Source organism: Caballeronia eucalypticola, from assembly GCF_047608185.1.
Classification (GTDB): Bacteria; Pseudomonadota; Gammaproteobacteria; order Burkholderiales; family Burkholderiaceae; genus Caballeronia.
In genome coordinates this window covers 366-54,641 of sequence record NZ_JBLKRU010000049.1, presented here as the reverse complement: position 1 = coordinate 54,641, position 54,276 = coordinate 366, and the positions used below count along the sequence as shown (strand labels likewise).

The 54,276-nt window shown below is 58.9% G+C and carries 47 protein-coding genes and 3 pseudogenes; 33 read left to right on the top strand and 17 right to left on the bottom strand.

Annotated elements, in window-relative coordinates:
- On the bottom strand, positions 1–868 hold an 868-nt coding region (locus ACMX25_RS34150), incomplete at its 3' end, for a LysR family transcriptional regulator (RefSeq protein ID WP_414954302.1).
- Positions 869–1,014: 146 nt separating this feature from the next.
- Here ACMX25_RS34150 and ACMX25_RS34145 point away from each other — a divergent pair.
- The 5 genes from ACMX25_RS34145 to ACMX25_RS34125 all read left to right on the top strand — a co-directional run bounded on the left by ACMX25_RS34145 (position 1,015) and on the right by ACMX25_RS34125 (position 4,374).
- Positions 1,015–2,226, top strand: coding sequence for an NADH:flavin oxidoreductase (locus tag ACMX25_RS34145; RefSeq protein ID WP_414954301.1), 1,212 nt, complete (start codon positions 1,015–1,017; stop codon positions 2,224–2,226).
- Between the two features lie 101 nt (positions 2,227–2,327).
- Positions 2,328–3,056 carry an alpha/beta hydrolase gene (locus tag ACMX25_RS34140; RefSeq protein WP_414954300.1) on the top strand — a complete coding sequence of 243 codons (729 nt, stop codon included), beginning with the start codon at positions 2,328–2,330 and terminating at the stop codon, positions 3,054–3,056.
- A 204-nt stretch (positions 3,057–3,260) separates the two neighbouring features.
- Positions 3,261–3,557, top strand: coding sequence for a putative quinol monooxygenase (locus tag ACMX25_RS34135; protein WP_414954299.1), 297 nt, complete (start codon positions 3,261–3,263; stop codon positions 3,555–3,557).
- 36 nt (positions 3,558–3,593) lie between these two features.
- Positions 3,594–3,788 (top strand): SDR family oxidoreductase, encoded by a 195-nt coding sequence (locus ACMX25_RS34130; protein ID WP_414954298.1) that lies wholly within the window; start codon positions 3,594–3,596, stop codon positions 3,786–3,788.
- 49 nt (positions 3,789–3,837) lie between these two features.
- A complete protein-coding gene (locus ACMX25_RS34125) occupies positions 3,838–4,374 on the top strand; it encodes a carboxymuconolactone decarboxylase family protein (RefSeq protein WP_414954297.1) in 537 nt (178 codons plus the stop codon).
- Between the two features lie 798 nt (positions 4,375–5,172).
- Here the strand turns inward: ACMX25_RS34125 and ACMX25_RS34120 are convergent.
- From ACMX25_RS34120 to ACMX25_RS34110, 3 genes and pseudogenes are all read right to left on the bottom strand, one after another.
- Positions 5,173–5,595 carry an MFS transporter gene (locus tag ACMX25_RS34120; RefSeq protein ID WP_414954296.1) on the bottom strand — a complete coding sequence of 141 codons (423 nt, stop codon included), beginning with the start codon at positions 5,593–5,595 and terminating at the stop codon, positions 5,173–5,175.
- A gap of 44 nt (positions 5,596–5,639) precedes the next feature.
- Positions 5,640–6,347: an MFS transporter gene (locus ACMX25_RS34115; protein ID WP_414954295.1), complete on the bottom strand. Its 708-nt coding sequence runs from the start codon at positions 6,345–6,347 to the stop codon at positions 5,640–5,642.
- A 42-nt stretch (positions 6,348–6,389) separates the two neighbouring features.
- Positions 6,390–7,942: pseudogene (locus ACMX25_RS34110) on the bottom strand (IS3 family transposase).
- Positions 7,943–8,023: 81 nt separating this feature from the next.
- Here ACMX25_RS34110 and ACMX25_RS34105 point away from each other — a divergent pair.
- Together ACMX25_RS34105 and ACMX25_RS34100 are read left to right on the top strand one after the other, a co-directional pair.
- Positions 8,024–8,392 (top strand): annotated as a pseudogene (locus ACMX25_RS34105) (Tn3 family transposase); the annotation flags it as partial.
- 1,211 nt (positions 8,393–9,603) lie between these two features.
- Entirely contained in the window at positions 9,604–10,743 is a 1,140-nt protein-coding gene (locus tag ACMX25_RS34100) for a porin (RefSeq protein WP_414954294.1), read from the top strand.
- A 38-nt stretch (positions 10,744–10,781) separates the two neighbouring features.
- Here the strand turns inward: ACMX25_RS34100 and ACMX25_RS34095 are convergent, their stop codons facing one another.
- Positions 10,782–11,798 (bottom strand): ABC transporter substrate-binding protein, encoded by a 1,017-nt coding sequence (locus ACMX25_RS34095; RefSeq protein WP_414954293.1) that lies wholly within the window; start codon positions 11,796–11,798, stop codon positions 10,782–10,784.
- 238 nt (positions 11,799–12,036) lie between these two features.
- Here ACMX25_RS34095 and ACMX25_RS34090 point away from each other — a divergent pair, with 238 nt between their 5' ends.
- The 15 genes from ACMX25_RS34090 to ACMX25_RS34020 all read left to right on the top strand — a co-directional run bounded on the left by ACMX25_RS34090 (position 12,037) and on the right by ACMX25_RS34020 (position 28,883).
- Positions 12,037–13,005, top strand: a complete 969-nt coding sequence (locus ACMX25_RS34090; protein ID WP_414954292.1) for a LysR substrate-binding domain-containing protein — start codon at positions 12,037–12,039, stop codon at positions 13,003–13,005.
- Positions 13,006–13,306: 301 nt separating this feature from the next.
- The gene (locus tag ACMX25_RS34085) at positions 13,307–14,260 is read left to right on the top strand and encodes a Bug family tripartite tricarboxylate transporter substrate binding protein (RefSeq protein WP_414954291.1); all 954 of its coding nucleotides are present in this window, start codon (positions 13,307–13,309) and stop codon (positions 14,258–14,260) included.
- Positions 14,261–14,328: 68 nt separating this feature from the next.
- Entirely contained in the window at positions 14,329–15,183 is an 855-nt protein-coding gene (locus ACMX25_RS34080) for an amidohydrolase family protein (protein ID WP_414954290.1), read from the top strand.
- Between the two features lie 111 nt (positions 15,184–15,294).
- Positions 15,295–17,328, top strand: a complete 2,034-nt coding sequence (locus ACMX25_RS34075; protein ID WP_414954289.1) for a tripartite tricarboxylate transporter permease — start codon at positions 15,295–15,297, stop codon at positions 17,326–17,328.
- A 23-nt stretch (positions 17,329–17,351) separates the two neighbouring features.
- Positions 17,352–17,882: a carboxymuconolactone decarboxylase family protein gene (locus ACMX25_RS34070; RefSeq protein ID WP_414954288.1), complete on the top strand. Its 531-nt coding sequence runs from the start codon at positions 17,352–17,354 to the stop codon at positions 17,880–17,882.
- A gap of 48 nt (positions 17,883–17,930) precedes the next feature.
- Positions 17,931–18,872 (top strand): LysR substrate-binding domain-containing protein, encoded by a 942-nt coding sequence (locus ACMX25_RS34065; RefSeq protein ID WP_414954287.1) that lies wholly within the window; start codon positions 17,931–17,933, stop codon positions 18,870–18,872.
- Positions 18,873–19,143: 271 nt separating this feature from the next.
- Positions 19,144–20,115, top strand: coding sequence for an ABC transporter substrate-binding protein (locus ACMX25_RS34060; protein ID WP_414954286.1), 972 nt, complete (start codon positions 19,144–19,146; stop codon positions 20,113–20,115).
- Positions 20,116–20,137: 22 nt separating this feature from the next.
- On the top strand, positions 20,138–21,163 hold the full coding sequence (locus ACMX25_RS34055; RefSeq protein ID WP_414954285.1) for an amidohydrolase family protein: 1,026 nt from the start codon (positions 20,138–20,140) through the stop codon (positions 21,161–21,163).
- A gap of 18 nt (positions 21,164–21,181) precedes the next feature.
- Positions 21,182–22,030, top strand: a complete 849-nt coding sequence (locus ACMX25_RS34050; protein ID WP_414954308.1) for an amidohydrolase family protein — start codon at positions 21,182–21,184, stop codon at positions 22,028–22,030.
- Positions 22,031–22,097: 67 nt separating this feature from the next.
- Positions 22,098–22,955, top strand: a complete 858-nt coding sequence (locus ACMX25_RS34045; RefSeq protein WP_414954284.1) for an HpcH/HpaI aldolase family protein — start codon at positions 22,098–22,100, stop codon at positions 22,953–22,955.
- Positions 22,955–24,505, top strand: coding sequence for an acetolactate synthase large subunit (locus ACMX25_RS34040; RefSeq protein WP_414954283.1), 1,551 nt, complete (start codon positions 22,955–22,957; stop codon positions 24,503–24,505). Before ACMX25_RS34045 ends, ACMX25_RS34040 begins: the two co-directional genes overlap by 1 nt.
- A 33-nt stretch (positions 24,506–24,538) precedes the next feature.
- The gene (locus ACMX25_RS34035; RefSeq protein WP_414954282.1) at positions 24,539–25,432 is read left to right on the top strand and encodes a phosphate ABC transporter substrate-binding protein; all 894 of its coding nucleotides are present in this window, start codon (positions 24,539–24,541) and stop codon (positions 25,430–25,432) included.
- Positions 25,433–25,516: 84 nt separating this feature from the next.
- Positions 25,517–26,812 carry an MFS transporter gene (locus tag ACMX25_RS34030; protein WP_414954307.1) on the top strand — a complete coding sequence of 432 codons (1,296 nt, stop codon included), beginning with the start codon at positions 25,517–25,519 and terminating at the stop codon, positions 26,810–26,812.
- Positions 26,813–26,851: 39 nt separating this feature from the next.
- The gene (locus ACMX25_RS34025; protein WP_414954306.1) at positions 26,852–28,072 is read left to right on the top strand and encodes an MFS transporter; all 1,221 of its coding nucleotides are present in this window, start codon (positions 26,852–26,854) and stop codon (positions 28,070–28,072) included.
- Between the two features lie 532 nt (positions 28,073–28,604).
- On the top strand, positions 28,605–28,883 hold the full coding sequence (locus ACMX25_RS34020; RefSeq protein ID WP_414954281.1) for a DUF4148 domain-containing protein: 279 nt from the start codon (positions 28,605–28,607) through the stop codon (positions 28,881–28,883).
- A 268-nt stretch (positions 28,884–29,151) separates the two neighbouring features.
- Here the strand turns inward: ACMX25_RS34020 and ACMX25_RS34015 are convergent, their stop codons facing one another.
- Complete coding sequence (locus ACMX25_RS34015) at positions 29,152–29,418, bottom strand: DUF4148 domain-containing protein (RefSeq protein WP_414954305.1); 267 nt, start codon at positions 29,416–29,418, stop codon at positions 29,152–29,154.
- 379 nt (positions 29,419–29,797) lie between these two features.
- On the opposite strand from ACMX25_RS34015, the pseudogene ACMX25_RS34010 reads away from it, so the two are divergent.
- Positions 29,798–30,366: pseudogene (locus ACMX25_RS34010) on the top strand (amidohydrolase family protein).
- A gap of 165 nt (positions 30,367–30,531) precedes the next feature.
- On the opposite strand, the gene ACMX25_RS34005 reads toward ACMX25_RS34010, so the two are convergent.
- From ACMX25_RS34005 to ACMX25_RS33975, 7 genes are all read right to left on the bottom strand, one after another.
- Positions 30,532–31,740, bottom strand: a complete 1,209-nt coding sequence (locus tag ACMX25_RS34005; protein WP_414954280.1) for an NAD(P)-dependent oxidoreductase — start codon at positions 31,738–31,740, stop codon at positions 30,532–30,534.
- 104 nt (positions 31,741–31,844) lie between these two features.
- Entirely contained in the window at positions 31,845–32,567 is a 723-nt protein-coding gene (locus ACMX25_RS34000; RefSeq protein WP_414954279.1) for a substrate-binding domain-containing protein, read from the bottom strand.
- A 12-nt stretch (positions 32,568–32,579) separates the two neighbouring features.
- A complete protein-coding gene (ligK, locus tag ACMX25_RS33995; RefSeq protein WP_414954278.1) occupies positions 32,580–33,263 on the bottom strand; it encodes a 4-carboxy-4-hydroxy-2-oxoadipate aldolase/oxaloacetate decarboxylase in 684 nt (227 codons plus the stop codon).
- Positions 33,264–33,265: 2 nt separating this feature from the next.
- On the bottom strand, positions 33,266–34,291 hold the full coding sequence (locus ACMX25_RS33990) for an amidohydrolase family protein (protein WP_414954277.1): 1,026 nt from the start codon (positions 34,289–34,291) through the stop codon (positions 33,266–33,268).
- Positions 34,292–34,388: 97 nt separating this feature from the next.
- Positions 34,389–35,483, bottom strand: a complete 1,095-nt coding sequence (locus ACMX25_RS33985; RefSeq protein WP_414954304.1) for a porin — start codon at positions 35,481–35,483, stop codon at positions 34,389–34,391.
- Positions 35,484–35,597: 114 nt separating this feature from the next.
- On the bottom strand, positions 35,598–36,899 hold the full coding sequence (locus ACMX25_RS33980) for a dicarboxylate/amino acid:cation symporter (protein ID WP_414954276.1): 1,302 nt from the start codon (positions 36,897–36,899) through the stop codon (positions 35,598–35,600).
- Between the two features lie 171 nt (positions 36,900–37,070).
- Positions 37,071–37,934 carry an amidohydrolase family protein gene (locus tag ACMX25_RS33975; RefSeq protein ID WP_414954275.1) on the bottom strand — a complete coding sequence of 288 codons (864 nt, stop codon included), beginning with the start codon at positions 37,932–37,934 and terminating at the stop codon, positions 37,071–37,073.
- A 131-nt stretch (positions 37,935–38,065) separates the two neighbouring features.
- Here ACMX25_RS33975 and ACMX25_RS33970 point away from each other — a divergent pair, with 131 nt between their 5' ends.
- The 8 genes from ACMX25_RS33970 (at position 38,066) to ACMX25_RS33935 (ending at position 47,429) form a co-directional block, all read left to right on the top strand.
- Positions 38,066–38,998: a LysR family transcriptional regulator gene (locus ACMX25_RS33970; RefSeq protein ID WP_414954274.1), complete on the top strand. Its 933-nt coding sequence runs from the start codon at positions 38,066–38,068 to the stop codon at positions 38,996–38,998.
- A gap of 856 nt (positions 38,999–39,854) precedes the next feature.
- Positions 39,855–40,382 (top strand): type II RES/Xre toxin-antitoxin system antitoxin, encoded by a 528-nt coding sequence (parS, locus tag ACMX25_RS33965; protein WP_414954273.1) that lies wholly within the window; start codon positions 39,855–39,857, stop codon positions 40,380–40,382.
- Positions 40,379–40,849: an RES family NAD+ phosphorylase gene (locus tag ACMX25_RS33960; RefSeq protein ID WP_414954272.1), complete on the top strand. Its 471-nt coding sequence runs from the start codon at positions 40,379–40,381 to the stop codon at positions 40,847–40,849. Before parS ends, ACMX25_RS33960 begins: the two co-directional genes overlap by 4 nt.
- A 1,493-nt stretch (positions 40,850–42,342) precedes the next feature.
- On the top strand, positions 42,343–43,458 hold the full coding sequence (locus ACMX25_RS33955; RefSeq protein WP_414954271.1) for an alkene reductase: 1,116 nt from the start codon (positions 42,343–42,345) through the stop codon (positions 43,456–43,458).
- A gap of 52 nt (positions 43,459–43,510) precedes the next feature.
- Positions 43,511–44,500 (top strand): zinc-dependent alcohol dehydrogenase family protein, encoded by a 990-nt coding sequence (locus ACMX25_RS33950; RefSeq protein WP_414954303.1) that lies wholly within the window; start codon positions 43,511–43,513, stop codon positions 44,498–44,500.
- 90 nt (positions 44,501–44,590) lie between these two features.
- Positions 44,591–45,466 carry an SDR family oxidoreductase gene (locus tag ACMX25_RS33945; protein WP_414954270.1) on the top strand — a complete coding sequence of 292 codons (876 nt, stop codon included), beginning with the start codon at positions 44,591–44,593 and terminating at the stop codon, positions 45,464–45,466.
- A 58-nt stretch (positions 45,467–45,524) separates the two neighbouring features.
- Positions 45,525–46,529, top strand: coding sequence for an alpha/beta fold hydrolase (locus ACMX25_RS33940; RefSeq protein WP_414954269.1), 1,005 nt, complete (start codon positions 45,525–45,527; stop codon positions 46,527–46,529).
- A gap of 18 nt (positions 46,530–46,547) precedes the next feature.
- On the top strand, positions 46,548–47,429 hold the full coding sequence (locus ACMX25_RS33935; protein WP_414954268.1) for an SDR family oxidoreductase: 882 nt from the start codon (positions 46,548–46,550) through the stop codon (positions 47,427–47,429).
- A 51-nt stretch (positions 47,430–47,480) separates the two neighbouring features.
- Here ACMX25_RS33935 and ACMX25_RS33930 read toward each other — a convergent pair whose 3' ends face one another.
- Positions 47,481–48,365 (bottom strand): LysR family transcriptional regulator, encoded by an 885-nt coding sequence (locus tag ACMX25_RS33930; protein WP_414954267.1) that lies wholly within the window; start codon positions 48,363–48,365, stop codon positions 47,481–47,483.
- 108 nt (positions 48,366–48,473) lie between these two features.
- Between ACMX25_RS33930 and ACMX25_RS33925 the strand changes: the two genes are divergently transcribed.
- Positions 48,474–49,118 (top strand): peroxiredoxin-like family protein, encoded by a 645-nt coding sequence (locus ACMX25_RS33925; RefSeq protein WP_414954266.1) that lies wholly within the window; start codon positions 48,474–48,476, stop codon positions 49,116–49,118.
- A 433-nt stretch (positions 49,119–49,551) separates the two neighbouring features.
- Here the strand turns inward: ACMX25_RS33925 and ACMX25_RS33920 are convergent, their stop codons facing one another.
- Entirely contained in the window at positions 49,552–51,315 is a 1,764-nt protein-coding gene (locus ACMX25_RS33920) for an ATP-binding response regulator (protein ID WP_414954265.1), read from the bottom strand.
- 284 nt (positions 51,316–51,599) lie between these two features.
- The gene (locus ACMX25_RS33915; protein ID WP_414954264.1) at positions 51,600–51,920 is read right to left on the bottom strand and encodes a hypothetical protein; all 321 of its coding nucleotides are present in this window, start codon (positions 51,918–51,920) and stop codon (positions 51,600–51,602) included.
- Positions 51,921–52,248: 328 nt separating this feature from the next.
- Here ACMX25_RS33915 and ACMX25_RS33910 point away from each other — a divergent pair, with 328 nt between their 5' ends.
- The gene (locus ACMX25_RS33910; protein ID WP_414954263.1) at positions 52,249–53,223 is read left to right on the top strand and encodes a glycosyltransferase family 2 protein; all 975 of its coding nucleotides are present in this window, start codon (positions 52,249–52,251) and stop codon (positions 53,221–53,223) included.
- 283 nt (positions 53,224–53,506) lie between these two features.
- Here the strand turns inward: ACMX25_RS33910 and ACMX25_RS33905 are convergent, their stop codons facing one another.
- Complete coding sequence (locus ACMX25_RS33905) at positions 53,507–54,043, bottom strand: hypothetical protein (RefSeq protein WP_414954262.1); 537 nt, start codon at positions 54,041–54,043, stop codon at positions 53,507–53,509.
- Positions 54,044–54,276 lie beyond the last annotated feature (233 nt).

The following is a 54,276-nucleotide window of genomic DNA, read 5'->3' as shown; positions in this document are numbered from 1 at the left end:
GCAGCCGAACTCGCAAAGTGTCGATAAATGCCCGCACCCGGGCAGGCATGTGCGCGCGAGTCGGGAAAACGGCCCATATCCCAACTTCCAGTGGTTTGGCGTCAGCGAGGGCGATACGCTTCAATTCTCCGCGCTCAATCTGCTCATGCACGTCCCAGTAGGTCAGCATCGCGATACCGACACCCGCGATGCAGGCTGCTCGAACCGCGTCGACAGTACTGACTGACAAAGGACCACTAATTCGAACTCGGTGCGTTTCGCCGCTTCGCGTGAATGGCCAATTGTCCATTGCATGAAGCTTAATGCAAGGGTGCCCCACCAGATCTTCTATCGTGGAGGGTTCTCCGAAGCGTGCGATGTAGCCCGGCGATGCGATTAGCGTAAATGGATTGTCAGCTACTTTCGTCGCGATCATGTCCGAAGGCTTCATCACTGCCACGCGAACGGCCACATCCAGTCCTGCCGTCACAATGTCGATGACGCCGTCGCTCAGAGTCAAATCGACGCGGAGCGCGGGGTTGTCGGCGATCAACTCAGCCACGACAGGGACAACGACGGAATGGCCGATGACGTTCGGCGCTGTAATCTTCAACACGCCTGAGAGGCCGGAGCGACCGGACGAGACCGAGTCGATCGCCGAATCGCGAGCTTCTATGAGGGCGACTGCGTGAGGCAGAAAGGCCTCCCCCTCCGGCGTCAGCGACAGGGAACGCGTCGTGCGGTGGAATAGGCGCACGCCTAGCTCGGCCTCAAGGCCCGCCAACCTGCGGCTGACCAACATCGGCGTTGTGCCCAACTGACGAGCCGCAGCCGACAGGCTGCCGCCGGACGCAATCGTGCGAAACAGAGCCACATCTGCGAGATTCATATTTTAACGATAAACGATATATTGCTTATCGTCAATCCCATCTTCTGCACCCCATCCCAATAAGCTACATTTAAGTCCAGCAAGCAAGTAAGCCCCTGTTTTTGAGATTAAAAACGCTCGATGCAACGCTTTTGGAGGTCTGGATAATGGACATTGACACAAGCGCACTTTTCGCGCCAATCGTTATAAACGGCCGCACCGTGACGAACCGCCTCTCTGTCGCGCCGATGACGCGCATCACAGCGACCCGTGATGGCCGGGCGACCGAGACGATGACCCGGTACTACGAACGTTTCGCACGGGGTGGCTTCGGGACGGTCATCACCGAAGGCATTTACACCGATCAGGCGTTCTCGCAGGGCTACCTCGATCAGCCTGGCATAACTAACGAAGCGCAGGCCAATGCCTGGAAGCCGGTCGTTAGCGGCATCAAGGCGCATGGCGCGCTCGCCATCGCCCAGTTGATGCATGCCGGCGCAATAAGCCAGGGCAATCGCTTTCGCGACGGCACGGTGGGCCCGTCTGCCATTCAGCCCAAGGGCACGCAGATGACGTTCTATCACGGCAAGGACCACTACGCTCTTCCGGCCGCGATCACAGAGGCGCAGATCGCTGACGCCATCAATGGCTTTGCTAAGTCGGCGGGACGCGCAATCGAGAATGCGGGGTTTGACGCAATCGAGATCCATGGCGCCAATGGATATCTTCTCGACCAGTTTTTGACGGACTACGCCAACAAAAGAGCGGATCAATGGGGCGGCTCCACGGAGAACCGCGTGCAATTGATCGTCGAAACCTTCAAGGCGGTGCGTGCGAAGGTCGGAGCCATGGTGCCGGTCGGCGTGCGCATCTCCCAAGGGAAGGTGAACGACTACGAACACAAGTGGGCCGCCGCGGAACGCGATGCAGAAATCATCTTCGGCAGCCTCGCCGACGCCGGCGTGGACTTCATCCATGTGACCGACCATGAGGCGTGGAAGCCGGCCTTTACTCCGGGAAATGCATCGTTGATGCACCTAGCCAAGCGCTACGCACCCAAAGCAGCAATCCTTGCGAATGGCAGTCTGCACAATGTCGAGCGGGCGGTGGCTGCGCTGGATGACGGCGCCGACATCCTCACCTTCGGCCGCGGAGCGCTGGCGAATCCCGACTTTCCGCGGCGTTTGTCCGAGCGCGACGTCCTCAACGACTTCGATCCGACGATCCTTGGGCCCATCGCCAAACGTCAAGGAAGCGGAGCTGGCGATGTGAAGCCGACTTGGTTGCTGCGGTTCTCAGGTGGTTACCTAGCCTGTTCTCCGAAGCTCACAAGGTGCACCGGCTTCGCATTTTCGCTCAGAGATAAAGCGCCGCACTGAGGCTCTTCAATTACGAACCAGATGACGATCTTTGGCAGTGTGGCTTGATGCGCACGTCAACCGCTCATCCCATAGCGCAACAATTATTGAGAGGAATCACCATGGATATCAAATCACTCAAGCCAACCATCGTGCTTGTGCACGGGGCCGTCGAAGACTCGTCGCTCTGGACTCATGGAGTGATCCAGCGGCTCCAGCGCGAGGGCCACCCGTTCAAGGTCTTCTCCAATCCCTTGCGTGGCGTGGCGCACGACGCTGCCTACCTGCGTAGTCTGCTGGACACGATCGAGGGGCCCGTGATCCTCGTTTCCCACGCTTACGGCGGGGCCGTCATCAGCCAGGCTGGAGACGACCCCAAGGTCAAGGGACTAATCTACGCGGGCTCACCTATGCCCGGGGTAGGGGAATCTACAAACGATTGTCTCGAACGTTTTCCCGGCGGAGACTTCGCCTCGTCCGTCGATCTGATCCCATACACCTTGCCTGACGGAACCAGCGGCACGAATCTCCACGTCAAAGCCGATAAGTACAGCTACCTCCTCGCCGCCGACGTGCCTGAGAGCGTGCTCGCCCTGATGATCGCCACCCAACGGCCCATCGCCTTGGCAGCCCTCCAAGAGCCACTGACATCGGCTGCATGGATGAGCAAGCCAAGCTGGCAAATCAGGCCCCTGCTGGATCCCGTCATCCCCCAGGAAGAATTTAAGTTCGAAGCCGAGCGCGCCCACGCTCACGTCATTGAGCTGAAATCTTCGCACGCCATCCCCATCACTTTCCCGGATGTCGTGGTCGATGTGATCGAACAGGCCGTCCGCGCGGTCGCTCCCTGATTGCAGTCTGGCGTGCCTGCGCCGCGCCGCTGCGGAGAAGGCGCCGATCCACACGGTGGTTTCAGGATTGCTGCTGAATCATCGACGGTTTCTAGCTGGACCGAAAACGCCTTTATTACTAGGAGGCCTATTTGGGTAGTGCAAATGCAACTGTGTACGACCGAATGTAACTAACACCCACTGTTCAAGAGAGGATATTTCCAAATGGCTAATTTCGCGTTGTTTGTTGAATTGAAGGCAAAACAAGGAAAGGAATCGGAAGTTGAGGCGTTTCTAAGCGGGGAGGCCAAGCTGGTAAGAGGAGAAGCTGGAACGCTGACGTGGCACGCGGCGAAAGACGAAGGTGAGCCTGGAGTATATGTGGTCTTCGACACCTTCAACGACGAAGTTGCCCGCGAAGCTCATTTGAACGGCGAAGCCGGACAGGAACTTGCGGCGAATGCGGAGAGGCTGTTTTCCGAAGTTAAGATTCATCGGCTTCAGGTGGTCGCCGAGAAGTAAGGCCTCGAGGCGACGCTTCGTTGTAAAAAAAATGACATGAACCGGGCCACAGGCCATCGTTTTGTCGGCCGCGACGAAACGGCTAAGGCGCGCTTGGTCGGAAGCATTCCAGCCAAGCGTGCCGCAACGATGGGCGAGATCTCCGAGACGATCGTTTTCATCGCGTCTGCCAAGGCCCCGTACCTCACAGGCCGATCCATCGCAGTTGATGGCGACTACACCGCTCGATAAGAGCAATTCAATTTGCACCCTCGTTTTCAACCACCATCAGGAGGTCACCATGACCACCATCACCGTTCCTACCCGCGAAGAAGTCAGCGTACGCAACCAAGCCCTTTTCGATGATCTCAAAAAGGGCCTTGGGATGGTTCCCAACCTCTACGCCACGTTTGCCCTTTCGGAGACGGCACTTGCCACTTACTTGGCATTGCAAAACGCCAAGAGCAGCATCTCTGGCAAGGCTCGCGAGGTCGTCAACCTCGTCGTCAGTCAAGTCAACGAATGCGAGTATTGCTTGGCCGCCCACACCATGCTCGGGAAATTGAACGGTTTCACTGATGAGCAAATCATCGAAATCCGGCATGGCCAAGCGAGCTTCGACACCAAGCTCGACGCACTAGCCCGCTTGACCAAAGGCATCACGCAAAGCCGTGGCCACGTTGACCAAGCCTTGGTAGAAGCATTCTTTGCCACAGGCTGGACAAAGGAAAACCTAGTGGATGTCATCGTCATCGTTGGCGACAAAACGGTAAGCAACTACCTGCACTCGACCACGAAAATTCCAGTGGACTTTGCTGTTGCCCCGAAGCTGGATTGATTTGACAAAGCAAGGGGAACGTCATGCAAAGCGCGATTCCAGTCCAGCGTCAGTAAGAGAGCAAAGCAGATGCTTATGATCTTGCGCCGGGTATTTCCGTAGGGCTGCTGGCGGCCAGCGTTGATGATCTCATAGCGTCTACGCACGCTAGGGGATTGGTCGCGCAATAGCCGTGGCACCCGCCGCTGCAGACTGCGGCGTCATGGATCCGAGAGACATGTCGTCATGTCGAACGAATCCACGGACGTGACCTTGCGGGCCAAGACGGCTGAGCGAATGGGACGCTTGGGTGTTGCTATCAACAACTTAGTCTGATCGGACTCAACGGCATGGAATTAACCCTTGGCGCCGGGAACAGCGGCGGCAATTGGTACGACAATCCACGAATATTTCCAGCGTATTTTTCGCCAACTCAACGCTTCGCGAGGCATGCTCACCCAACGACGCGATCCGCCGAAGCAAGGCAAGCGCACGGGCATCCCCGCCTTGGGTTACGTAAAGGGTTTTAGCAGGATCGTGGCCACGTCGGATGGGTGCGAATCTGAAATGGCGCCAGCCAATCGCGGCAAATAATTGTGACCTCGGTGACCTCCGTGACGTGATCGACGTCAGCGGTTTACCACACGCGCTGGAATGAACGCCCAGATCAAACAGGCGGACAGGGTTAGCGTACCGGCAACCAGGTACAGCCCGGACGACAGCGTGCCGGTCTGGCCTTTCAGCCAGCCATAACGGTCGGACTGACGAAGCCGGCCAGATTCGCGGTCGAATTGATCAGCGCGATACCCGCGGCGGCACCTACACCGCCCAAGAACGACGTGGGCAAAGCCCAAAACATAAGTAGGCGCTGATAATGCCTACCGCTACCATCCTCAGCCCCACCATCGACAGCACCGAACTGCCGGCCACGTTGGCACACAACACGAAGCCGCAGGCTGCGAACAGGGTCGGCACGATCACATGCCAACGTCGTTCGCGCCGCTTGTCCGCGCTGCGGCCAATCAGCAGCATGCCAATCAGCGCAGCCGTGTAGGCGATCATCGTCATGAAGCCGATCAGCGCCGGACTCTTGATGCAGGTGCCCTTGATGATGGTCGGTTGCCAGAAGTTCAGTGCATACGAGCCCATGATGATGCCGAACAGGATCAGCGCGAGCAGACAGACGCGGCCGGAGCGGAACACCTGACTCACCGAACCATGCGTCCTGGTTTCGCCTTCCATGTCGAGGTCGAACTGGACCCGTGTTAGCGCTTTGGGCGCGAAGTTTAGCCGCGCCGTGCCGACGCAACGGCGTCAATGCTGGGCCGAACTTCGGCAAACGCGTCGCGTCCGGTCGAGGCGAGATCAATACCAGCGGTCTCCGGCGCAAGCATCAGGGCGATCAGCGATACAGCTGATACGAAAATCAGCCACACCGCGATTGGCCACGGCGAGCCGCCCGAGAGCGCGAGGCCTGCTGTCGCGATTAGCGGCGACGGGCCGCCCGCGACAATCGCGACCAGCTGCGCGCCGATCGACATTCCGGAATAGCGAACCTGAGGCTCGAATAGTTCGGCAAAGTACGCCGCCTGCGGCGCATACATTGCCGCCCAGCCGACTGCGAGCGCTAGGACAAGTGCGAGTAGGATCAGCATCGGCTGGGTCGTTTGCAGCAGCCAGAAGAACGGATAAGCAAACAGCAGCGTGAATACGACGCCTCCGATAAACACTGGCTTGCGGCCGATGTAGTCGGTCAACAGCCCAAAGAGCGGAATTGTGAACACGGTCGCGAGCGCAGCTACTATCAAAGCTCCTAAGATTACGTAACGCGGTACGTGTAGATGCTGCGTCGCATAGGACAGACTGAACACGCTGAAGATGAAGAACGAACCGTTCTCCGCGAAGCGTGCGCCAATAACAAGTAACACGCGTTTTTTGTTTCGCTTCATCACTTCAAGAACGGGATAGCGCGCGACCGTCTTCTTAGTCGTCATTTCCGTGAAAACGGGTGTCTCCTCGACCGCAAGCGGAGCGTGTCAATGAGTTTGCGACACCTGGGTGTTTACTTTCAGTGAGCAAGCGTCAAATTTTGTGCGGGTTTGGGATTCCTTCTTTTTGGGTGGGTTGATCCATGCGGCGACGGGCAATTCGGGTGGTCGCGGTGCGACACGCTTGAAACGCTCGGGGTGGGCCAGGAAGGCGGCATCCAGGGTGGCGCAGCGCGTTCTGGTGAGCGCTTGAGCGCCGCCGTAATGAACGGTGTGCGGGGTCATGAGCGCGATCCCTGAATGACGATGCTCGGTGTTGTACCAGGCAAAGAATGTCTGGCAGTGCGCCCGGGCGTCCTCAATGCAACCGAAACGATCCGGGAAGTCAGGACGATATTTAAGCGTCTTGAAGTGCGATTCGGAGAAGGGGTTGTCATTGGAAACATAAGGCCGACTATGAGTCTTGACGACTTCCAGATCGACCAGCAAGGCAGCGACAGTCTTCGAGCGCATGCTGGTGCCGCGATCGGCGTGCAGTGTGAGGCAACCCGGTTCGATGTTTTGTCCGGCGACGGTATCGGCAATCAGCATTTCGGCCAGTTCAGCAGTCTCCCGGGGAGCGATCATCCAGCCCACTACGTAGCGGCTGAAGATATCAAGGATCACGTACAGATGGAAGTACGTCCACTTTCCTGGGCCGCGTAACTTGGTGATATCCCAGGACCACACTTCATTGGGTTGCACCGCTAACAGCTCCGGCCGGGTGTAGGACGGATGAGTCAATTGCCGGCGCCGTTCACGTACCTGGTCGGCGCCGGCGAGCAGCCGGTACATGGTGCGTACCGAGCCGAGATAGACCCCCTCGTCAAGCAGGGTGGCGTAGGTTTGCCGCGGTGAGCAATTAGCGAAACGCTCGCTGTTGAGCGCGTCGAGCACGCACCAGCGCTCGAGTTCGCTCAATGCCAGAGGAGGCCGGGGACGAGCTCTGGGCGGCGCTGGTTGCGCGACCAGATGACGTGCCGCGGCGCGCTGTCGGTACACGAGTGAGCGATCGATGTTCATGACCCGGCAGGCACGTGCCACGCCGACATCCGGCACCAGGAGGTTCACTCCGTCCAAGCGGAGTTGCCATCCGTGTCCTCTTCGTTCTGCAGAGCCATTAAGGAGGAAACTTTTTTTTGAACATCGATGATCAACCGCGCCTGCATAAGCTGTCGCCGCAGACGATCGATCTCGCGTGTCAGCGCGGCCGTTCGACGGGTCTCGGCGATCACCGGATCGGCCTTGTTTCCCCGCTTGCGCGGATCGAGACCGGTCTTGCCCTCAGCGGCACGACGCTTGCGCCACGCTGCCAGATTGGACGAATAGATGCCTTCGCGGCGCAGCAGTGCACCGATCTGCCCCGGCTCGCTACACCGGTCAGCCTCGGCCAGGATGCGTCGTTTCTCGCTGGCGGAGAATTGCCGACGTCGGGCGATCGCGACCACCTCGGGCTGCGCTGGAGCCGCGCTGGAAGCCGCGTCTGCGCTCGCCCTGCGGGCTCCCTCCAACGCGGCTTCCAGCCCAGCGGGCTGTGGAACGGGCTTCACTACAGATTTCATCGAATTGGCCATGAATTGCATCCTGTCTTTGTACTCTAATTGGTCCAAGGCAGGTGTCGCATCTCATATTGGCACGCAGGGAGCGAGCTTCAGCATGTCCTCAATCGTGGTGAAGCCGTACACACCGTGCAGCGGGCGATACACATAGGCAAAATTCCGGCGGAACTAACGAAGCATCACGAATCACTCGCAGCCGTGTCGTCGTCGCTGGCGTTGCTCACCAACGCCGTAATGGCTTGGAACACGATGCATATGCAACGCGCCGTTGGTCAGATCGAGGCGATGAGTGGGGACGTCCTTCGGGCTGTGGACCTGCGGCGAATTGCACCCACCTATCTGGAAGGCATTAACTTGCGCGGCACGTTCGATTTTCCGATCGCCCGCTATGCAGACCGTGTCTTGCCCAGCCTAGTGGATGGTCTGAGTGTAAATGAGCTTCGCTCTGCGTGACGCTGGCCGTAGGCCGAATTAAAACTATCACCGGTGCAAAAATAAAACCGGCAATTCGCTAATGGGTGGCTTCTCGAAGGCCCATATCCGATGACTGGCTGCGTCTGACCGGCGACGCGTGACAGCAGCAGTTGCTTTAACTGTGGAAGACACACATTGTGCAACTCGTAGTCGTCAACGATACGCCGGCGAGCGCGATCCCTGATCGCACTGAAATTCGAAAGGCTCTTGCACGCGGTGTCGATCTGACAACGGTACGCGACAATCTCCGACACGCTTCGATCTCGACGACGTCGGTCTACTTGCATAGCGACGAAGTGAAACGTGCCAAACAGATCCGCGAAGCGTTCGCTGCCAGGCGAACTGCGCTGAAAAAAGCTTGACCGGATTTTGTGTTCCGTTGCTCGCGTACCCTGAGCTTCGAGTCGTCGCCATAAAGGCGTTCCCGCTGCCTGAAAGAGACCAGACAGGAAGCACTTGATTTAATGAGATTTTTTAATAGGGCCGTTTTGCAAAGCCGCATGGCGCCTACGCGCTGCTATCCCCGCAAAATGCAACGAAATCAAGGGGACCCCCACTAGCCGCTAACGGTCGCCTTAAAGCCTACGCCGCCTTCGAGAAAAAAAGATATCTAGTGCAGGGTGGGGCCAAGTGAAAGTCGCTATTGGTGTCACCTTGTTTGCTCGCCACGCACGCATACTCCCATTGACACTCGCTGGGTCGGTCTTTCGTGATACCAGTTTGCTTGCTCAGTTTCTGCGCTGCAGCCTGCGCGTCTGTTCAGGCCACCTGGCGCGAAAGGTCACGTGCGGCCAGGAAGGGTCGCCCGCTAGTATTGGAATCCGGCCATATCGATGTCGTCTCCGCCCATGAATCTGTTATTCGGTTCCTAAAAGAGAGAATCGCTAGATCCTTCGCGTGGTCCGCACGGCCCCACGAAAGGGGAAAAACGAGCGACGTCACGACGATCGGCCGTATCCGCAGCGCGCTCGCATCACCCTTCTTGCGATATGTCCGGTCGATCGAGCCAGGACGCTTCTGCAGTGACATTAACCATTTGCTCAATCGGAACGCCGTTTTTTTCAACTTGCAGAGGACGTTGCGCTGGCAGAATTTAAACATGGCAGTAACAAATCGAAAAGCTCACGGGCGCGCAGTGGTCTCGACACTGCTTTCTCAGCCAAGTGAGCAACATGACGGAGATGAAGTAAATGAAATATCGGACCGCGATGTGCGTCTGCGCTGCGCTTCTTTGCGCTTCTTCGTCCGCACGGGCGCAAGATGAAGAAGACGCGCCGCCCCCGCAGCCTGTGGGCGCAAGTACAGTGACGCTGTACGGTTTGATCGATCAAGGTGTCGAGTTCGTCAACAACGTCGCCAACGGCAAAAACAAGACGGCGAACGGATGGCGCACGGGGGACGGAACCGCTACCTCGTACTTCGGTATCCGAGGCAGCGAGGACCTGGGAAGCGGAGTAAAAGCAATCTTCGATTTGCAGGGCGGATTCAGCCCGACGACCGGTGCATCGAGGCAGGGCGGACGTCTGTTCGGACGGCAGTCGTATGTTGGCCTTGATGGAAAATATGGCCGCCTGACCTTCGGACGGCAGTACACGATGCGTTTCTACGGCATCTCTTTCATCAACCCGTTCGGCACGGGCGCGCAGGGCCTGACGACACTCGACAACGGAATCGCCAACGCACGCGCGGATAACTCCGTCAGCTATCGCTACTTCCTGGGCGACTTCGAAGGGGGTGTCAACTACAGCTTTGGCCGCGATGCGGTCGCGGGCAACAGCAACGTCGCGACCAACTGTCCAGGCCAGACCTCTCCTTCAAATCAGTGCCGGGAGTATTCTGCGTTGCTGAAATACGAAGGGCATGTCTGGGGCCTGGCAACTTCCTACGAACGCAACTATGGCGGCACATCCGCAACATGGGGCGGCCTGACTTCGCCGGGTCTCACGGACAGCCGCTTCACGCTAGGTGGCTACTTCATGATCCAAAAGGCGAAGTTCGGCGTGGGCTGGATCAGGCGAGTGAACGAAGGGATCACCACGCCAAGAAGCAACCTTTTGTGGGTGACCGGAACGGTCCCGGTGACGCCGTTTTTCCATATTGACGGAATGCTGGCACAACTCAGATACGCGCACTCGCCTAACAAGGCGCTCGTCGAGGTCTTGCGCGGCGAATATCTGCTTTCCAAGCGGACTTTGCTGTATCTGACCGGCGAGCACATTCACAATTCCGGCAATCTTTCGCTCGCCGCGACGACGCTTGCCCCGGTGCCGACACCCATGGCCGGTGGATCTCAGATTTCTGTCATCGCAGGCATCCGGCACACGTTCTAAGGGAAAGCCGGGGAACCGCCTGGTTCCCCGCTCTTCGTCTAGCTGGTGTGCTTCGCGGCAGCGATCGCCGTCGACATATCGGCCACCGCGCTGAACGGTTGTTTTCGCTTCAGGCTCCCCGCGCCGATATCCATCTCCTGCAGATACACGATGTCACTCTCAGTCAGCGACAGATCCCTCGAATACGGACGCTGCGTCTGGTTGAAGTCCCAGATCGCCTGGGCCGACGCAGCGTCGAATTTCTTTTGGGCGCGCTTGCGAGCGTCAAAGAAAGCGTCATGAGAGGCTGGTGACATGAGAAAGTCGTACAGCGCGCCATAGGCAGCTATCACCGAGACCAATCCTTCGTGCTTTTCTCCGAGCGCCAGATCCGATGCGTAGGCCGTCTGGAAGACGCAGCTCGGCAGCGCCCGCCACATGTCGCCTTCGCCGATAACCGTCAGACCCGCGTCGTCATTGAGATGGGAGATGCTGGAGCAGCACGCATCGGCTGCTCCGTGAGCAACCGCGTCAAAGCATTGGTCGTTGCTGCCCCGATCAACGAATTCGATTTTCGAAGCGTCGATGCTTTTCTCCTTCATCAATCTAAGCATAAGTGTGTGCAGCAAGCCGAGCTTCGGTCCAACCGCGACGGTCTTTCCCTGCAGATCGGCTAGCGTTTTCGCGCCGTCGGGCCGGGCAAAAATCGTCAGCGCGCACTTCTTCATGCCTGCGCCGATAATTTTCACTTGCGCCCCCTGCTCGATGCGCGTGAGCACCAAGTTGTACCCGGAGACCATGCACACGTCTGCTGTGCCGCGTGCAATGGCGTCGAACGGCCCAGTCGGACCAGGCACCTGAATGATCCGCGCATCGACGCCGTAGGTCTTGAAGCATCCGAGTTCATCCATCAACGCGTTCAACGTCGCGTTCTCGAGGCCCGGATTACTGACAATCCGGATTTCGGCGCCGGTGGCTTTGGCGACATAAGGTGCGGCGAGTCCGCTCGTCGCCAGCCCCACACCGAGTGCTCCCGCCTTGCGCAGAAAATCGCGGCGGGTCGAGTCGTACGTCATCTCCATATCTCCTAACACCGGTCGAGCCGGCTGGTAGTTGTTGGGAACGTTGCGCGAGAAAAATCGATAAGCATGCGTCGCGATCAGGATCGCTCGCATTGTCGATCGCACGCATATATCCAATGCACAATGTGCCGAGCTCATGCACGAGCGATTGTGCCCACGCATCCAGATCCGGTCGATTGAGTAAAATGTCTGGTAACTTAACCATTTGCTCATACCGTTAGAGGGGTGCGACGTGTCGGCAGAACTCGACTGGTATCTGCAGGTCAACCTCAAGGCTAGACACTTGCGGCTACTGGTGACAATCGACACGCATCGCAATCTGAGCCAGGTGGCCGAAGTCACGCACGTCACATTGCCCGCTGTCTCGAAGTCACTGGCGGAACTTGAGCATGGACTCGGTGTTGTGCTTTTCACGCGCACGGGGAAAGGTTTAGTGCCCACGCCGCACGGCGAGTGCCTGACGCGCCACGCGCGATCGATGCTGCACATCCTGCATCAGGCGCGCGACGAGTTGCAAGCGTTGAGCGCCGGGACCGAGGGAAAGGTCGAAATCGGCGTGCTGCCCGTGTCGGCTTCGATCCTGCTGACTCACGCGTTGAACCTGCTCAAGCGGCTTTCGCCGGGAACCAATGTGAAGATCGTCGAAGGCTCCGCGGCGTCGTTGCTGCCCGAGCTGTGGCAAGGTCATCTCGATCTCGTTGTCGGTCGTCTGCCCCCTCCAGATGCGCTAGGGAGCTTCGAGGAAAAGGAGCTTCTCGATGAACCCGTCGTGCTCGTGACAGGCGGGCAACACCCGCTGGCGCTCAGGAAAACACTGCAATGGCCGGATCTGCTTCCGTATCCCTGGATACTCCCGCCCATTGGCTCGATCCTCCGCGATCCGCTGGAACGGGCACTGGAATCACACGCTGTACCGCTCACCAACAACTACATTGAGACGCTGTCGCTGCACGTCATCCGCGCACACTTGCAGGTGTCCGACTGCATCGCAGTGATGGCAGACACGTCCGCCCGTGACACCAGCCTTCCGCAACCGCTTTATACGCTGCCGCTAAGCCTGCCTCGCCTGCTGCGGCCCGCCGGTGTGCTTTGGAATCGGGTCCGGACACTCACGCCGAGCGCGCAACTTATGATCTCCTGCCTCGAAGAGACAGCCGGCCGTCTGGCAGAAGAAGGCCAGAAAAACGCTGGTATTCCTTAAGGTCCGGCTGAGCTGGCGCCGAAGGCCGCTTATCCCGGCCTTAACCATTCACTCAACTCGGTAGCGGATTTTCTCAATCCGGGGCGTTCAGCCCACTGGCACAATTGGCTCACGCTCACCGATAACGAGCCACGACGCGAACTGCCGCTGGGAGGCAAGCTCTGCCGATCGCGGCGAGGACAGTTCCGCGCATATAACGGAGACAGGAAAGATCATGAATTACAGGACCGCAATTTGCACGTGCGCGGCGCTGTTCGGCTTCGCCGTGACGGCATTTGCCTCGCCTGCGTCCAGTCAATCCGTGGAAGACTTCTATCGCGGCAAGGTGTTGACCCTGGTTGTCAGCGCTGACGCCGGGACGCCGACGGACATCATCGCGCGCCAGTTCTCGCGCTTCTTCGTCAAGTACGTTCCGGGACATCCCAAAGCCATCGTGATGAACGTGGTGGGCGCAGGCGGCATGGTCGCGGCGGCATCGCTCCAGTCGCGACAACTAAGCGATGGCACTGTCATCGGCTTCCTGCAGCGAAACAACCTCTATATTCCGCTTCTCGACGAACGGCAGAACCGGTTCGATCCGCGCAAGGTCCGATGGCTCGGCAGCCTCAACAAAGTCGAATACTGCCTGGTGTCCATGACGCGATCCGGCGTGGTCAAGGCGGATGATCTCAGCAAAAAGAAGATGTATATCGGCGCCACCGGATTCGCCAATGAGGACCGCACGTTGCCCGCCCTGCTGGACGAGTACATCGGCGCGAAGATGAGTATCGTGCCGGGCTATACCGGGCGCGGGGAGGTTTATCTGGCGATGCAGCGTGGTGAAGTCGACGGCTGGGCATCCACCATCGACGGCCTGCAACAGGGCGAGCCGGTGCGCCTGCTCAAGACCGGACAGATGAAGGTGCTGCTGCACCTGGGCTGGCAAAGCCCCGCCGGCTTCACGGATGTCCCGAACCTGTCCTCCTATATCACGCGACCGGACGTGAAGGCGCTCTTCAATCTGTTCATCCTGCCATTTCAGGCCGGCCGTCCCATCGCCGTGCCGAATGGCGTTCCGCAGGATCGGCTTCAGGCGCTGCGTGATGCGTTCGCAAAAACCATCGCCGATCCGGACTTCATCGATGCCATGAAGCAGTCGGGTTATCCCATCGACCCGATCGATGGAAATGCGGTGGAGCAGATCGTCGCGAAGTTATATGCCACGCCCGAGCCGCAGCTCGAGGACGCCCGCAAGCTCATCTTCAGTTCTCATTGATCAAGCGCGTATCGGCCGCTTTCACCGCAAGGGCCTGCAACAACACCATCACCAAACGGCAAACCAACATGACGCCCGAAATCATCGACATTCATCCGCACATTATCTCGACCGACCTAGACCGCTATCCGATCGCGCCTCAGCATGGACATCGATCGAAGTGGTCGGCAACCCGGCCCATCACGTTCGAACAGCTCATAGCCGAGATGGATGAGGCAGGCGTGTCCAAGGCTGCGATCGTGCATTCGTCGACGACTTACGGCACCAACAATTCGTACGTCGCCGACAGCGTGGCGAAACATCCAGATCGGTTCACGGGCGTGTATTCCTTCGACCTGCTGGCCCCCGACGCGCTGACGACCTTCGATTACTGGCTCGCGCGCGGTATGGGCGGGATTCGGCTTTTCACCGGCGGCGCCACGCATCAAAGCGACGGAAGCTGGCTGGTGAATCCCGCGACTTTCCCGATCTGGGAACGTTGTGGGGCGCTCGCCATGACCATGGCGGTGCAGACGACACCGGACGGTTTGTCGATGGTTGCGGAACTGGCAGGGCGCTTCCCGGCCGTGAAGATCGTGCTTGATCACTGCGGCCGGCCGAATCTGGAAGATGGGCCGCCTTATGCGAATTGCGAAGGGCTGTTCGCGCTCGCGAAATACGACAACGTCTACATGAAGATTACACCGCGCACGTTCGATCTTGCTCAGGCAGCGCCGGGTGGTGCGGAGCCATTCTTTGCAAAGCTCGTGGACGTGTTCGGGGCCGACCATCTGGCTTTCGGCTCGAATTATCCAGCGTCCGCAGGCCCGTTGAAGAGCCTTATCGAACAAGGAAACGCTTGCTTCGCGGCCCTCGGCGATGAAGAGCGTGCCTGGGTGTGGGGACGTACCGCCAAGGCTCTTTATCCGATGCTGGCAGGCTGAGCCGCCCATGCAAGCGAAGACCTCGGCCTTGTCCGGCGGCAAGGTCTTCGGCTCGCGTCGGACTTAAAAATAGGTGAGCCTACGAAGCCCACCATTCCATCAGGATGAGACATGGAGTTCTTCAATGATTCAACGTTAATGGCGGCTGGACATGCGCTGTCGACGATCTTGCAGTTCAACCGGATCATCTTTCTGGTATTCGGCGTGACAGTCGGGCTGGCAATCGGTCTGCTGCCGGGGATTGGCGGATTGACGGGTTTTGCGCTCCTGGTGCCGTTCACGTACACGATGGACCCCTATGCCGCGTTCGCTATGCTGCTCGGCATGGCATCGGTCATCACTACATCCGATGTGATTCCGGCCGTGCTCTTTGGCGTGCCCGGTCATGCGGCCTCTCAGGCAACAGTGCTTGACGGTCTGCCGATGACCAAACGAGGCGAAGCGGCGCGAGCGCTGAGCGCTTGCTACACGTCGTCGCTGATGGGCGGACTTATCGGCGCGCTCATCCTTGCAGTCTCGCTGCCTCTGGTGCGCCCGTTCGTGCTGTCGATCGGTACGCCGGAGATGTTGGCACTCACCGTGTTCGGCGTGTCAATGGTGTCGGCGCTGTCAGGCAACGCGCCGCTGCGAGGCGTCGTTGCGGCTTGCTTTGGCATTCTCGTAGGGATGATCGGCACCAATGTCGCGACCGGCCAGATGCGCTGGACCGGCAACATTCTTTATCTGCAAGACGGCATCCCGCTGGTGCCGATCATCCTCGGCATCTTCGCTTTGCCCGAGTTGTGCGATCTCGCCATCCGTCGTGCGGCCATTGCGGAGAATGTGAAGTTCACCTCGCGCCAAGGCATGCGCCAGGGTGTTATCGACACTTTTCAAAACTGGTTCCTGGTGCTGCGTTGCGGCGCTCTTGGTGCAATCCTCGGTGCGGTGCCGGGCATTACCGGCGCAGTGACGGACTGGCTCGCGTACGGCCACGCGCTGCAGACGGCGAAGGGCGCGAAGCAGACCTTCACCACGGGCGACGTACGTGGCGTGATCGCGCCAGAAGCGGCGAATAACGCGAGAGAGGGCGGCAGCCTCGTGCCCATGCTGGCGTTCGGCGTACCCGGTGGCGCGGCGCAGGCCATTCTGCTGGGTGCGATGATGGTGCACGGGTTTATCCCCGGCCCCGACATGCTGACCAAGCACCTCGACTTCACCTATTCGATGGTCTGGTCCATCGCCCTCGCCAACATCTTTGGTGCGGGACTTTGCTTCTTGTTGAGCGGTCAGTTTGCCAAAGTCTCTACGCTTCGCTACACGCTCATTCTTCCGGTGATCATGCCCGTCATCTTTGTCGGCGCGTTTCAGGGATCGCGGAGCTGGGGCGACCTCTTCGTGCTGTTGATCGCCGGTGTGATCGGATGGACGATGAAACGGCTCAAATGGGCGCGTCCGCCTTTGATTCTCGGTCTCGTGCTCGGTGTGCTGATGGAGCGATACATGTCGATTTCGTTCGTGCGCTACGGCATGGACTGGCTTGCGCGACCGGTCGTGATCGTTCTTCTGAGTCTGGCTGCGCTGGTGTTCTTCAAGCCGCTCTTCTCGGCGTTGCGTAGCGGCGGATTCGCGCAATTCAAACCGAGCGGCTCGATTGTCCTGAAACGCGAGGATCTCTTCTATGTGTTTTTCATTGGCATCGGGCTGTATATGCTGGTGAGTTCGCAGAGTTGGCTCCTCATGGCGAGGATCGGGCCAACGGCTGTGGCCAGTATTCTTGTCATTGCAGGGACCGTTAGTCTCGCGTACAAATGTTTCGTGATTCCGGCTCACGGCGTCGCGCATGCCAACAACAGCGTTCATATGGATGTATCGAGCGATCACGGCGAGAAGCTGCCTGGCAAGACCGTGCTCGCTCGTGCTGCCCGATTTTTCAGTTGGTTCCTGGGGTTCCTGGCCTGTATGTCGCTAATCGGCATGTTGCCGACGGTGCCGTTAATGATTGCGGCGTACATGCGGACCGAAGGACGTGAGACCTGGAAGCTCAGCCTGATTCTCGCTGGTTGCGTGACCGTGTTTCTCTACGTCGTCTTCGATCAGATCCTTCATATTCCCTGGCCGGACAGCCTCCTCGGAAAGTGGTTGCCAGGGCTGGGCGGAACTTGATTTTTCAATGAAAGGAAAAACGCATGACGCAAGATCGTCTCGCGCGCATCGACGCGAAGCAAGCTACGGAAGAACAAACACGCGTTATCGCACGCTTGGGCGAAGGACGCGGGCGGATTCCCACACCCTTCAACATCTGGCTGCACAACCCGAGGTTGGCCGAAGGGATGGAGATCATCGGCACGCACGTCGATCATTCCCCGGTACTCAGCGAGGCGGAAACTGAAGTAACAATCCTTTCCACCGCGGTATTCTGGAATGCCCCTTACGTAATTGCGAACCATCGTCGCCATGCGCTGAAGGCCGGCGTACCTGAGGCGGTCGTTGCTGCGATTTTGGACAGGCGCAGGCCCGAAGGCGAACCGGGTCGCGTCGGACTCTTATGCGAAGCGGTCAGCGACATCCTCGACGGCGGATCGATCGACGATGCGCGTTTCGCCAGATACGATGCGGAACTGGGTCGCGCGGTCATCGCAGAATTGCTTATCACGATCGGCTACTTCACCTCGATTTCCCTCGGTATGACCTTGCACGCCCTGCAGCCCAAGGATTGAACCGACTGCGGGTGTTGATTAATGTTGCGAAGCTGCAGGAGATTTATCGTGTCGGGACTCGACAGCTATTTGCAGGTGAATCTGAAGGCGAGGCATCTCCGCCTGATCGTGACTATTGATACCTATCGCAATCTGACGCAGGTGGCGGAAGTCACCCATGTCACGATGCCGGCAGTATCAAAGTCACTATCGGAACTCGAGCGTGGACTCGGATTCACGCTCTTTGCACGCACGGCACAAGGGCTTGTGCCCACACCGCACGGCGAATGCCTCATACGTCATGCCCGGGAAATGCTGACGATCCTGCATCAGGCGCGCGATGAAATGAAAGCGCTGACTTCGGGTACGGAGGGTAAGGTTCACATCGGCATGTTGCCCGCTTCGGCCTCAGCGCTATTACCGCAGGCGTTGAACCTGTTGAAGATCCGGTCACCCGGAACCAACGTTCGGGTGGTCGAAGGCACGCGCGGTTCACTCCTTCCCGAGTTGTGGCAAGGGCGCCTCGACCTGATCGTCGGGCGACTGCCCGCGCCGGACACCCTCGGCAGTTTCGATGAAAAGGCGCTGCTCGAAGAACCCGTGACCTTAATGACGGGGCGGCACCATCCGCTGGCGCGACGCAAAAATCTGAATTGGTCGGATCTTCAGCCTTATCCCTGGGTCTTGCCGCCGCAAGGCTCGATCCTGAGAGATTCGCTCGAACGGACGCTGAGGGCCCATGACGTAACGCTGACAAACAATTACATCGAGACGCTTTCCGTCCATGTGACTCGCGCCCATCTGCAGATTTCGGATTTCATTGCCGTCATGGTGGGCACGCCCGCCAAAGATGGCGCACAACCCTTATATGCGCTTCCCCTGACGTTGCCTCGGCTATTGCGTCCGTCGGGCGTGCTCTGGAACCGCAACCGCGGGCTCACGCCCAGCGCGCAACTGATGGTCGCGTGTCTGGAAGAGGCTGCCCAGCAGTTGCAGAGCGGCACTGGCTAAAGAATGAAGCCGCACGGTTTGATATCGCACTTTTTTCTTTCCCATATTAGTTAGATATCCTTATGTAAAAGCGCGAACTCGTTCTTTCCAGATAAGCGCACCTTTACCAAATGGTTAAACCGCAAGCCAGTTAATTCAATAGACGGCAGAGGGCGTCTCGAAAGATCATGTCGTCAACAAAACGCATGCGTGTAACTGCTCGAATCGCGGCGTCATGACGTAACGAATGAAATTGACGACTTGATCGATCATTCTTCCAAGGAGACTAAAATTGACTAAGAAAGTCCATCTCACGCTCGCGATTGCCGAGCATCCGCACACCTCGGCCATTCGCGACGGGTCGGTCCCCATCGAGGGTGTCGACGCAGAGTTCATCACTGTTCAGCCGCAAATTGGCGCCTTTCGCCGCATGGTTCGCGACGTAGAATTCGACGTGTGCGAGCTGGCGCCGACCACCTACATCATTGCTCGCGCATATGGCGCGCCGTTCGTCGCGCTGCCAATCTTCGTTGTACGCCGCTTTCACCACTCCGGTCTGCTGGTGCGCCCGGACGCCGGTATCAAGACGCCCAAGGATCTTGAAGGCAAGAAGGTTGGTGTGCGCGCCTACTCGGTGACGACCGGTGCATGGACACGGCAGGTTCTTATCGACGAATTCGATCTGGATGCGTCGAAGGTGACCTGGGTCGTCGATGACGAAGAACATGTCACGCAACTCGAGCTGCCGCCGAACGTGATCCACGCGCCCAAAGGCACATCGCTGGCGGAGATGATGGCCAAGGGCGAACTCGTTGCTGGTTTTCACGGTAATGCAGGCATCGGCCGCACCGGCGATCCAACCGGTGGCTGGAAGGAAGTCGAGGCGGACTATCCGGATCTGTTTCCTAACGCGACGGAACTAGAAGCTGAGTACTACGCCCGCACCGGCGTGTATCCGATGCACGGCACTATCGTCGTCAAGGACTCGGTGCTGGCTGAGCATCCGTGGGTCGCGAAGTCGCTCTATGACGCGTTCGACAAGGCGAAGAAAGACTGGCTGGCCAAGCTCGATGCAGGCGAGCTGACCGACAAGAAAAACAAGAAGTACATCGAACTGCAAAAGATCGTCGGTCAGGATCCGCTGCCCTACGGCGTTGAAGAAAACCGTAAGACCATCGAAGCGCTCGAAGCGACCGCATTCAAGCAGGGCCTGACGCCGCGGCGCATGTCCATGGATGAGCTTTTCGTCGATCCTCGCATCTGAACCCGCACGGAAGGCCAATACTATGATTATCGATTGCCACGGTCATTTCACGACCGTTCCCGCTTCTTTTCGCGACTGGCGCGCGAAGCAGATCGCGTCCGCCGACGATCCGGCCAATGCTCCGCCGCTGTCCGGCGCATACGTATCCGATGATGACATCCGCGAAGGCGTTGGCAACGGTCAGCTGCGCCTGCAGCAGGAACGCGGAGGCGACCTCACCCTGTTCTCGCCGATCGCTGGCCTGATGAGCCATCACCTCGGCAACGAGCGAACAAGCCTGGAATGGGCGGAGGTATCGAACAACCTCGTGCGCCGAGTCTGCGACATGTATCCGGAGAACTTCGTTCCCGTATGCCAGTTGCCGCAGTCTCCGATTGCACCGCCGAAGAATTCGGTTCCTGAGTTGCGGCGTTGTGTTGAAGAGATGGGATTCGTCGGCTGTAATTTGAATCCAGACCCGACTGGCGGCTACTGGACCGGTAAGCCAATGACAGACCGCGAGTGGTATCCGGTCTATGAAGCACTATGCGATCTCGATGTGCCGGCGATGATTCACGTCGCGGCGTCGTGCAATCCGTGTCATCACGGCACGGGTGCGCACTATCTGAACGCGGATACGTCGGTATTCATGCAGTTGCTGCAAGGCGATCTGTTCAAGGACTTCCCTACATTACGCCTGGTCATCCCGCATGGGGGCGGTGCGGTTCCGTATCACTGGGGACGCTATCGCGGCATGTCGCTGGAAATGGCCAAGCGCCCGCTCGAGGGCCTGCTAAGCAACATTTTCTTCGATACCTGCGTTTATCACCACCCGGGCGTGGAACTGCTGACCAAGGTCGTACCCACGAGCAATGTGCTGTTCGGCTCGGAAATGATCGGCGCGGTGCGCGGACGCGATCCAGACACGGGCGAGTATTTCGACGACACGAAGCGATACATCGACGCGTGCGACGCGCTCAGCGACGCGGATCGGCACGCGATCTTCGAGGGCAACGCACGACGCGTCTATCCGCGTCTGGACAAGCACCTCAAGGCCCGGGGCCTCTGATCAGGCGGAAGAAAGGAAATCATGAATATCATCGACATCCATCCTCATATCATCTCGAACGACGAGCGCCGCTATCCGCCGGCGCCATTGTTCGGCAAGCGCTCGGACTGGTCACAGGAACGCCCGAACACCGTCGAAGCGCTTATCGGAGCGATGGACCAAGCAGGCGTCGCCAAGGCTGCTGTCGTGCATTCGTCGACGACTTACGGCTTCGATAACAGCTACGTGGTGGACGGCTGCAACCAGTATAAGGACCGCCTCATCGCCGTAGGGTCCGTGGATATGCTGGCCGACGACGTGTCGGCCGTCATCAAGACATGGGCGGACAAGGGCTTGGCCGGTCTGCGCATTTTCACCGGTGGGTCCACCAAGGACTTCGATCCGAGCGAACTGGATAACCCCAAGTCGTTCAGGGCGTGGGAAATGCTCGCCGAACTGGACCTGCCGATGTGCATCCAGACAGGACCGGTTGGCCTGCCACAAGTGCGCATGCTTGCCCAGCGGTTCCCGACGGTGAACATCATTCTCGATCACCTTGCGCGTCCCGACGTGCTCGATGGACCCCCGTATGCCAACGCCGCCCCACTGTTCGAGTTGCGCGACCTGCCGAACATCTACATGAAGCTCACGCCGCGCATCTTCGGCGACGTCAAGAAAGAGAAGGCGAGCGCGCAGACGTTCTTCCCGCGCGCGGTCGAGGCATTCGGCGCGCAACGTCTCGCGTGGGGTTCGAATTTCCCGACCTCGACCGGCACGCTCAGCGAGATTCTTGCGACGGCGCAACAAGGGCTCACTTGCCTCAGCGAAGACGATCGCGCGTGGATCTTCGGCAAGACTGCGCAGAAGCTCTATCCGGCATTGAGCTAACACCCGAATCATGTCAAGCGTGCGTGCCGCCGATTGAAGCTGCGCGCCGCGAGAAAGAGAGATCATCATGTCAAACACTCGCCTGAACAGCATCATCCGTGCCTTCGAATCGGGCACGGCCGCGCACGCCGCTTTTGCGAAGCTCGACAAGCAGACCGCTATCGAAATGAGCGATTCGCCCTATGACGGCATCGTCTTCGAGATGGAGCACAACCCGTACGATGTGTCCGCTCTCGGCGACGCACTCCAGTACATGCTCAGTCGCAAACAGATCGCTGAATCCGGGTCGGTGGCGCCCAAGGTCACGCCGCTGGCGCGCATCCCCGCGAACGGCGCCGAAATGAACCAGAGCTTTGCCAAGCAAGTCCTCGATCGTGGCGCCTACGGCGTAATCTGGCCGCATGTGGCCACGGTCGAGCAGGCATACAACGCCGTCGCGTCGTGCCGATATGCGCGGCCCAAGGATGCGCCCCTGTACGAGCCGAAGGGTGCGCGTGGCGACGGCCCCGCCAATGCCGCACGCTATTGGGGCCTATCGATGCAGGAATACTATCAAAAAGCCGATGTCTGGCCACTAGCGCCGCAAGGAGAAATCCTGGTCGGGCTAATGTGCGAAAGCACGCAAGGGATCGAGAACCTCGACGACATCCTTGCCAATGTGCCCGGCATCGGTTTAATCCTGATTGGTGAAGGCGATCTGAGTCAGCAGTTGGGACTTGCGCGTCAGTATGAGCATCCTGAAGTGCTCGCCGCGATGCGCCAGATCGTCGAGACGTGCCACAAGCACAAAGTCGTTGTGGGCAATCCGCATGTGACGGCGAAGAATCAACGCCGCTTGCAGGAGGAAGGGTATCGATTCCTGATGTCGGCACCGGCACGCACCTATGGCGTGGTCGGTCTCGCACGCGAACTGGCAGGCTACTGATGAACGGCGCCGAGAGTCTCGTCGAGACGCTAGTCGGTCAGGGCGTCGATATCTGCTTCGCGAATCCGGGCACGTCGGAGATGCACTTCCTCGCCGCGCTCGGCGGCAATCCGAAAATGCGCGGCGTGCTGTGCCTGTTCGAAGGCGTGGCCACGGGCGCTGCCGACGGCTGGTATCGCATGAAGGACACGCCGGCGTCCACACTGCTGCATCTGGGGCCGGGCCTGGCGAACGGTCTCGCGAACATTCACAATGCGAAGCGCGCGTCGTCGGGCATGGTCAACGTCGTCGGCGAGCATTCAGTGTCGCACCTCAAGTACGATCCGCCGCTGACCTCGGATATTGAAGGTCTGGCGCGGCCGCTTAGCCATTGGGTGCGCCGCGCGGAATCGCCGAACACGATCGCGTGGGATGCGGTTCGGGCCGTGGCCAAGGCCAGCGAGCATCCGGGACAGATCGCCACGCTGATTCTCCCGGGCGATACATCCTGGCAGCAAGTCGACGCAGCGCCGCAGTCGTTACCTGTTCGAACGGCAGTACGCAAGGCGCCGAGCGCCGAACGCATCGAGCACGTCGCGCGGGTGCTTCGCTCGGGAGAGCCAACATTGTTCATTCTGGCGAACAAGGCGACACGTGGCCAGGCGCTCGAGAAGGCCGGTCGCGTCGCGGCTGCTACCGGTGCGTTGCTAGGCACGCAATTCTTCACAGCCCGCATCGAGCGAGGCGCGGGCCGCGTGCCGCTCGCGCGCATTCCGTATGCGGTCGCGCAGGCCACGGCGTTCCTCAAGGACTTCAGGCACATCATCACCGTCGAGACACGAGAACCTGTCGCGTTCTTCGCCTACCCGGACAAACCGAGTCTGCTCAAGACGGAAGGCACGTCCGTGCATCCGCTGGTCGAGGCCGATGAAGACAGCGAACTCGCATTCGACATGCTGCTGCAGGCGCTCGGCGCGCCGGACACGGCGCCGCGTCTCCAGCCGCGCGTCGAGACGCCGGTTCCCACGGGCGCGCTGAACCCCATCAGCATCGCGCATGCGCTGGCGGCGGCGTTACCGGAGCACTGCATCGTCGTGGATGAATCGCTGACGACAGGGCGTGAGTCGATGAACTTGACCATGGGCGCGCCGCCGCACGATCTCATCAACAACATGGGCGGTTCGATTGGGTACGCGACGCCTGTCGCGACCGGCGCGGCGCTGGCCTGCCCTGACCGTCGGGTGTTTTGCATGGTCGGTGACGGCAGTGCGATGTACACCATACAGTCGCTCTGGACACAGGCCCGCGAAGGACTGAACGTCACGACGATCATCTTCGCCAACAACAGCTACGCAATCCTGAAGGCCGAATACGCGAACATGGGAGCGGGCGCACCGGGTGATCGCGCGTTGGCGATGATCGATATCGACAAGCCGCGCATCGACTGGCTGGCGATGGCCAAGAGCATGGGCGTGCCGGGGGTGGCCGTCGAGACGGCCGAAGGCTTCCATAAGGCGTTGATCGATTCGACGCGTGAATCCGGCCCTTGCCTGATCGAAGTACGGCTTTGACATCTAACGATACAAGCAACAGGAGCACACACCATGACAACGACGCAGACCGAAGCGCCGACGCTGCGGGTCAATCTCTCCGAATACGCGGTGACCAAGGCAATGCGGGACGGCCGCGTGAGATCAGACCTCGTGACGCTCGACTACTGCGGGCCGACACCCGCGCACAACGGCTTCAAGGCCATGGTGCGCGAGAGCAAGTTCGACGCCGGCGAACTGGCGATCGTCACCTTCCTGCAGGCGAAAGCATACGGCAAGCCCTACGTCTTGCTGCCCGCGCCCATTTCGGGCCGCTTTCAGCATCATTGCGCCGGTTACAACATCGACTTCGGTCATCTTGATCCAAAGGAGATCGAAGGAAAGAAGGTTGGCGTGCGTACGTACACGCAGACAACCGCGCTGTGGATTCGCGGCATCCTGCGTCACGAATATTGTGTCGATCTAGATAAGGTGACGTGGATGACGCTCGGCGACGGCCACCTCGCCGAATACAGCGATCCGTCCAATTGCCAGCGTCTGCCCGCGGGTTCATCCATTCCGCAAATGATGCTCGATGGAGAACTGACGGCAGCCCTGCTTGGAGAAGACATGCCGAAGGACGAGCGCGTGCGCACGCTCGTGCCCGACCCGCATGCCGCTGCGAATGACTGGTTTGCGCGCACGGGCGTCGTGCCGATCAACCATATGTTCGTGGTGCACGAGAAGTTGTCGAAGGAGCGGCCGGACATCGTGCGCGAGTTGTATCGCATGGTCGTCGAAAGCCGCGACGCCGCGGAGACCCTGCCTGCCGTGTTCCCGCCGATCGGACTGGAAGCGAACCGGAAAGGTCTGCAACTGGCAGTCGATTGGGCGCTCGATCAGAAGATCATTCCGCGTCGTTTGTCCGTCGATGAGCTGTTTGACGATGTAACCGGCAGCCTGGGTTAGAGCGCAGCGAAAGGCGAGGCGTGCCGGTTTCCGACCGGGCGTGGTTCGCGACAAAAAAGTATCGGAGACTCAATCGTGGCGATCATTCGACATCAGCGCGAGAACCGGTGGTGTGTGCTCGTGCTGCTCGCGCTCGGGCTGATGATCTCCCACGTCGATCGCACGAGCATGTCCGCTGCTTTCGCAGACGATCGCTTCGTGAGGGAATTCGCGCTGACGCATGTTCAGCGCGGCTGGCTCGGCTCGGCGATGTTCTGGTCGTACGGCCGGCTTCAGATGCCAATGGGCTGGCTAGTTGATCGCTACGGCGTGAAGTGGCCTTATGCAATCTGCTTTCTGATGTGGTGTCTCGCGGCGGCGGCGACCGGCGTCGTATCGACGCTTGCAGCGCTGATCGTCGTGCGTTTGTTGATTGGCGTTGCGGAATCCGTTTCGGTGCCTGCGACTTATCGGTATCTGGCTGATCACTTCGATGAAACGCGCAAGGGCACAGCGCTCGGCATCTATTCCATTGGTGGAAAAATGGGGCCGGCGCTCGGCGCGCCGATCGCAGCGTGGCTCATTTCAATAAGTTCGTGGAAGGCGATGTTCATCGTCACGGGGCTCGCTGGATTGCTCTGGCTAATGCCATGGCTCGCGATGGTGAAGAGCGACTTTCCATCGAAGGTGGAACTGGCTGCATCGAAAAAAAGGGCGTCGTCGGTGCCGTTGACAAACCTGCTATCGAGTCCGGTGGTGTGGGGCGGGCTGATCACCAACTTCTGCTATAGCTATTTCGCTTTTTATTGCATGACATGGATGCCGGCTTATCTCGTCGAGCAACGCGGATTGACACTCAAGGAATCGGGGCTTTATACGTTCTTCAGCTTCGCCGGCATTGCGATTGTGGCGGCGCTTGCCGGTTGGGCCGCGGACTGGATGATCGCGCGCGGACACGACGCCGTGTTGGTGCGCAAATCATTCATCGTGGCCGGCTTCATGGGCGGCACGACTGTGTTACTGGGCGCGTATTCGCATTCGCCGCAGATGGCCTTGTTCTGGAACATCGCTTCGCTTTCCTTGTTAGGCCTTGTTACGGCGAACAATCTCGCGCTAGTCAAGCTTACGCTGATCCCCAAGCAGGCGGTTGGATTGAACACCGGTTTGCAGCAAGTCGCCACGAGTCTCGCAGGCGGCGTGTCTGCAAGCTTGTCGGGATGGCTGCTACATGTGGGGCACAGCTACACGCTGCCCATGCTTGCGATCTTCGCTTTCCTAGTACTCGGGGCCACCAGCGCCATCGTGCTGTTACGACGAAAGTGGGCGCCGAAGGTCAACGCAAGCAGAGATGACGACGCCTTGGCGCAAGCGCTGCGCGCGTCCGGGCGCACGCGCGCATAACCAGTCATGAAACTTCCACCCGAGACCTCATCGCCCTCCATGCAGGCCCGTTCCGATGACGTGACGTCCTTGTTGCGCCATGCACCGTTGACGCGCTTTTTGATCGCCCGCATCGGTTCCATCACCGCTCAACAGATGCTGATGCTGGCGATCAGTTGGCACATGTATGAATTGACATCGAGTGCGTGGGATCTGGGACTCGTGGGACTCTTCCAGTTTGTGCCGGGCCTTGCCACGACACTGATTGCAGGTCATTGCGCCGACCGCTTGCATCGCGGACAAATGGTTGCGGCGTGTCTTGCCCTCCAGGCTGTAGCAGCGACCTTGCTCTTGATCGCTAGTGCCACTCATAGCGTCACGCGAGACGCGCTGCTGGGGCTCTCTCTTGCGCTCGGCGCGATCAGGCCGTTCCAGATGGCGGGGCAGCAGGCGCTCTTGCCCATGCTTGTTCCTCCGAAGCTCCTTGCACGATCAATGGCGCTTAGCACCGTGGTTCAACAGATATCCGTGATCGCCGGACCTGCGTTGGGAGGGATTTTGTTTGCTGCCAGTGTGGTCACGGTGTATGTGACCGGTGCGGGCCTCTTCTGTATCAGCGCAGTGATGTACGCGTTCGTGCGCTATGACTACACTCCACTGCCGCGCGAACCCGTCACCGCCGATACGATTTTTGCGGGCCTGCGCTTCATCTGGAGCAATCCGCTGTTGCTCGGCGCCATTTCGCTCGATCTTTTTGCTGTCCTGTTCGGTGGTGCGACTGCATTGCTGCCTGTGTATGCAAGGCAAATTCTACATGCGGGACCGCAAGGACTGGGTCTGCTGCGCTCAGCGCCGGCAGTCGGTGCGTTATGCGTCGGGCTGTTTCTCTCCCGAAGGACCATCAACCGCGGTGTAGGCAAGAAGCTTTTGATTGCGGTAGCCATTTATGGTGTCTCCATCGTCGGGTTTGGACTATCTAGATGGTTCCCAGTGTCGTTATTCTTGCTGGCGATATCAGGTGGCGCGGACACGATCAGCGTGGTTGTACGGCAAACGTTGATCCAACTCGAAACGCCCGATCGTATGCGCGGACGCGTGGCGGCGGTGAATACGCTGTTTATCGGGGCGAGCAACCAACTCGGTGAATTTGAGTCCGGCGTGAGCGCGGCAGCGCTGGGCGTCATTGGCTCGGTCGTGGTCGGCGGCTCGGCAACAATACTGGTCAGCCTTGCATGGAGTCGCCTCTTCAAGCCGCTCGCTAGACGCGATGCGTTGCGTTGATGCCTGAACAACGACGAGGTCGCTTGCCCGATGTCCCGAACGACAAGCAAGGGTTCATCGATTTTGCCAAGGGCATCTTATGAGCAAGCGGACAATTGCTTCGACTTCTTTTTTCGTGGCTGGTTGGGACGGTTTGATAACGTCCGTGTGAAATGACCTGTGCGTTTGGGGAAGATGCCGTGCGTGCCAAACGCATCGAGGAGTGTCGCGGCTAACTCTGCAATTTATATTTACATTCTGAGTCTTTCAAGCAGTAGCGTGCACGCGCGTCATCAAGACGATCAGCTTTCCTCGATCGCGTTGGGCGCAGCAGGGCCCTTGATGCAACGCGCAATTTCTTCAGTCGTTCTGCCGGAGACATCAGGCATTTTCCTTCTGGCGATAAGCCCCATTTTCTGCATCGCATTGCACTGCAAATAAAGCAAACCTGACCGCTGTTTACGTTGGCTACCAAGGTCCGCTAGACTTATGGTTGTCGCTACGTGCAAGCCCGTGTCGTAGTGCGATCACGCAATGCTGGGGAGGTGTTGCTATGGAATCGCTCGTTAAAGCATTTGCAGCGCTGACCCTTGCTGCCCCAGTTATTTCCTTCGCGCAGGGACCTCAGCATTCTCTCACCCGCGCCCAAGTTCGCGCGGAGCTTTTACAAGCCGAAATTGCCGGCTATAGCCCGACTGCATGGGCGGATTTTCCTGATGGGGAACTTCAGGCTGCGGAGTATCGGGCAGCGGCGCGAAAGGCGGCCTCCGACCCGTTCAGTTATGGTGTAGGCTGGAAGGGGAACCTGCAGTCCGGTGACGTCGCAAGGTGATATGTCAGCGGCGCCGACGCCAAAGCAACATACGATGGGCTCAGGACCGCAGCGTTCGCATTGCAGTAATCTCTGAACATCGAAACTTATTGGGTTTGCTAGCGGAACGGCTTTAGCAAAGTCCGGGGTCAGGATCTGCCTAAACACCAATCCGCATAGGACGACGTACTACAGGTCTAGTCGACGTGTCGACAGCGGATCATCCTGCCCCTGCGCCGCAAGCAGTCGGCGGCGCTCTAAGAGCAGGTAATCTGTCGAACGTTTAAGCTCATCTGCCCGCTTGTTCGATTCCTTCAAAGATCGGACCGTATGCGGGGCTTGGATCGTTCCGGCGTTGAGCACGGATAGCTTCGGCGCGTCGCAGGCTTCCCGGGCAATCCCCAGTGCAACTACTGAGAGGGTTGTAACCCGCATTTTCGAGCTGCAAAAGGTCCGCTCGAACCTGTTCACGCGTGAGAGGCGCAGGCGATTGCGCGAAAGCGGCTACTGGACCCAATACGGCGATGACGATTAAAGTGGTCTTGAAAACGAACATGATGACGTACCCATTACGTGGAATTAAGCCGCGCATCTTCTGCGGCAACAGTTCACATTTCACACTAGGGTAAATACTTAGTCTATTGAATTAAATGGCGTGCAGCTTGAGAGTTTGGTTAGGGTGTCTACGATCCCACTTTTGATGAAAAAAGAGGTAGCAAGATAGAAATGTCGTGTTTTGCCACGGGCGCTCACGCTGGCGATCTCTTCGATGCAGGACATAGCGCTTCATTTTGTTGCCGCATGGTTGCCTCAGCGGCGGCGATAATTTCGCTTTGAGAGTCGACGGGCCCTTATTAGCGTAGTCGTTGCATCTGTCGCAAGCCTGTTTCCACGGCGGGTTCTTCACGCCATCGGATTCCACAACCAGTTTCGAAATGATTGAAGCTTTGAGCCATCGTGTACATGAGCTTGGCCGGCATCTACAGTTACACTGGACCGCCGAGCAGATTGTCGAGTATCGCGATTTGCTGGATCGCACTCCGACCGAGTTTGTCTTCGTTCATCTTGCTCGTGTACTCGTTACTGCCGGGCTACAACATGCCGCCACGCCGCTTGTCGAGCGGTGGCTAACGACCGGACGAGCATGGCTCAAGCTTTCGGCACCTTATCTTGATTCGATGGTCGGAGAGACAAATTCGTTCTCTGACGTCGACGCTATCGCACGTCATTGGGTCGAGTTGCGCCGGATAGGCTCGTAAGGGGCAGTGATTGGCCTTATACCTCGATAAGACCAGGTCCACATCCGGTGAAGCTCATTTCAAGCTTGAACCGATGGACGAGCGAGAGCGGGCTGGACAGCGCCAGCATTCGTCGTCATGTCTTGGTAGACAATCCCGCGAGGCTTTACGGCTTTAACTCAAGGTTGCGCTGCGAAGTTGACTCGACTCCACTTCGACGAGCGCAGATGACGATTGGATCGGTCGCGATTTTTGAATTGACATAAACTAAATGATCATTTTTTCGACTGTTGGGGCTTTTTAGAAATGTCCGGTTCGGGCGAATTATCGAGCTTTTATTTGACACACACGACACGACCATTGCCGCCCAGTTGCCCGTGACTCCTGTACGGCGGCCGCAACAGGACGTCCTGCGTATGACGCCAAACGGCTCAAAAAGGTTTCAGCAGGCTTCGCCAGTCGGGCAAGCTACCCTTGGGTTCGAGCGCCGTGGCCAGCGGCGCGGCGCGCGCCGCGAGTTCCTGTTGCACGTCGGCAATCGCGCTGGCGAGGGCGCTCGACATGCCCAAATTTTCGAGCATCAGCGCGGCTTCGCGCATTTCTTCGGAGCGTCGTTGTCCGTGCTCGACGACCCGGCCGATCAGATACGCTTCGTAGCCCTTATCCCACCCCATGCCTGGAAAACTTGCGGCGAGCGACGCGAGCACTCGGCCCTCGACGTCGAACTGTTTGGCCGCCAACATCGATTGAACACAAAGCGCCTCCATGCCTTTGATCAGGATGCTGCGGCACAACTTGATGGCTGAGGCGAGGCCGACTTCCTCCGCCACGGCTTCCGTGCGCATGCCCAGCCCGTTGAGAATGTCCGCGGTTTGCGCTGCGAGCCGCCCGCCCAATAGCATCGGCACCCTTAGACCTTGCGGCGGGACCGGGGCCATCACCGCGGCTTCCACGTAATCCGCGCCGTTGCGCTCGATCTGCTGGCAGTTGCGCCGCTTGACGGCGGGCGATACCGAATTGAGGTCGAGAAAGGTCTGACCGCTCGTCAGATATTCGGCGGCAGCCGTGGCGACTGCCTCTGCCTGGCTTGCTGTGACCACGGAGAAAACGAGTGGCGCATCGTGCAGTACGGTTGCGAGGTCCTCGGCCACATGGGCCTCGCAGTCGAATGCCCGCTGCGCGATCGTCGGCCGCGTCGCAGCGTCTTGCAGCTTGATGTCGAAGACTGACACTTCATGGCCGGCGGCGGCCAATGCTTGAGCGAAGATGGGCCCGACTTCTCCGAAGCCGATGATCGCGACGCGGCCTAAATGCTGATTGCTGTTCTGATCCATGCTCATTCTCTGCGAGTGAAGGTGTAAGTTGAAGGCGAGGGAGTCCGACCTGCACGCATTGTCAAAGCCAATGTTCAGTAGCGGATAGGGCGCAGGCTTGGCAAGCGCGTGACGGCCGTTGACGTAGGTGTCGAGTTTCTGCTGGTCAAACGTGCGCTCCCATTCCGTCAGCACGTGGACCGCAATCGAGTTGCCGATAACATCGGTAGTCGACGCGGCGGTCGCGAAGAAGTGGGCGATGCCGAAGCAGACCCGCTTCCGACAAAGGCAGGACGCGCCAAGACTGTAGCGTCGCCGCAAAGCCACCCCGCACGCCAGATACAGACAGCGGCCGTCGATATTGAAGCTATCGCCGGTCTTTTCCAGCTTGGTGAAGAGACGGGAACCGCGACCCTGACCCTTTGCCCAGGCTATTTACTATCTCCTCTTGCTGGTTCCATACCATGGCGAAGCTTGACGGAGTCAGCCTGGGGCGAGGCCAGAAAGGAGATCAGTTCCCCGGCGGGGGCATGCTGATCAGATGCCGTGCATACTGCAGCGGAGAAGACAGTAATGACCTGAATCCCGGGCGGCAGAGAGCCGATGACATCGATGCCCGGCAAGTGCATCAACTCGCTCAATTGCTGGAAACCCAACTCGACTTCCCCGCGCGCGACGAGCATGCCAACCGGAACGCCGGGCGGTGCCTGCACGATGCGCGGGGCGATGGTTTCAGCGATGCCCCAGCGCTCAAACAAGCGACTCAGGTGCGAGCCGCTCGGACCCGTCGAATAGCCGATGCCGCGTGCGGCCAGAATGGCGTCGCGAACGGCCGCTTCAGTGCCGATTTCGGGTCGCGGCGCCCCGGCTGCCACCGCAATCGCCACGCTTGAACGGGCCAGGTCGACTCGACTGCCCGGATCGATCCGGGCGGCCACGGCGAGCCGGTCGATCGCGTCGGCCGCAAGCACGACGATATCGAACGGTTCGCCTTCCTCGACGCGTCGGGCAGCGGCGACGCCTCCGACCGACTCAATGATCGCATGTCGTCCCGACTGTCGCTCGTATTCTGCGACCAGCTCGGCCAGCATTTGGCGCGTGGCCATCGACGAGATGCCAGTGATCTGCTTACTCATGGTTTGACCGATGGCCATGTTCTTTGCCCTTTAGTCGATATAGCGCAGTCCGGCCTGTTGCAACGGCTCGCGCATGTTGTACATATCCAGACCGAGCACACCCGAGGCCAGCTTCGCGCGCTTCTCGCCTTCGTTGGCTTCGCGCGTGGCCGCCTTTTCGAGAACCTCCTGCGCCGATGCCGCAGGCACCACGACCACACCGTCGTCGTCCGCAACGACGATATCGCCCGGCGTCACCAGCGCCCCGGCGCATACCACGGGGATGTTCACGGAGCCGAGCGTCGCTTTGACCGTTCCTTTGGACGAGATCGCGCGGCTCCATACCGGAAACTTCATCTCGGTCAGCACGCGCACGTCGCGCACGCCTGCGTCGATGATGAGCCCTCGCGCGCCGCGCGCCTTGAAGCTCGTCGCCAGCAGGTCGCCGAAAAAGCCGTCGGTGGAATCGGCCGTAACCCCGGCAACGACGACGTCGCCCTGCTGGATCTGCTCCGCTGCGACGTGCAGCATCCAGTTGTCGCCTGGTTGGAGCAGGACCGTAACGGCCGTGCCTCCCACCTGTGCGCCCGCGTAGATCGGACGCATGTAGGGCTTCATCAAGCCCACGCGCCCCATTGCCTCGTGAACGGTTGCGGACCCGAGCGCGCCAAGTTTGGCAGCCACATCGCTGTTCGCTCGCTGAATGTTGCGATACACGACTCCAAGTTCATACATGATCAATGTCCTTTCGTTTTGAGTGCCGCATCAAGGCGCGGGTAGACACGCCGCGCATTCCCCTCGAATATCTTGTAGCGCTCATCTGCATTGATGTGAGCGGCCTCGATGTAGCGCTTCGTATCGTCGAAATAGTTGCCCGTCTCCGGATCGATGCCACGCACAGCGCCAATCATCTCGCTCGCAAACAGAATGTTGTCCACGGGAATCACGTTCGTGAGGAGGTCGATGCCGGGCTGGTGATAGACGCAAGTGTCGAAGAACACATTGTTGAGCAGGTGGTCCTTCAGCAAGGGCTTTTTCAACTCCTGCGCAAGCCCGCGGAAGCGGCCCCAGTGGTACGGCACGGCGCCGCCGCCGTGCGGAATCACAAAGCGCAGGGTTGGAAAGTCGCGGAACAGGTCCGATGTGAGGCACTGCACGAACGCGGTCGTGTCAGCGTTCAGGTAATGTGCGCCTGTGGTGTGGAAGCACGCGTTGCAGCTCGTGCTGACGTGGATCATTGCGGGGATGTCGTACTCGACCATCTTCTCGTAGATCGGGTACCAGTAGCGGTCCGAGAGCGGCGGGCTGGTCCAGTGGCCGCCCGACGGATCCGGGTTGAGATTGATCGCCACGTTGCCGTACTGCTCCACACACTTGACGAGCTCAGGGATGCAGGTGGCCGTATCCACACCCGGGCTTTGCGGCAACATCGCGGCAGGGATGAAGTGATCGGGGAATAACTGGCTCACGCGGAAGCACAGTTCGTTGCAGATCGCAGCCCATGTGCTGGAGACTTCAAAGTCGCCGATGTGATGCGCCATGAAACTTGCCCGCGGGCTGAAGATCGTGAGGTCGAGGCCGCGTTCCTGCATGAGTCGCAGCTGATTGCTTTCGATCGACTCGCGCAACTCGCCGTCGCCGATGTGCAATTCGGACGCCATCGGCATCTCGGACGGATTTGTGATGCCCGCAATCTGACGGTTGCGCCACATTTCCAGCGCCTTGGGCGCGGTGGTGTAGTGGCCGTGAATGTCGATGATCATCGTCGCTCCAACTGATTGAATTACCAGCGCAACTACTCGAGTGCCATGCGCGCCGACTTCATTAATAAACCTTGTTCGCCTGCAGAGGCACCTCGTCCTAAAACGAATGCTGCATGCCGACACCGTAGGTACTGCCCGACGGATTTGCCGTCAGCTTGTCGTAGGAATAGACCGCATATACATACGTGCGCTTGGACAAAATATATTCATATGCCATAGATCCGGTGTTGCGCACGTTGCTATGATTCAGCGGCGCGCTGTGCTTCGTGCGCGCCCATTCGGCGAGAATCAGGTTCGACGGCGACAGCGGCACCGAGAGGCCCAGTTCATACGTATGCGAGCCGGTCTCGACATTGTTGTTACTGGTCATCTGCGCGGCCCCATAGAGCTTGATGAGCTTTGCATCGTATGCAGCGCCTGCGAGATACAGATATTGTCCGCTCGACGGCGCGACCGCCGCCGCCCGTACACGCTGCGCCGAGAGCACCGCTGTGAGCGGACCGCTTACGTATGTCAGATGCAAACCAATGTTGTCCTTCCCCTGCTGACCCGTAGTGCTGCTGACGCCGTAGATCGCCGTGCCGGTGAGTCCGCCATAGTTGGGTGAAACATACTCGACGGCGTTTGCCCAGACGGTGTCGCCGATTTGCGTATTGTTGTAACTTGCCGTGTACGACTGCACGATCAATGGGGAAAACACCACCGAGCCGCCGAACGGATTGACGAGGATCTGATTGAAATACGTCGGATTGGTTTGTTCACCAAATTTGAACGTGCCGTATGCGCCAGTCAAGCCGACATAGGCGTTGCGCGAGAACAAGCCATCCGTCGTATTGCGTCCCATCTGCCCTGTGTTCGGCCTGAAAAAGCTCTCGAGCGCGAAGAACACCGCATTGCCCCCACCAATGTCCTCTTTTCCGCGCATGCCCCAAAAAGAAGTCGTCATGCCGCCACCACCTTCCTGTACCGTGCTCGCACGCGTTGTGCTCAGCTTCGAGCTGTCGATATACATACCGATCAACCCATACAGCTGCACGGAAGAGGTCGACATCGACGCTGCACCGGCCGCTGCCTGCGAATCTTCTGCATACGCGGCAGGTGCGACGAGCCCGCTTGCCGCGAGCAATGCCGTGCCGAGGCGGGCAGTGTTGAGTTTCGGAAGCCTGTTGGTTCCGCTGTTTTTTGCTGACATCATGTTTCGTCTCCAAACCAGTTTGTAGTTTTATGCGCGAGCGCCTCCCGCCGCGTGCACGGGCAGCACACGCAGACAGCGAAACACACGAGGTTTTTCCCGCCGGCTAGTGGGTCATTCGATGTGACGGCGGGACAGTTCAGCGTTCAGTTTCGAACGGTCAAGCTCATGCTCCCAGGCGGACACCAACAAGGTGGCGACACCGTTACCGATGGTGTTGACAATCGCGAGCCCGGTTCCCATGAAGCGGTGAATGCCTAGGATAAGCACCATGCCGGACACCGGGATAATCGGGAAGACCAGCAGCGTCGAGGTCAGCATCACGAAGGCCGCACCAGCCACGCCGCTTGCGCCCTTGGACGTCAGCGTCGCGACGCCCACGAGCGTCAACTGCTGCGTGAGGCTGAGTTCAATGTTGAACGCCTGCGCGATAAACAGCACGGCCATCGTCAGATAGATGTTGGTGCCATCGAGATTGAACGAATAGCCGGCTGGAATCACGAGACCCACCACCGATTTCGAGCACCCGAGCCGTTCGAGCTTTTCGAGCATCTGCGGGAGCGCGGCCTCAGACGAACTGGTGCCGAGTACGATCAGGATTTCTTCGCGGATATAGCTCAGGAAACGCAGGATGCTGAAGCCGAGCAACCGGGAAATGATCCCGAGCACGATCAGCACGAAGAAGGCAAGTGTCAGGTAAAACGCGCCGATCAGCTTCAGCAGCGGCAGTACGGCACCGATGCCATAGGTGCCGATCGTGAACGCGATTGATCCAAACGCGCCGATCGCCGCGAACTTCATGATGATGTGGACAATGCCGAAGAACGTCTGTGCAAAGCGGTCGATCATGCTTACCAACGGCCGGCCGTATTCTCCCGTAGCCGCGAGCGCGGCGCCGAACAGCACGGAGATAAGGAGAATCTGCAGCACGTTGCCGGTCGAGAATGCGCTGACCACCGTGTCGGGAATGATGTGCATCAGAAACTCGACCGTATTCTGTTCATGCGCGGCAGTCGTATATCCGGCGAGCGCTTTGGTATCGATCGTCGCCGGATTCAGATTGAAGCCGTTGCCGGGACGAAACAGATGCCCGGCCACGAGCCCGATCACGAGCGACAGCGTCGATACCACTTCGAAATACAGCAGGGCCTTGCCGCCGACACGCCCGACCTTCTTTATGTCGCCCATGCCGGCCATGCCGGAGACGACGGTGCAGAAGATGATCGGGCCGATCACCATCTTGACGAGCTTGATGAACGCGTCGCCGAGCGGCTTCATCTGCACGGCGAGCGACGGCATGAAATGACCGAGCAGCACGCCGAGAAGGATCGCGACCAATAGGTGGAAATACAGCGTGCGATAGAACGGTTTCTTCGAACTGCGCGCGGGGGGCGTCATGACGGCACTGTCGTTCATGACGCCGTTCCCAAATTAGCCAAATCGGCCGAGCGGCCTGCTTGGCGCAGCATATCGGTCATGCTTGTCTCCTGATTTGAATGGTAAGCGCAAAGCCGGGCGGTGCCGGACTTGCGCCTGACTGCCATTCTTGATGTGGCAGTTCAAAAGTGAGTGAAGCGAATGGTTTGCTCAGAAACCGTAAAGCCGCGCGGGGTTCGTCACCAGCAGCTTTTCGCGCAACGCCGCGTCCGGACAGAAGCGGAACAGCAGATCGACCAGTTCGCCGTCGTTCGGCATGTCGTGGCTGATGTTCGGATGCGGCCAGTCGGTGCCCCACAGCACGCGGTCGGGCGCGGCTTCGATGAGCGTGCGCGCGAAGGGAATCGCATCGTCGAATGGACGGCGGCCCGCGGACACGCGTTCGGCCCCGCACACCTTGACCCATGCAAGCGGGTTGCGCATCAGTTCCAGAAGCTGGCGGAATGGCTGCTGATCGACTCCGGCGTCGGCGCGTACCCGGCCCATGTGGTCGATCACGAACGGCACCTTGATGCGTGCGATCCGCCCGGCGTATTGCAGGATGTCCTGCGCATCGAGATGCAGCACGACGTGCCAGCCGAGCCGCTCGATACGTTCGAGCACGCTGTCGAAAACGTCGAGATCGGGCGCACCGCCCAGATGTGCGACGAAATTGAAGCGCACGCCGCGCACGCCGCGCGCGTTGAGGTCGGCCAATTGTTCGTCGGTAACGTCGCCGTCGACGATCGCGACGCCGCGATAGCGTCCGTTGCCGCGTGCAATCGCATCCAGCATCGCGGTGTTGTCGGTGCCGTGGCAACTTGCCTGCACGATCACGCCGCGGCTAGCGCCGAGGAAATCGTGCAGCGCGACAAGGCGTTCGAATGGCGCGTCCGGCGGCGTATAACTGCGGTCCGGCGCATACGGAAAGACTTCGGCGGGGCCAAACACGTGGCAGTGCGCGTCGCAGGCGCCGGCGGGCAGGCGCTGCGCGGGTTGAACGGGAAGGGGATCGGGCGGCAGGCAGGATTTCATGAGCGTCGTCTCGATGTCATTGCCGCAGGGCGCGGCTTTCTGTGGTTGTAGACATTGTGGCCGCGGCCGTGCCTCGCTACAATCGCAATACTCAACTAGCTGATATGTAAAATTCACATGGCTCGTGCAAAATGGATCTGAAGCAGCTCGAGGCCTTCGTTCACGTCGCCGAACTCGGCAGTTTTACGCGCGCCGCGACTACGCTCGACACCAACCAGCCCGCCTTGAGCCGGCTGGTGCGACAACTGGAAGTGGAATTGCGGCACACGCTGCTCGAGCGCAACGGCCGCGGGGTGTCGCTCACGCCCGCCGGTCAGCGGATGCTCGCGCATGCGAAGGGTATCTTGCAGCAGATTCAGCGCGCCTCGCAGGATCTGGATGCGTTGCACGGCGCGCCTGGCGGCCATTTTGCTATTGGCATCACCCCGAGCTTTGCCAGGGTCGCCACGCATGAACTGGTGCGGGGTTTTCGCTCCTCATTTCCCGGGGCAACTATCTCGGTGGCTCAAGGCTTGTCCACCTATCTGATCGAATGGCTGATGATGGGCCGCATAGACGTGGCGGTTCTGTACGACACTTTCGATACGCCGTTGATCGACAAGCGAACCATCTTCACTGAAGAACTGTTTCTGATGGGCCCGGACAACGGCGCGGGCGGCGCCACGCACGACGAGACAGCGCGCGCGCCGCTAGCCGCGATCCCGTTACGGGAAATCACGCGTTATCCGCTCGTGATTCCCGGCCGCATGCACGCGATCCGGCGGATGGTTGAGGCGGCTGCCGCAGAGCAAGGCGTCAGGCTGCGGATCGAACTGGAGGTCGACGCGGTCACGTCGATTCTCGACCTCGTGAACGAGGGCATCGGCTACGCGGTGCTTTCGCTTAACGCGACCACTAGTGATGTACTCAAACGCCGCTTCCAGGTAATCCGCATTACCGAGCCGACGCTGTTCAGCCGCCTTGCGATTGCGACCAGCAGCAAGCACACGCTGTCACAACTGGCAATCCAGGCGATCGCGATGCTCGAATCCAGAATATTGCCGCTCTACGGCACTGCTGCCTGACCCTACGTTTACGTCGCAACCGGGGCCGGTCGTTGCTCGGGTATCTTCTGATCAGCAATCAATCCCTCATGGTCCAAAAAGTGGATGAGATCAACTGGTTGCGGGTTTTTCGAGCTGGTCGGATTTGTCTGCCAGCCCCGCCCAGACTGGGTTTCTGTGCGTCAGGTGAATCCTGAAGGCGCTCTACATGGGATGTCAGTGGATGATGCTGCCGATCGACAGCAATGACGAAGGCCACCGCGAAATCCACCACTCGCGTATCTACCGGATGATGCGCGCTGGCAGGCTGATGGCAGCATCGAGCGAATCTTTTCGGGCACGGTAGATCGACTTCATCAGGACCAGTTGCTGAGCTCTACGTCATTCACGGCGACGGCACGACGACCGCTGCGAAGAAAGGCGGAGACAACCTCGGGTATAGCGGGCACAAGCATCTCAAAGGCTGCAAGGTGGTCGCCTTTCGTGACCGCGACTGCAACGTCATCGCGCCGTTCGTGAATTCTCCCAATTTAGGAAGATTTGCGATCCTTTTCTAGCTGCTCCCGCAGCTCGGTCGGCCACGCTTCTGGGTGGTTCACAGGGAACTGTTCGTGCAACATCGTGGCCCTCAATTGTTCCGTCAACTCATGTTACCCAAAGAAGAGAGAGTGCACGATTTTGAGGGGAGCGCGGAGGCCGACGCCCTATCCAAAGGCAATTCAAGTGAGGACCGCGCATACATCCCGATACGCCGTCGGCGGCTGGTGTTGGGTCGGTTGACGACAGGCTGACACCAATTTACCCAAATGGGCAAGACTTGCTATCCATTATGGAAATACTATAATGGGAGTCAGCAATTAACCATTTGGGAAACGCCATGACCGCAGAAGCAATCGCAGGAAGGCAGCAATCGCGCAAAGCCAAGGTCGGCGCGCCGGCAGAGAAGCTGGCCGCCGCCACTCGTCTCGCGCATATCGATACCAGCGGGCTGGGCGCTGAAGACGACGACTTCAAGTTCTTTCTCGGCCTGGGCCCGATCGAGCAATCCGGCCTGATTCGCGACGGTATGGAAGCGATGATTGTCAGCCGAATCGCCAACGAGCTGCTGGACATTCCCGTGCAGTCGTTACTTGCCAGTCTGCGTCTTCCTAGCAGCACGATCAACCGCAAGATTTCCCAGGGCGAGCGGCTCAGCGCGAGTGAAGCGGACCGTGCCGCGCGCACGATGCTGATCTACGCGCAAGCCACGGACGTGCTCGAAGATGAGAAGCTGGCCGCCGAATGGTTGATGCGACCTAACGTCCAGTTGCGCGGCGAACGGCCGCTAGACATGCTGGATACGCAAACGGGGTTCGATCGCGTCCGCGACCTTCTTATGCGGCTTGAATATGGCGTCACCGTATGAAGGTGTTTCGTCTCGCGAAAGAGAAGCCCGGCAGGTACCGGGCTGATGACCTAAGTGGCAACGGTGCCGCCCTCGCAGGCGGTCGATGGAATCCGAGGGGCGTGCCTGTGCTGTACACGTGCTGCTATGCGTCGACGGCGGTCCTCGAGGCACGCGTGCACGCATCGGGCCTCCTTCCGGTGGCCAACTTTTATCTAGTCACATTGGAAGTGCCGGACAAGGCGGTGTCGAGCGCTTACGTCCCGGAGCTGCCCGACGACTGGGACGCGCTGGACCAAGATCCGGCCTCAACCGTCAATCTCGCGCGGAAATGGCTGGAGGAGGGCAAACGGCTCGTGATGCGAGTGCCGTCCGTAGTGTGCCCGAGTGACGACAATCTGATTCTGAATCCGGTGCATGCGAGCATGAAGCACGTACAGGTGTTGCACAAACAACGCTTCGAGCTCGACCGGCGACTTTTCAAGTGAACTCAGCGGCGATCGAGACTACTCGGTCGCCGAACGAACAAGACCAGGGCAGGCAGAGTGGTGCAGCATGAATCCCGCTGAAGCGAAAACGGCCCTTGAGCGTAATGACGATTACTTATTGCTCGGCGACTTAAGGCGATGTCGCTAGGGCGCCCGCTACCAGCAGGAGGTGCAGTTACGCTCCGCCTGGTCACGACCATTTAATTTAACATAATCTTATTTGTCGTTCGGATAACTAAATATATAATAGGAGCGCAACGTCGTGAGACCGGTGCGGGCGAACTTCGGCTAGTTGACGTGTTCCCAAAAGTGGCGAGTAAGCCTCGTTTCGGCGATGGCACCAATGATCACGGCCCCATCGCCGAGTAACGTTGGGGCGGCGGGGCTTCAGGAACGGTATGTTCCGTTACGGGCACGGCGGCAGGAGATACCGAAGGACGGAGGAAAGGTTCGTGTCCTGTCGATCCCTGCTATCCGGGACCGAGTGGTTCAAGGTGCACTCAGGCTCATATTGGAGCCGATCTTCGAGGCAGACTTCCAACCGGGGTCGTACGGTTATCTCACCGAGGTGGATCGGATGCTGGCGGGAGCTGGAAACGCGACTATGGTTGCCGGATTGCGGGCCATCGCGAAAGCGGTGGAATCACCACCGGCGCCTACCGGTGCGCGCGCCAGTTCTCGACCCTACCGATGAGCGGGTTGTGGAAACGGGGTTAAGGCGAGGATATTCGGGCACCGCCAAACGAAAGGGGCGGAAACAGACAAACCAAACCTAATGCTCCCGCGCCACAACTCGACTCTACCGAACCCCGTCCGCCGTTGAGCTCGAGAAGTGGGCTAGCATTGATCGATCCGCCCGGGCAGAAGTCCGAACCGTCTGAGCCATTCGTTGTCGATCGGCAACCGACCGCTCCGTCGCTGAAAAGGCCCTTCGACGGACCGCCTGGTTGTGCGGTTGGAAAATGCACATACAACATCTCGGCGACGACGTTAGCGACACGTTTGCTCCATGCCGTGCGTCGTCAATGGTTCTGCAGCCAACTCGAATAGGCTGGTCAAGTTTGCAGTTAACTTAGTCCCCTTGATCGGGAAGCCGGACGCCTCGCTGTTTTCGCAGCTATCCACTTCGCGTCGCCGCCCGGGCCGACTGCATGGCATGAAGCCATGCGCACGAAAAGCGCCATTTCTCGCGCTCTTCTACCCTCGCCACGGACGCTTTGCAGCTCATATTTGGTCTTATCAAGTCCGCCCAGGTACCCGTCAACATTGGCCGATGAATTGATCTCATCAGCGCCGAGTCTGAAGCCGGACCACGCGGGCAACTCGGACGTGACCCGTCGCTGTGCCTGCAATGGCGCTCACTAATCCTCGTTTGGAATGATTCATATCCCAGTTTCCTGTCTTCTCGACGCGGCATGGAATGGATAAATTCCATTCAACGAATCGGCACTCAGTCGAATGTCATGCACTCACTACCCGATAAAGGAAACATCATGGCTCACTTGTTCACCCCGAAAAAGGTCGGCGCCTATACCTTCTCGCACGGTGTGGTTCTGGCACCGATGACTCGCATGCGCACCATCCAGCCCGGCGATATCCCCAGCTCGATGATGGCCGATTTCTACGGCCAGCGTGCCTCGGAAGGCGGACTTGAAATCATCGAGGGAGTCAGCATTTCGATCCCCGCGCGCTCTTATCTAGGTGCGGCAAGCTTCTATCACGACGGTCAGATGGAAGGATGGAAGACAATCGCCAATGCGGTTCACGCCAAAGGCGGCCGCGCATTCATGCAGCTCATTCACGGCGGTCGTCAAAGCCACGTAGAGATGACCGGCGGCGTCGCGCCCTTGGCACCATCCGTCGTTCCTTTCGACGGCGTTGCGTTCACCAAGGATGGTTTCGTGCCGGTGTCACCGCACCGCGCACTCGAGATCGAGGAAATCCCCGGGATCATCGAAGAATTCCGAGTCGCGGCGCAACGTGCGCTTGAAGCCGGCTTCGATGGGGTGGAACTTCATGGCGCGAACGGCTACCTCGTCGACGAGTTCATCCAGGACGGCACCAACAAGCGCACGGATGCCTACGGCGGCCCGGTCGAGAACCGCGTGCGCTTCCTTCGCGAAGCGGTCGAAGCGCTGATTTCAGTGTGGGGCGCAGACCGCGTCGGCGTGCGCATCTCCCCGTCCGGCGAATGGGGCGGGATTTCCGACAGCAACCCGGAAGCCACGTTCAGCTATGTCGCGCAGGTGCTCGACCAGTACAAGCTCGCTTATCTCCACGTGATCGAACCGCGCATCAAGGGCGACGACACGCTGCACGAGGGCCATGCGCCGGTCGCGGTTAGTTATCTGCGCCCGCACTTCAATGGTCCGATCATTGCCGCCGGCGGGTTCGACGGCGACAGCGCCGAAGAGATCATCGCTTCCGGCGATGCAGACCTGGTCGCATTTGGTCGCCACTTCTCGTCGAACCCCGACCTGCCGTATCGCCTGAAAAACAAGTTGCCGCTCACGCCGTATGTGCGTGCCGCCTTCTGGGGCGGCGACGAAAAGCATTACTCGGATTTCCCGGCTTATTCACCCGCGTTGGAAACCACCGGGACCGCATGAAGTCACGCGGATCCTTCATTTCGCCTTTTCCGTTTCCGATCTCGAGGTTCTCATGTCACGCGTAATTAAATTTGCAACAGCAGGCGGCCCGGACGTTTTGGAATTCGTCGAGACAGAAATACTGGCTCCCGGACCTTCCGACGTTCGCATCAAGGTCAAGGCAATCGGCATCAACCGCGCCGAGTCAATGTGGCGCACCGACGTGTACATTGAGCCCGTCACTTTCCCCGCAGGGCTGGGCTATGAGGCGGCCGGTATCGTCGACGCAATCGGCTCGGAGGTCGCCGGCATCGCGGTGGGCGACGCAGTCAGCGTGATCCCGTCGTTTTCGATGAACCAGTACTTCACGTATGGCGAGGTCGTCACCCTACCGAGCTACGCGGTGGTGAAACACCCGACATCGCTTTCGTTCGCGGAAGCCGCCTCCGTTTGGATGATGTTCATGACGGCCTACGGCGCGCTCATCGAAGACGCCAATATCGGCAAGGGCGATGTCGTCCTGATTTCTGCGGCCTCCAGCAGCGTGGGGCTCGCGGCGATCCAGATCACCAACTATGCGGGCGCAACGCCTATTGCCCTGACCCGCACCTCCGCCAAGAAGCAGCAATTGCTCGATGCAGGCGCCGCGCACGTGATTGCCACCGATGAGGTCGACCTGGTGCGGGAAGTTATGCGCATTACCGCTGGCCAAGGCGCGCGCGTTGCGTTCGACCCGGTGGGCGGCCCGCACTTCCCGAAGCTCATCGCGGCCCTCACGTTTCAGGGCATCGTCTATCTCTACGGTGCGCTCGCCAAGGGCGACACCCCGCTGCCTGTTCTGGAAATGATTGCCAAGATGCCCGTCATCAAGGGGCATAACATCTGGCTGACGAGTGGTGATGAAGGCCGCCGTAAGGCTGCAGTTGCATACATTGTGAAGGGCTTCGAAAGCGGCGCGCTCAAGCCCGTGATCGATCGCACATTCAGGTTCGACGACATGGTGGAAGTGCATCGCTATCTGGAGAACAACGGTCAGTTCGGAAAGATCGTCGTGACGGTGTAAGGCTGGGTGTAAGGCCGATTCGCCCGCACAGCGGCTCATCGATCCAGTAGCAGGAAGGAAATTTAATCAGGTATCTTAAGGAGTTTGATAATGGCCAGCAAGCGAAAGATCCTTGTGACAGGTGCGACCGGACAGATTGGCGGCGAGCTTATCCGCGTCCTCGCCAACGACGACAGTGTTGAAATCGTCGCAGCCGCTCGCAATCCGGAGAAAGCGAAAAGCCTGGGCGTGCCGGTCGTGCGATTCGACTACGACCGCGAAGAGACCATTGCTCCGGCGCTCGAAGGCATCGACAGCATCTTTATGTTGACTGGCTATACCGTTGACATGCTCAAGCAAAGCTATGCCCTCGTGAACGCGGCGAAGCGAGCGGGCGTTAAGCACATCGTGCATCTGGGCGCGCCCGGAGACAACGACACCCGCGTCGCTCACTGGGCATGGCATCAGCTGGTAGAGCGGTATATTGAATGGTCGGGTTTCGCGTTCACGCATTTGCGGCCCGAGCTCTTCATGCAAAACCTGCTGGGCTATGGCGGCTCGCAGGAAGAGGGCAATGGCGCGATCCGCCACTATGTCGGGGATGCAAGCATCAGCTGGGTCGACGTGAAGGACGTTGCTGCCGTGGCCGCCGTGGTGCTTCAGCACCCGGAGGTGCACGCGGGCAAGGTGTATCACCTTGGCTACGATGCGAAAACCTACCCGGAAATCGCGGACATCCTCACGAAGGTCGTGGGTCAGACATTCACTTACGAATCCCGGCCGCCCAAAGAGTTTCTTGACGAGATGCTGGCCGCCGGCGCCGACGTCGCTTACATGAGCTGTGTGTATCAAAACTGGATCGACTACGAAGCGCGTGCAATCCCCGGCGCGGACGCGGTCTATGACAACTTCTTCGCATTGACCGGTCGCAAGCCGCGGACATGGGTCGAGTTCGCGAAAGAGAACGCAGCAGCGTTTCAATACTGATCCGGTGACTTAACTGTGCAAGCAGGTCGGTCACGCATCGCAGTGAGGCGAGGAAAATATGCTTGAATATTTCGAGTCAGAGAACTTTCTGCTTCAGAAAGGCGGCGTGCTCCCGATCGCGCGTTTGGCCTATCGAACGATTGGCAGCCTGAACGCCGCAAAAGACAATGTCGTCCTTATTCCCTCCTGGTACTCAGGTACGGATGAAGACAGTGAAGCCGTTTTTTGCGGGGAAGGACGGGCGATCAATTCGCAAGACCATTTCATCGTGTTCACTAACCTGCTGGGTAACGGTCGATCGAGCTCGCCATCCAACACCCCTTCGCCGAATGATCGCGCTCGATTCCCGACCGTGACCTATCTCGACAATGTACGGCTTCAGCACGAACTGTTGACCACGGCACTGGGCATTCAAAAAATCAGGCTCGTTGCCGGATGGTCGATGGGTGCGGCACAGGCTTATCAATGGGCAGCCCAGTATCCGGAGATGGTTGAACGCGCCGCGCCGATCGCCGGTTCGGCCCGGACTGCATCGTTCAACCGGGTGTTCCTTTTTTCGATGAGGCGCGCGCTGGAACTCGATCCCGCGTTCGAGGCCGGTTATTACAGGCGCCCTCCGGTCGACGGTATCAAGGCGTTGGCAACGATCTATGCGGGCTGGGGCGTCTCTGAAGCTTTTTATCGGTTGAAGGCCTACGCAGCTTTGGGTGCCGACAATCACGAAGAATTCGTCAAGTTTTTCTGGGAACCGACCTTTCTCAAGCACGACGCCAATGATCTTCTGGCTCAACTCGCAACCTGGGAATATGGCGATATCAGCGATAACAGCCTATACAAGAAAGACCTCGTCGCTGCGCTGTCGGCGATCAAGGCGCGCACTATTGTGTCGCCTGTCGACCTGGACCGCTTTTTCCCGCCGGTCGATAGCCTGGCCGAGGCCGAACACATGCCGAATGGCGAATGTAAGACGATCAAATCGATATGGGGGCACATGGCTCCGGTCGAACCAGACGCTCAAAGGCAGATCGACGCATCGCTGTCGGCGTTGCTCGCGGCTCCATGAAGAATGAGGAGAGAAACCATGTCAGACGTGAAACGCAACATCCTGATCACGGGTGCAACGGGCCAAGTGGGCAGTGCGGTGATCCGCGCACTCAAGGGTCACGACGCGATCAACCTGATCGCGGCTGGCCGATCACAAGAAAAGGCCGCGACTCTCGGCGTCGCTTGGCGAAAACTCGACTACGACGACGTATCGACGATGGGACCGGCACTGCAGGATATTGATTCGGTGTTCATGGTGACTGACTATACCGTCGGCATGCTACGCCAGAGCAAAGCCTTTATTAATGCAGCAAAGCGCGCCGGCGTTCGTCATATCGTTCATCTGGGCGCGCCCGGTGACGACGATACGAATGTGGATCACTGGGGATGGCATCAATTCATTGAGCGATATATTGAATGGAGCGGCTTCTCGTTCACGCATCTCCGGCCCGAGATTTTTATGCAGAATCTGCTGGGGTACGGCGGAGCTAAACCGATCAAGGACGGTGTAATTCGTCATTATGTTGGCGACGCAAAGATCTGCTGGGTTGATATCGACGATATTGCTGCGGTAGCGGCTGAGTGTCTTCGCGATACCTCCAGGCACGGCGGCCAGACATATCGACTCGGCTATGACGCAAAAACCTATCATGAAGTAGCGACAATTCTTTCATCGGCGACTCAGCAACAGTTCAGGTATGAGGCGCGGCCCGCGGCCGAGTTCCTTGAGAAGGTGCTGGCTGCAGGCGCCGACTATGCCTACATGCAGTGCGCGCACAACAATTACCATAACTACGCGACGGGCAAGATCCCCGGCGCCGACTACACGTTCGATAACTTCGAAACCATCACTGGCCGCAAACCTGCACGCTGGGAAGACTTCGCCGCGCGCCACAAGGCGGAATTTCACTACGAGTGAAAGCGGCCAGTTGTGACGACGACAAGCCGGCTATACATCATGACCCGCCGCTCAACTGGCAAGACAGTGCTCCACAAAGGCGGCGAACTGCCTGGCTTTCGTACTTGCCTGTCGTCCAGTCGGATACACCGCCGACAAGCTGATGGACGGAAGCATCCATTCGTCCATCACGGATACGACTGCGCCTGACTTCAGTTCCGGCGTGAACGACCATTCGGACACGATGGTGAGGCCAATGCCCGCGATCACGGCCGCGCGTACCCCTTCAGTCGCAGTAATCTTCACGCGCCCTTGCATCTTGATCGAAATCTCGGCGGTCTCCTTACAAAACGTCCAATCTTCTCCGCCACCATCCCGTGTATAGATAACAGCCCGATGGCTAAGGAGATCGGCCGGTTCCTGGGGCGTGCCGTAACGTTCGAAATACGCCGGAGTACCGATGACGCGACGTCGAGCCTCACTGATCTTGCGGGCGGTCATGTTGGAGTCGGCCAGATTGCCCATGCGCAGGGCGACGTCGATACCTTCATTCACGAGGTCGATATTCCGATCGTCGAGAACGAGTTCAAGCTCAAGGTTGGGATGTTCTTCCAGGAATTCCGGCAGACGCGGCACGATATGCAGTCGCGCAAAGCACACGGCGGCCGACACCCGGAGCTTGCCCGACAAACCCGAGGCCGACCCGCGGGCGGCCAGCACGGCCTCGTCAGTCTCCTCGACAGCCCGCTTTGCGCGCAGGTAGAAGCTATGGCCGGCCTCCGTTGGCGTAAGCGCGCGTGTCGACCTCAGCAAGAGCTTGACCCCCAGCCATTCCTCGAGTTGCGCAATTGCCTTCGACACGGCGGGTTGGCCAACGTCGTAGTGCCGGGCGGTTGCTGAGAACGAGCCGGTATCGACCACGCGTATAAATATCTCGATAGCGGCGAGACGATCCATCGTGATTCTCCTTTGGAATAAGCGCTATGCGATTCTGCACCTTCCACGCATCGGGCAGGATGGATAAATTGATTCCTTCGAGGTCCTTTCGTGCCTCAGGGGATGGGTATGTCAGTCGCACACATGAGAGAAAGCGTATCAAGCAAGCAAGCAGACGCGGACGCCGAACTGGCTGTTGCCGCGTCATTGAGGGCGTTGTCGAGAGCGCTGCGCGCGGGAGTACGCGCGCCGTTATTCACTCTGACAGACGTGAATGGGCGCAAGGTGGTCCTCGAAGAGTTGCTCCATGCGGGTCCGGTCGTGCTGCATTTCTTTAGGGGCCCGTGGTGTTCATTCGGAGAGAAAGGACTCGCCGAATTGGCGGCTATCTACCAGAAGGTGGCTGAGTTGGGCGCAAGCGCCGTGGCAATTGCACCGCCCTGCATGGCTCCCGCGCAGAGCGTCCCGATGCCGATGCGCGAATTGCTGGATATCGACATGAAGGTGGCGCGCGCGTATGGACTCGCGTTCGATCTTCCGGCCGCTCTGCGGCCCAAGTACGAGGCGCTGGGTTATGTGCCGCCGCCCAAGGGTCGAGCCGGTACCTGCCTGGTTCCGTTGCCTGCTACGTATTTGTTGGATAGCGATGGCATCGTCGCCCTCGCTTTCATCGACGTGGATTACCGCCGGCACGTTAATCCAGGTTCGCTGCTGATAGCGTTGCGGGCCTTGCGAGACAGACACGAGTCACCTCGTCGCGCGGCGCGCCTTTGAACCTGTCGGCTTTGGACTTTCTCCGGCTCCTCGACGGGACCGACCGCTGTGACAGCTTCCAACTGCAATGGTCACTCAGGCATCAGACGGGCCGCCAACGTCACAGCTTGGTGGCATCAATGACGCCACCGAGGGAGCTGAATTTGAGCCGACCGTTGCAGTCGGCTTGTTTGCCAATTCGATTGGGAAATATTTACTCGCAAGCAGACGGTCTCTGGCCCTGACATCCCATAATCCCGTCTAGGTTTGCTAGACGGGCTGCTCCTCTTCCGGCTGTTCTTTGCCGGAGTGACGTCCGAACTGCCATGAAAGGTGGCTGAAAGGGTGCCGTCGCGTTGAAAATAGGGCTTGGAGGATATCGCGGTGCGCAAGTACATCGGCCGCCTGCTCGGGCACTTCAATCTGCGCGACGTCACGCTCGGCCCCCCGTGCGTCAATGATCCTTCGCGAGATTGAGATCTACCGACGGTTGAGCGGCAAGATAGCGGCTGATTTCCATGAGCAAATCGTTCGGCGCGGAGGATTTGCGCAACAGCATGAACGGCTCGGGAAAATCGCGAAGCGCTTGATCAGACAGCAGCTCTCCGGTGATGAATGCAACAGGAATGGTGCCCGCCCAGGCGAAGTGGCGCCTGATCCGCCCGGCCACATCCTTGCCAGTCGCGCTGTTACGCAGCCGGATATCGGTGACGATCAGATCCGGGATGCGGCTGTCATCGGCAAGGATGGCTTCGAATCCCGTCATTGACTCCGCAGCGTACACGAGCGCTCCCGCGCGCGAAAAAAGCCGCCGCAGCCCTTCGAGGACGATCGGTTCATCGTCGCATAGCAGAATGAACATGCCGCTGAGATCGGGCGCGCATACCTCGATATCTCGTTCGTTCGCTTCAGTTGCCGGATTCAATGCCGATACCATCGCGTAGAGCGAAAAATGCGACCCACGCCCTTCGAGCGACGCGAAACTCATGTCATGACCGTGCAAAAGCCGGACTACGCGCTGCACGATCGACAGCCCTAGTCCCAGCCCTTTCGAACGGTCGCGCCCCGGATTGTTGATCTGATAATACTCGGCGAAAATCGCCTCCCGATGCGCGGGCGCAATGCCGATCCCGGTGTCCCATACGTCGACGCGCAGCCGCTCCCCAAGTTGTACCCAGCCCAGCACTACGCCGCCCGACGAGGTGTTCTTGATTGCATTTGATACGAGATTGGAGACGGCCCGCTTGAAGAGCGAACGGTCGGTCTCGATGAACGGCGGTCGAGCTCGCCTTCCCGCGATTCTGAAATCGATACCGCGCAACCGTGCCATCTCCCGGTGTTGCTCGAAAACTTCGGTTAACACATCATGCGCATTGACCGGCGTGAGGCGGGTAGCATACGATCCCAACTCGCTATAGTCCTGTATGTCCTTGAACATGGCGAGAATATCGGACGCAGTCTCCTCAATGACATTGAGGTCTCGACCCACCGCGCGTTCGTCGCTAATGTTGGTCCGGGCACTGCGGATAAAAAGGTTGATGGCAGCGAGCGGCTGCTGGATATCGTGATACGCCGATGAAAAGAATCGCTCCTTCTCCCGTATCAGCTCTTGCATGCGCCGGTTCTGATCGTTGACCACGCGCGACGCCGCTTCAATGCGCGCCTTGGCCGCGCGCAAGGTACGCCGAAATATGAACTCGCGTCTCGCGCTTCGCTCCAGCGGGATACTGACGACCAGACCGATGACATAGGTCATGGTCGGCATCCCGCCGCGGTCAATAACCATTTTCAGGTGCGCACCGAAGCTCCCTCCGAAAGGCAAAAAATAGAGCATCAGCAGATTACTGGCCACGCATATCCCGATCAGCCACGCTGCCGTGATCATTCTGAGCCGGAAGGCGCCGAATATCATGAACAGCGACAACATCTGGATCCCGTAAGCTTCTCGCCAAAGCACACCGCCAACGTAAATCTGCATCAATCTGAGGACGGCAAACCAGCCGCTGAGTGTCCAGATGCTGAGCAGCCCGACGGCCCAGCGCTCGTCGAATGCGCGTGGGGTCCAAAGCAGCACGGGGATCAGCATGCCGATAGATCCGAGGAATCTAACGAGAATGATTTCGTTGCGGTGCAGATGGGTGGGATCGAGTACATCCATCCGCCCGAGGTCATGGATGGAAAACACGATCCACAATCCAGTGAAGATTGCGATGGCCAACTTTCGCTGTCCGGAGAAGCGCCGCGCATAGTCTTTTCGGAACGCACGTTCCTGAGCCGCCGATCTGAACCTGTGCACCACTAAGCTCGACGATCTCATCACGATGCTCGATCAGGAATGTCGCCGTCCGCAAATACGGCGGCGTGTCATCGGCAACAGAATAGCAGCACGTCATTCGAGGAGGTATACACAAATGTAGCGGTATCAAAGTGTTCTGCCCGCTTCTGTTGGTCATCGCTTTATTTCAGCCCGATTGCTCGCCGCATAGCGGCGGTGAGTCCTTGCTAGTACAACCGGGAGGCGAACGGCCCTTTCTCGCCTCCCGGATTGGCAACCCTGATCACGAGCATCCTGGTGCGGCCGTTCGCCATTGTGCTCACGCATATGTCGGCGCGCGAAGCCTCGGTACATGAGAGGGGAGCGCGCGCGAAGTACGTGTTCCGAAGCCTTGCCCCCGCAGTCATCAATTCAATAGTCTGGCCGCCCATGTCCGGCGCGGTACTTAGCTTTTGCCGGATAAACGCTGCCGGAGCCCGTCCCACCTCCGCGAATATCGGCGCACCGAAATGCGGCATTTGCGGAAATGCGCTTACGAGCGCTCGCATGGTGGCCGTGCGCAAGTCGTGCCTTAACTCGAGCTTGCCCGCGCTAGCGCCAGACTAGCCATGCTGCAAGCGGCGCACACGGGCATATTCGGGGCTCTCGAGAAAACAGGTGCACATGGCGCAGCGGATTGTCCGGTCCAGCCCAATCCCTATTTCGCAAACAACCTCGCGATGACTTCGGTATGTGCTTTAGCGCACAGTGCCGACGGCTGGGCGAAACTACCTTACAACGGTGTCGGAAAAAAGCCCATGTGGCAAAACGTGGTACCGAAGAATGATTCGTATTATTGATTAGTTATCCTTTATCAAATTTACCCGGGTCCGAGCAATGCCCAAGGTTAGCGTTCTGCTGCCGATCTACAACGTCGAGCCGTACATCGCAGACTGCTTGAGTTCGTTGGTGGCACAAACAACGGCCGACTTCGAGATTATCGCGGTCGACGACGCCAGTCCCGATCGTTCGGGCTCCATTGTGCAGACCATTCTTGGTGCTCAGCGCCAGATCCCGTGGAGACTCATCCGCAACGACAACAATAAAGGGCTTGCGGAGACACGCAGGATTGCCGCCGAGGCGTCGAGCGGCGACTATGTCCTGTGCGTCGACAGCGACGACCGCGTTCACCCCGATCTCGTCCAGACCGTCATTCGCGAAGCCGACCTGACGAGCGCCGACGTCGTAGTATTCGCCGCGACCTGTATGGAGGCCTCAGGAAAGGTCAAGTACCTGGTGAATTCCGGCGACGGAATCATCACCGGATTACAGGCAGTGGAAAAGATCTTGGATCTTTCGCTGGACGCGTATTGCTGGAACAAGCTCGTGCGCCGATCGATTTTCGATGCCGTCAACCATCCGTGCGGTCTGATTTACGAAGATATTTGCGTCTCGATACAGACGCTCAGCCGCTCTAAAGTCGTTCGCTTAATCCCCGACCAGCTTTACTTTTATATCGTTCGTGAAACCGGCATTTCTACCAGCTTCAATCCAAAAATCACCGATTTGTTCGCGATCATGGATCTCGTCGAGCGGGATACTGCGTCCCTGCCGATACAGGACTACGCAAAACTGCTTTTCCGGCTTCGGTACATCTACGGATTCAGAACGATTGCATTCCAGGCAGCCGAGCGTGCGCCCGATTTCAGCCATGCGCGGCCCATTCTGCTTAGCGTGGCGAACCGGCTCCGGTTGTCGCATATCCGCAGAATGTACTTGGACAATCGTCCACGGCTTTCCGTCGCCATGTTGCTGCTCAAGGTACACCCGTGGCTCTTCTATAATTTCGCAAGAGCGTTCGGCCGCAACTGACGTACGTATGGGCGGAACCTGAAACCAACATTGGCAATATCGGCTCTGCGCGCATAAGGCTGGCTTGCTATCGAGATCCGCTTCCTGCAGGTGTTTTTGACGAACCGCATAGTCGTTGACTTGCCTGATCCCATGACGCCACGGTAGCCGCGCTACAAAGCGATCATCCAAAGTTTAGATGTTGCGATCGAACAGAAGCTAACCGGTTGTCTCGAACGGTTCCGGACAGATCGCAAACCGTCCGCCAGCAATTAGACAAATTAGCGGGCTCTTGCGCCCGATCCTACTGCCTGGGCTGTATCCGCAGTGCACCGTAAAGCGCGCTGCCCATCACGCGTCCGTTGGCATCGATCACCGGTTGCGAGTAGAAGCTGTTGAAGCGTGCGCCTCCCAGCACATAATGAAACTTTGACTTCCCAGTTGCCCAATCGATACCCTCCAGGGTCCATTGGTCGTTTCGCGCACCCACCATATACGCGACGCCCGAACCGGTCGAGACAAACGGCACGCCGTTAATGTCACTGGCATCGTTGTTGACCCAGGCCGGATCAAGCGTTCGCGTCTCCGGATTCCACTCGAACTTTTGCACTCCATGTGGTTCATATTCCTTCAGGTACGCGAGACGCCCGAGGAACATCTGCTTTGATTGCCGGTCGCCCAGGATCGCGGCGGGCACGTTATGGGGCTCATCGTTCACCACCAGCATGCCGTATCCGGAAGTCACCACCGACTGTTCAGATTGCGCCGCAGCTTCGCCGCCCACAAGATCCGCGCTTCCTAATACAGCCGCACTCCTGCGGCATGTCCACATAATGTCCATCGGGTCTCTGCCGTGGTAAATTCCCGCCTCGCTTAGATTACGGAGGAAAAATGTTGGCGCGCCTGACCGCTTACTCCAGCGAAACATCATTGGACGGGGTGCTGATTTGGCGCTTTAACATTGGCTTGGTCGGCGGAATTTATGGGTGGTTTCGTAGTTCAGGTATGGTTTTTTGAACGATGTTATGCGCAGGTGCAGGCTTATCCACCGAGCTTGCCTGTGGACAAGCCGAG

What these genes read in the sequence shown, in the direction of transcription:
- ACMX25_RS34145 (WP_414954301.1), top strand. Translation starts at nt 1,015, where the DNA reads ATGGACATTGACACAAGCGCACTTTTCGCGCCAATCGTTATAAACGGC.
- ACMX25_RS34140 (WP_414954300.1), top strand. Translation starts at nt 2,328, where the DNA reads ATGGATATCAAATCACTCAAGCCAACCATCGTGCTTGTGCACGGGGCC.
- ACMX25_RS34135 (WP_414954299.1), top strand. Translation starts at nt 3,261, where the DNA reads ATGGCTAATTTCGCGTTGTTTGTTGAATTGAAGGCAAAACAAGGAAAG.
- ACMX25_RS34130 (WP_414954298.1), top strand. Translation starts at nt 3,594, where the DNA reads ATGAACCGGGCCACAGGCCATCGTTTTGTCGGCCGCGACGAAACGGCT.
- ACMX25_RS34125 (WP_414954297.1), top strand. Translation starts at nt 3,838, where the DNA reads ATGACCACCATCACCGTTCCTACCCGCGAAGAAGTCAGCGTACGCAAC.
- ACMX25_RS34120 (WP_414954296.1), bottom strand. Translation starts at nt 5,595, where the DNA reads ATGGAAGGCGAAACCAGGACGCATGGTTCGGTGAGTCAGGTGTTCCGC.
- ACMX25_RS34115 (WP_414954295.1), bottom strand. Translation starts at nt 6,347, where the DNA reads ATGACGACTAAGAAGACGGTCGCGCGCTATCCCGTTCTTGAAGTGATG.
- ACMX25_RS34100 (WP_414954294.1), top strand. Translation starts at nt 9,604, where the DNA reads ATGAAATATCGGACCGCGATGTGCGTCTGCGCTGCGCTTCTTTGCGCT.
- ACMX25_RS34095 (WP_414954293.1), bottom strand. Translation starts at nt 11,798, where the DNA reads ATGACGTACGACTCGACCCGCCGCGATTTTCTGCGCAAGGCGGGAGCA.
- ACMX25_RS34080 (WP_414954290.1), top strand. Translation starts at nt 14,329, where the DNA reads ATGACGCCCGAAATCATCGACATTCATCCGCACATTATCTCGACCGAC.
- ACMX25_RS34075 (WP_414954289.1), top strand. Translation starts at nt 15,295, where the DNA reads ATGGAGTTCTTCAATGATTCAACGTTAATGGCGGCTGGACATGCGCTG.
- ACMX25_RS34070 (WP_414954288.1), top strand. Translation starts at nt 17,352, where the DNA reads ATGACGCAAGATCGTCTCGCGCGCATCGACGCGAAGCAAGCTACGGAA.
- ACMX25_RS34055 (WP_414954285.1), top strand. Translation starts at nt 20,138, where the DNA reads ATGATTATCGATTGCCACGGTCATTTCACGACCGTTCCCGCTTCTTTT.
- ACMX25_RS34045 (WP_414954284.1), top strand. Translation starts at nt 22,098, where the DNA reads ATGTCAAACACTCGCCTGAACAGCATCATCCGTGCCTTCGAATCGGGC.
- ACMX25_RS34040 (WP_414954283.1), top strand. Translation starts at nt 22,955, where the DNA reads ATGAACGGCGCCGAGAGTCTCGTCGAGACGCTAGTCGGTCAGGGCGTC.
- ACMX25_RS34035 (WP_414954282.1), top strand. Translation starts at nt 24,539, where the DNA reads ATGACAACGACGCAGACCGAAGCGCCGACGCTGCGGGTCAATCTCTCC.
- ACMX25_RS34025 (WP_414954306.1), top strand. Translation starts at nt 26,852, where the DNA reads ATGCAGGCCCGTTCCGATGACGTGACGTCCTTGTTGCGCCATGCACCG.
- ACMX25_RS34020 (WP_414954281.1), top strand. Translation starts at nt 28,605, where the DNA reads ATGGAATCGCTCGTTAAAGCATTTGCAGCGCTGACCCTTGCTGCCCCA.
- ACMX25_RS34015 (WP_414954305.1), bottom strand. Translation starts at nt 29,418, where the DNA reads ATGTTCGTTTTCAAGACCACTTTAATCGTCATCGCCGTATTGGGTCCA.
- ACMX25_RS34000 (WP_414954279.1), bottom strand. Translation starts at nt 32,567, where the DNA reads ATGGCCATCGGTCAAACCATGAGTAAGCAGATCACTGGCATCTCGTCG.
- ligK (WP_414954278.1), bottom strand. Translation starts at nt 33,263, where the DNA reads ATGTATGAACTTGGAGTCGTGTATCGCAACATTCAGCGAGCGAACAGC.
- ACMX25_RS33990 (WP_414954277.1), bottom strand. Translation starts at nt 34,291, where the DNA reads ATGATCATCGACATTCACGGCCACTACACCACCGCGCCCAAGGCGCTG.
- ACMX25_RS33985 (WP_414954304.1), bottom strand. Translation starts at nt 35,483, where the DNA reads ATGTCAGCAAAAAACAGCGGAACCAACAGGCTTCCGAAACTCAACACT.
- ACMX25_RS33980 (WP_414954276.1), bottom strand. Translation starts at nt 36,899, where the DNA reads ATGAACGACAGTGCCGTCATGACGCCCCCCGCGCGCAGTTCGAAGAAA.
- ACMX25_RS33975 (WP_414954275.1), bottom strand. Translation starts at nt 37,934, where the DNA reads ATGAAATCCTGCCTGCCGCCCGATCCCCTTCCCGTTCAACCCGCGCAG.
- ACMX25_RS33970 (WP_414954274.1), top strand. Translation starts at nt 38,066, where the DNA reads ATGGATCTGAAGCAGCTCGAGGCCTTCGTTCACGTCGCCGAACTCGGC.
- parS (WP_414954273.1), top strand. Translation starts at nt 39,855, where the DNA reads ATGACCGCAGAAGCAATCGCAGGAAGGCAGCAATCGCGCAAAGCCAAG.
- ACMX25_RS33960 (WP_414954272.1), top strand. Translation starts at nt 40,379, where the DNA reads ATGAAGGTGTTTCGTCTCGCGAAAGAGAAGCCCGGCAGGTACCGGGCT.
- ACMX25_RS33955 (WP_414954271.1), top strand. Translation starts at nt 42,343, where the DNA reads ATGGCTCACTTGTTCACCCCGAAAAAGGTCGGCGCCTATACCTTCTCG.
- ACMX25_RS33950 (WP_414954303.1), top strand. Translation starts at nt 43,511, where the DNA reads ATGTCACGCGTAATTAAATTTGCAACAGCAGGCGGCCCGGACGTTTTG.
- ACMX25_RS33945 (WP_414954270.1), top strand. Translation starts at nt 44,591, where the DNA reads ATGGCCAGCAAGCGAAAGATCCTTGTGACAGGTGCGACCGGACAGATT.
- ACMX25_RS33940 (WP_414954269.1), top strand. Translation starts at nt 45,525, where the DNA reads ATGCTTGAATATTTCGAGTCAGAGAACTTTCTGCTTCAGAAAGGCGGC.
- ACMX25_RS33935 (WP_414954268.1), top strand. Translation starts at nt 46,548, where the DNA reads ATGTCAGACGTGAAACGCAACATCCTGATCACGGGTGCAACGGGCCAA.
- ACMX25_RS33930 (WP_414954267.1), bottom strand. Translation starts at nt 48,365, where the DNA reads ATGGATCGTCTCGCCGCTATCGAGATATTTATACGCGTGGTCGATACC.
- ACMX25_RS33925 (WP_414954266.1), top strand. Translation starts at nt 48,474, where the DNA reads ATGTCAGTCGCACACATGAGAGAAAGCGTATCAAGCAAGCAAGCAGAC.
- ACMX25_RS33915 (WP_414954264.1), bottom strand. Translation starts at nt 51,920, where the DNA reads ATGCGAGCGCTCGTAAGCGCATTTCCGCAAATGCCGCATTTCGGTGCG.
- ACMX25_RS33910 (WP_414954263.1), top strand. Translation starts at nt 52,249, where the DNA reads ATGCCCAAGGTTAGCGTTCTGCTGCCGATCTACAACGTCGAGCCGTAC.
- ACMX25_RS33905 (WP_414954262.1), bottom strand. Translation starts at nt 54,043, where the DNA reads ATGGACATTATGTGGACATGCCGCAGGAGTGCGGCTGTATTAGGAAGC.